Source organism: Brevibacterium oceani (genome assembly GCF_013623835.1).
GTDB classification, from domain to species: Bacteria; Actinomycetota; Actinomycetes; order Actinomycetales; family Brevibacteriaceae; genus Brevibacterium; species Brevibacterium oceani.
On record NZ_JABKDE010000003.1, the window covers coordinates 460,147 to 517,817 of the forward strand.

49 protein-coding genes and 2 tRNA genes (2 of these 51 only partly in view) are annotated in these 57,671 nt (G+C 64.6%); 22 read left to right on the forward strand and 29 right to left on the reverse strand.

What is annotated here, in order from left to right:
* Positions 1-255, reverse strand: partial view of a TetR-like C-terminal domain-containing protein gene (locus HK401_RS20670; RefSeq protein ID WP_258234080.1) — the 5' portion only. 177 nt of this gene lie to the left of the window's left edge; only the first 255 of its 432 coding nucleotides appear in the window; it begins with the start codon at positions 253-255; the stop codon falls past the left edge of the window.
* 9 nt (positions 256-264) lie between these two features.
* Complete coding sequence (locus HK401_RS20675) at positions 265-492, reverse strand: TetR/AcrR family transcriptional regulator (protein WP_258234114.1); 228 nt, start codon at positions 490-492, stop codon at positions 265-267.
* Positions 493-591: 99 nt separating this feature from the next.
* Between HK401_RS20675 and HK401_RS20680 the strand changes: the two genes are divergently transcribed.
* The 5 genes from HK401_RS20680 to HK401_RS08580 all read left to right on the forward strand — a co-directional run bounded on the left by HK401_RS20680 (position 592) and on the right by HK401_RS08580 (position 3,829).
* A complete protein-coding gene (locus HK401_RS20680; protein WP_258234081.1) occupies positions 592-795 on the forward strand; it encodes an SDR family oxidoreductase in 204 nt (67 codons plus the stop codon).
* Positions 782-1,348 (forward strand): SDR family oxidoreductase, encoded by a 567-nt coding sequence (locus tag HK401_RS08565; RefSeq protein ID WP_258234115.1) that lies wholly within the window; start codon positions 782-784, stop codon positions 1,346-1,348. The genes HK401_RS20680 and HK401_RS08565 overlap by 14 nt, the downstream gene beginning before the upstream one ends.
* Before the next feature lie 107 nt (positions 1,349-1,455).
* Entirely contained in the window at positions 1,456-1,800 is a 345-nt protein-coding gene (locus HK401_RS08570; RefSeq protein ID WP_181274232.1) for a VOC family protein, read from the forward strand.
* 65 nt (positions 1,801-1,865) lie between these two features.
* Positions 1,866-2,546: a TetR/AcrR family transcriptional regulator gene (locus tag HK401_RS08575; protein WP_181274233.1), complete on the forward strand. Its 681-nt coding sequence runs from the start codon at positions 1,866-1,868 to the stop codon at positions 2,544-2,546.
* A complete protein-coding gene (locus HK401_RS08580) occupies positions 2,543-3,829 on the forward strand; it encodes a Cmx/CmrA family chloramphenicol efflux MFS transporter (RefSeq protein WP_181274234.1) in 1,287 nt (428 codons plus the stop codon). The genes HK401_RS08575 and HK401_RS08580 overlap by 4 nt, the downstream gene beginning before the upstream one ends.
* A gap of 50 nt (positions 3,830-3,879) precedes the next feature.
* Here the strand turns inward: HK401_RS08580 and HK401_RS08585 are convergent, their stop codons facing one another.
* The gene (locus HK401_RS08585; RefSeq protein ID WP_181274235.1) at positions 3,880-4,374 is read right to left on the reverse strand and encodes a winged helix-turn-helix transcriptional regulator; all 495 of its coding nucleotides are present in this window, start codon (positions 4,372-4,374) and stop codon (positions 3,880-3,882) included.
* Between the two features lie 76 nt (positions 4,375-4,450).
* On the opposite strand from HK401_RS08585, the gene HK401_RS08590 reads away from it, so the two are divergent.
* Both HK401_RS08590 and HK401_RS08595 read left to right on the forward strand, forming a co-directional pair.
* Complete coding sequence (locus HK401_RS08590) at positions 4,451-5,812, forward strand: MFS transporter (protein ID WP_181274236.1); 1,362 nt, start codon at positions 4,451-4,453, stop codon at positions 5,810-5,812.
* A 114-nt stretch (positions 5,813-5,926) separates the two neighbouring features.
* Positions 5,927-7,300 (forward strand): aldehyde dehydrogenase family protein, encoded by a 1,374-nt coding sequence (locus HK401_RS08595; RefSeq protein ID WP_181274237.1) that lies wholly within the window; start codon positions 5,927-5,929, stop codon positions 7,298-7,300.
* A gap of 105 nt (positions 7,301-7,405) precedes the next feature.
* Here HK401_RS08595 and HK401_RS08600 read toward each other — a convergent pair whose 3' ends face one another.
* Positions 7,406-8,560 carry a sensor histidine kinase gene (locus tag HK401_RS08600; protein ID WP_181274238.1) on the reverse strand — a complete coding sequence of 385 codons (1,155 nt, stop codon included), beginning with the start codon at positions 8,558-8,560 and terminating at the stop codon, positions 7,406-7,408.
* 34 nt (positions 8,561-8,594) lie between these two features.
* A complete protein-coding gene (locus HK401_RS08605; RefSeq protein ID WP_181274239.1) occupies positions 8,595-9,275 on the reverse strand; it encodes a hypothetical protein in 681 nt (226 codons plus the stop codon).
* Between the two features lie 227 nt (positions 9,276-9,502).
* Here HK401_RS08605 and HK401_RS08610 point away from each other — a divergent pair, with 227 nt between their 5' ends.
* Positions 9,503-10,063 (forward strand): hypothetical protein, encoded by a 561-nt coding sequence (locus HK401_RS08610; protein WP_181274240.1) that lies wholly within the window; start codon positions 9,503-9,505, stop codon positions 10,061-10,063.
* Positions 10,064-10,073: 10 nt separating this feature from the next.
* Positions 10,074-10,724, forward strand: a complete 651-nt coding sequence (locus HK401_RS08615; RefSeq protein WP_181274241.1) for a response regulator — start codon at positions 10,074-10,076, stop codon at positions 10,722-10,724.
* 33 nt (positions 10,725-10,757) lie between these two features.
* Here HK401_RS08615 and HK401_RS08620 read toward each other — a convergent pair whose 3' ends face one another.
* Both HK401_RS08620 and HK401_RS08625 read right to left on the reverse strand, forming a co-directional pair.
* Positions 10,758-11,240 carry a hypothetical protein gene (locus HK401_RS08620; RefSeq protein ID WP_181274242.1) on the reverse strand — a complete coding sequence of 161 codons (483 nt, stop codon included), beginning with the start codon at positions 11,238-11,240 and terminating at the stop codon, positions 10,758-10,760.
* A gap of 131 nt (positions 11,241-11,371) precedes the next feature.
* On the reverse strand, positions 11,372-11,821 hold the full coding sequence (locus tag HK401_RS08625) for a MarR family winged helix-turn-helix transcriptional regulator (protein ID WP_181274243.1): 450 nt from the start codon (positions 11,819-11,821) through the stop codon (positions 11,372-11,374).
* 164 nt (positions 11,822-11,985) lie between these two features.
* On the opposite strand from HK401_RS08625, the gene HK401_RS08630 reads away from it, so the two are divergent.
* A complete protein-coding gene (locus HK401_RS08630; protein WP_181274244.1) occupies positions 11,986-13,194 on the forward strand; it encodes an MFS transporter in 1,209 nt (402 codons plus the stop codon).
* Between the two features lie 41 nt (positions 13,195-13,235).
* Here HK401_RS08630 and HK401_RS08635 read toward each other — a convergent pair whose 3' ends face one another.
* From HK401_RS08635 to HK401_RS08660, 6 genes are all read right to left on the reverse strand, one after another.
* Entirely contained in the window at positions 13,236-13,907 is a 672-nt protein-coding gene (locus HK401_RS08635) for a metal-dependent transcriptional regulator (protein WP_181274245.1), read from the reverse strand.
* 10 nt (positions 13,908-13,917) lie between these two features.
* Positions 13,918-15,225 (reverse strand): calcium:cation antiporter family protein, encoded by a 1,308-nt coding sequence (locus HK401_RS08640; RefSeq protein WP_181274246.1) that lies wholly within the window; start codon positions 15,223-15,225, stop codon positions 13,918-13,920.
* A 189-nt stretch (positions 15,226-15,414) separates the two neighbouring features.
* Positions 15,415-17,997 (reverse strand): excinuclease ABC subunit UvrA, encoded by a 2,583-nt coding sequence (locus HK401_RS08645; protein WP_181274247.1) that lies wholly within the window; start codon positions 17,995-17,997, stop codon positions 15,415-15,417.
* Positions 17,998-18,141: 144 nt separating this feature from the next.
* On the reverse strand, positions 18,142-19,578 hold the full coding sequence (locus HK401_RS08650) for an MDR family MFS transporter (protein ID WP_181274408.1): 1,437 nt from the start codon (positions 19,576-19,578) through the stop codon (positions 18,142-18,144).
* Between the two features lie 249 nt (positions 19,579-19,827).
* Positions 19,828-20,808, reverse strand: coding sequence for an endo alpha-1,4 polygalactosaminidase (locus HK401_RS08655; protein ID WP_258234082.1), 981 nt, complete (start codon positions 20,806-20,808; stop codon positions 19,828-19,830).
* On the reverse strand, positions 20,790-21,278 hold the full coding sequence (locus HK401_RS08660) for a MarR family winged helix-turn-helix transcriptional regulator (RefSeq protein WP_181274248.1): 489 nt from the start codon (positions 21,276-21,278) through the stop codon (positions 20,790-20,792). The genes HK401_RS08655 and HK401_RS08660 overlap by 19 nt, the downstream gene beginning before the upstream one ends.
* Positions 21,279-21,374: 96 nt before the next feature.
* On the opposite strand from HK401_RS08660, the gene HK401_RS08665 reads away from it, so the two are divergent.
* On the forward strand, positions 21,375-22,172 hold the full coding sequence (locus HK401_RS08665) for an SDR family NAD(P)-dependent oxidoreductase (protein WP_309135941.1): 798 nt from the start codon (positions 21,375-21,377) through the stop codon (positions 22,170-22,172).
* Positions 22,173-22,270: 98 nt separating this feature from the next.
* Here HK401_RS08665 and HK401_RS08670 read toward each other — a convergent pair.
* From HK401_RS08670 to dnaA, 9 genes are all read right to left on the reverse strand, one after another.
* Positions 22,271-22,343 (reverse strand) — tRNA-Ala (locus tag HK401_RS08670).
* A gap of 171 nt (positions 22,344-22,514) precedes the next feature.
* Positions 22,515-22,588: transfer RNA gene (locus HK401_RS08675), tRNA-Ile, on the reverse strand.
* Between the two features lie 153 nt (positions 22,589-22,741).
* Positions 22,742-23,605 (reverse strand): DUF3566 domain-containing protein, encoded by an 864-nt coding sequence (locus HK401_RS21035; RefSeq protein WP_246490523.1) that lies wholly within the window; start codon positions 23,603-23,605, stop codon positions 22,742-22,744.
* Positions 23,602-26,202 (reverse strand): DNA gyrase subunit A, encoded by a 2,601-nt coding sequence (gyrA, locus tag HK401_RS08685; protein ID WP_181274249.1) that lies wholly within the window; start codon positions 26,200-26,202, stop codon positions 23,602-23,604. The genes HK401_RS21035 and gyrA overlap by 4 nt, the downstream gene beginning before the upstream one ends.
* 137 nt (positions 26,203-26,339) lie before the next feature.
* The gene (gyrB, locus tag HK401_RS08690) at positions 26,340-28,337 is read right to left on the reverse strand and encodes a DNA topoisomerase (ATP-hydrolyzing) subunit B (RefSeq protein ID WP_181274250.1); all 1,998 of its coding nucleotides are present in this window, start codon (positions 28,335-28,337) and stop codon (positions 26,340-26,342) included.
* Between the two features lie 209 nt (positions 28,338-28,546).
* Entirely contained in the window at positions 28,547-29,059 is a 513-nt protein-coding gene (locus HK401_RS08695) for a DciA family protein (RefSeq protein WP_181274251.1), read from the reverse strand.
* Complete coding sequence (gene recF, locus HK401_RS08700) at positions 29,056-30,255, reverse strand: DNA replication/repair protein RecF (RefSeq protein ID WP_181274252.1); 1,200 nt, start codon at positions 30,253-30,255, stop codon at positions 29,056-29,058. Before recF ends, HK401_RS08695 begins: the two co-directional genes overlap by 4 nt.
* The gene (gene dnaN / locus HK401_RS08705) at positions 30,256-31,395 is read right to left on the reverse strand and encodes a DNA polymerase III subunit beta (RefSeq protein WP_181274253.1); all 1,140 of its coding nucleotides are present in this window, start codon (positions 31,393-31,395) and stop codon (positions 30,256-30,258) included.
* A gap of 571 nt (positions 31,396-31,966) precedes the next feature.
* On the reverse strand, positions 31,967-33,685 hold the full coding sequence (gene dnaA / locus HK401_RS08710; RefSeq protein WP_181274254.1) for a chromosomal replication initiator protein DnaA: 1,719 nt from the start codon (positions 33,683-33,685) through the stop codon (positions 31,967-31,969).
* Between the two features lie 415 nt (positions 33,686-34,100).
* Between dnaA and rpmH the strand changes: the two genes are divergently transcribed.
* From rpmH to HK401_RS08750, 8 genes are all read left to right on the forward strand, one after another.
* Entirely contained in the window at positions 34,101-34,238 is a 138-nt protein-coding gene (rpmH, locus tag HK401_RS08715; protein ID WP_166975345.1) for a 50S ribosomal protein L34, read from the forward strand.
* A gap of 2 nt (positions 34,239-34,240) precedes the next feature.
* A complete protein-coding gene (gene rnpA, locus HK401_RS08720) occupies positions 34,241-34,606 on the forward strand; it encodes a ribonuclease P protein component (RefSeq protein ID WP_181274255.1) in 366 nt (121 codons plus the stop codon).
* Positions 34,590-34,946 carry a membrane protein insertion efficiency factor YidD gene (gene yidD / locus HK401_RS08725; protein ID WP_181274256.1) on the forward strand — a complete coding sequence of 119 codons (357 nt, stop codon included), beginning with the start codon at positions 34,590-34,592 and terminating at the stop codon, positions 34,944-34,946. The genes rnpA and yidD overlap by 17 nt, the downstream gene beginning before the upstream one ends.
* 134 nt (positions 34,947-35,080) lie before the next feature.
* Positions 35,081-36,034 carry a membrane protein insertase YidC gene (yidC, locus tag HK401_RS08730; protein WP_181274257.1) on the forward strand — a complete coding sequence of 318 codons (954 nt, stop codon included), beginning with the start codon at positions 35,081-35,083 and terminating at the stop codon, positions 36,032-36,034.
* Positions 36,035-36,042: 8 nt separating this feature from the next.
* The gene (locus HK401_RS08735) at positions 36,043-36,588 is read left to right on the forward strand and encodes a Jag family protein (protein ID WP_181274258.1); all 546 of its coding nucleotides are present in this window, start codon (positions 36,043-36,045) and stop codon (positions 36,586-36,588) included.
* Positions 36,581-37,243 carry a 16S rRNA (guanine(527)-N(7))-methyltransferase RsmG gene (gene rsmG / locus HK401_RS08740; RefSeq protein ID WP_258234083.1) on the forward strand — a complete coding sequence of 221 codons (663 nt, stop codon included), beginning with the start codon at positions 36,581-36,583 and terminating at the stop codon, positions 37,241-37,243. The genes HK401_RS08735 and rsmG overlap by 8 nt, the downstream gene beginning before the upstream one ends.
* Positions 37,244-37,310: 67 nt before the next feature.
* A complete protein-coding gene (locus tag HK401_RS08745) occupies positions 37,311-38,207 on the forward strand; it encodes a ParA family protein (RefSeq protein WP_246490520.1) in 897 nt (298 codons plus the stop codon).
* A 655-nt stretch (positions 38,208-38,862) separates the two neighbouring features.
* Positions 38,863-40,140, forward strand: a complete 1,278-nt coding sequence (locus HK401_RS08750; protein ID WP_258234084.1) for a ParB/RepB/Spo0J family partition protein — start codon at positions 38,863-38,865, stop codon at positions 40,138-40,140.
* Between the two features lie 2,312 nt (positions 40,141-42,452).
* Here the strand turns inward: HK401_RS08750 and HK401_RS08755 are convergent.
* The 7 genes from HK401_RS08755 to HK401_RS08785 all read right to left on the reverse strand — a co-directional run bounded on the left by HK401_RS08755 (position 42,453) and on the right by HK401_RS08785 (position 52,375).
* Positions 42,453-43,541 carry an N-acetylmuramoyl-L-alanine amidase gene (locus tag HK401_RS08755; RefSeq protein WP_258234085.1) on the reverse strand — a complete coding sequence of 363 codons (1,089 nt, stop codon included), beginning with the start codon at positions 43,539-43,541 and terminating at the stop codon, positions 42,453-42,455.
* Between the two features lie 168 nt (positions 43,542-43,709).
* On the reverse strand, positions 43,710-44,027 hold the full coding sequence (gene trxA / locus HK401_RS08760) for a thioredoxin (RefSeq protein WP_181274260.1): 318 nt from the start codon (positions 44,025-44,027) through the stop codon (positions 43,710-43,712).
* An 89-nt stretch (positions 44,028-44,116) separates the two neighbouring features.
* Entirely contained in the window at positions 44,117-45,091 is a 975-nt protein-coding gene (gene trxB / locus HK401_RS08765) for a thioredoxin-disulfide reductase (RefSeq protein ID WP_181274261.1), read from the reverse strand.
* Between the two features lie 177 nt (positions 45,092-45,268).
* On the reverse strand, positions 45,269-47,827 hold the full coding sequence (locus HK401_RS08770; protein WP_181274262.1) for a protein kinase family protein: 2,559 nt from the start codon (positions 47,825-47,827) through the stop codon (positions 45,269-45,271).
* Between the two features lie 22 nt (positions 47,828-47,849).
* Entirely contained in the window at positions 47,850-49,469 is a 1,620-nt protein-coding gene (gene murJ / locus HK401_RS08775) for a murein biosynthesis integral membrane protein MurJ (RefSeq protein WP_181274263.1), read from the reverse strand.
* Positions 49,470-49,472: 3 nt separating this feature from the next.
* On the reverse strand, positions 49,473-51,890 hold the full coding sequence (locus HK401_RS08780) for a DUF6049 family protein (RefSeq protein ID WP_309135942.1): 2,418 nt from the start codon (positions 51,888-51,890) through the stop codon (positions 49,473-49,475).
* Entirely contained in the window at positions 51,887-52,375 is a 489-nt protein-coding gene (locus HK401_RS08785; RefSeq protein ID WP_181274264.1) for an NUDIX domain-containing protein, read from the reverse strand. The genes HK401_RS08780 and HK401_RS08785 overlap by 4 nt, the downstream gene beginning before the upstream one ends.
* 131 nt (positions 52,376-52,506) lie before the next feature.
* Between HK401_RS08785 and HK401_RS08790 the strand changes: the two genes are divergently transcribed.
* The 3 genes from HK401_RS08790 to HK401_RS08800 form a co-directional block, all read left to right on the forward strand.
* The gene (locus HK401_RS08790) at positions 52,507-53,982 is read left to right on the forward strand and encodes a CCA tRNA nucleotidyltransferase (protein WP_181274265.1); all 1,476 of its coding nucleotides are present in this window, start codon (positions 52,507-52,509) and stop codon (positions 53,980-53,982) included.
* Between the two features lie 109 nt (positions 53,983-54,091).
* A complete protein-coding gene (locus HK401_RS08795) occupies positions 54,092-55,798 on the forward strand; it encodes an AMP-binding protein (RefSeq protein ID WP_181274266.1) in 1,707 nt (568 codons plus the stop codon).
* A 416-nt stretch (positions 55,799-56,214) separates the two neighbouring features.
* Positions 56,215-57,671, forward strand: partial view of a transglycosylase domain-containing protein gene (locus HK401_RS08800; RefSeq protein WP_309135943.1) — the 5' portion only. 964 nt of this gene lie beyond the right edge of the window; only the first 1,457 of its 2,421 coding nucleotides appear in the window; the start codon lies at positions 56,215-56,217; its stop codon lies beyond the right edge, outside the window.

Here is a 57,671-nt window from a genome sequence, read left to right on the forward strand (position 1 = left end):
TTCGCGGATTGCGACCGAGAGCTCCTGGTCGTCGTGTCCGAGGATGATCAGACTAAGGGTGAGTCCGACATTCGTCGCGAGGATGTGGGCGGCAGCCTGCCGTGAGTCGACGACCAGTCTGCCCTGTGCGGCCGCCTCGGCGGTGAGGGCTCTCAGTATCTCACTGGGTCGCGACTGGTCGGCCGGCGTATGGCCGGGCCGGACCTTGCCGTACATGAGGGTGTAGAAACCGGGGTTTCTCAGCCCGAACGACACGTGGGCGTCCTATCCCTCGCGGAGGTCCTGGATCGGGTCCCCGCTCGACTCCATCGCCGATTTCTCCCCGAGATACATGTCGAAGCCCCGGGCGATCACGGCGTCGATGAGGCCCTGTTTGCTGCCGAAGAAGTGGTAGAGCGTGGGCATCTTCACGCCGACGGCATCGCACACTGCGCGCAGTGAGAAGTCCTCCCCGGGAGCTGCGGCGATGAGGCCGGCCGCCGCATCGAGCAGCCGGGTTCGTGTATCGACCGCAGATGTCTATGTCATATCGCTATAGTGTAGTGTATTGTCGATATAGAAACATATAGCAGCGATACGCCAGGAGCGATCATGACCGAACCCACACTCCGAAACCAGAACGTCCTCATCGCCGGCGGCGGGAAGAACCTCGGCGGGCTCATCGCTCGTCAGTCGGCGGAAGCCGGAGCGAAAGTCGCCATCCACTACAACTCCGAATCCTCCCTGTCGGAGGCGGAGGCCACGCTCGCAGCGGTCGAGGAGCAGGGGGGTCAAGGGCGTCCTGCTCACGGGTGACCTCACCCGCGCGACCGCCGTCGAACGGCTCTTCACCGACGCCGAGACGGCCCTGGGCACGATCGACATCGCGGTGAATACGACGGGCAAGGTCCTGCGCAAGCCGATCGTCGAGACGAGCGAGGACGAGTACGACGCGATGTTCGACATCAACTCCAAGGCCGCCTACTTCTTCATCAAGGAGGCCGGAAAGCATCTGCGTGAGGGCGGGAAGATCATCACCATCGTCACCGCGCTGCTCGCCGCCTTCACCGACGGCTACTCGACCTACGCGGGAGGCAAGAGTCCCGTCGAGCACTTCACCCGCGCGGCGACAAAGGAATTCGGCGAGCGCGGGATCTCGGTCACGGCCATCGCACCGGGGCCGATGGACACCCCGTTCTTCTACGGCCAGGAGACCCCGGAGCGCGTGGAGTTCTACAAGTCACAAGCGCTGGGCAACCAGCTCACACAGATCGAGGACATCGCACCGATCGTCCGCTTCCTCGCCACCGAAGGATGGTGGATCACCGGACAGACGATCTTCGCCAACGGCGGATACACCACCCGTTGAGACTCCGCAGCAACAGAGAGTTCATCCGCGAGGGGTGACCCCCGCAGCACTGAGAAGGACCACCGCCCCCTCTGTCTCGATCGGCCGTCCGCACCTAGGCTGGGCACATGTCACTGACCTGGGAGCAGATCGTCATCGATTCGCCCGATCCCTTCACGCTCGGGCGGTGGTGGGCCGAGGCTCTCGGCTGGGTCATCGTCGATGAGAACGAGACGGAGATCGAGATCCGCCAGTCGCCCGATCGCCTGCCGGGGATCATCGTCGGCATCGACCGGGAGGAGAAGGTCGTGAAGAATCGTCTTCACCTCGATCTCCGTCCCGATGATCAGGCCGCCGAGGTTGCCCGCCTCCTCGATCTCGGAGCGCGTCGTGTCGATGTAGGGCAGACCGGGAACGAGGAATGGGTCGTCCTCGCCGATCCCGAGGGCAACGAGTTCTGCATCCTCGGCTGAGCCGCCCGACCCCGGCCATATTTCAATACTGGACAGATCTGTCCAAAATAATCTAGGCTCGCCTCATGGGCAGGAAGAAGAGCTTCGACGAGCAGGTGGTGATCGATGCCGCGATCGCCGTGTTCAGCGAACACGGCTACGCCGGAACCGATGTCGGACTCGTCTGCGAGCGCGCCGGGATCGGACGCTCGAGCTTCTACAACACGTTCGAGAGCCTCGACGCCGTCTTCCTCCGCGCCCTGCGGGACTACACGGCCACCGGCATCCCGGCACGCACCGAACTCGACAGCAGCGAGGAGCCGGCGCCCATCCTCCTCTACCACCGCCTCGGCGGACAGCTGGCGATGCAGTGCGAGGACGAGAAGCGCACCGGGTGTCTCTCGGCGAACACCGCGGCCGAACTCGGCCGCGAGGTCGATGCCGTGTGTACGATCCTCGACCCCGACCGGGAAGCCTGGCTGACTACCTACCGGAGCCTGCTCGAACGCGGTCAGCGCTCCGGGCACATTCGGTCCGAACTCGACCCGCTGGTGCATGCCCGACTCATCTACAGCGTGCTCGCCGGACTGCGGATCGCCGCCCGCGTCATGCCCGAGGATGAGGTCCTCTCTCAGACCCGGGCCTTCGTCACGGGTCTGTGCACGCCCGCAGGTGCGGCGACCCTGCCCGAACATCCGACCCTGCCCGAGACGCCGACGCCTCCCCCGACCCCGACGCGCCCCACGGAAGGCAGCATCCCCTCATGACCGCTCACACTCCGAGCTCCACGACAGCATCCCCCACCCGAGTGCCGGCTCAGGTCTACCTCCTGGCCGCCGTGATCTTCTGCCTCGGCACGAGCGAGTTCATGATCGCCGGCATCCTCGAACCGATCGGCGCAGATCTGGCTATCACCATTCCCCAGGCCGGTCTGCTCATCACCGGATTCGCCGTCGGCATGATCGTCGGCGCGCCCGCGATGGCCCTGCTCACGCTCAAGCTTCCCCGCCGGGCGACGATGATCATCACGATCGTCGCGTTCTCCGCCCTCCACATCTTCGCCGCCCTCGCCCCGAGCTATTCGATCCTCATGCTCAGCAGGGTCCTCTCGGCCATCGCGTGCGGAGGATTCTGGGCCGTCGCCGCCGTGCATACGACGCGGATCGCTCCCGTCGAGGTGCATGGCCGCGCATTGGCCAGCCTCGTCGGCGGGCTCACCGTCGCCAACCTCGTGGGCGTGCCCATGGGCACATGGATCGGCACCCAGTTCGGCTGGCGCGCCACCTTCTGGGCGATCGCGATCGTCACCGCACTGGCCGCGGTGCTCATCGCCTTGACGACTCGAACGACGAATGATGAACGCGCCGAGGCGGCCCCACACCTCCCGACCCTCCTGCGGGCCGAGCTCGCCGCCTTCAGAGGCCCGCGGATCTGGCTGGCACTGACGACGACAGCCTTGTTCCAGGCCGCAGTCTTCGCCGCCTTCTCCTACTTCTCCCCGCTTCTCACTCAGGTGGCCGGCCTGTCCCAGGATCTCGTGCCGGGAGTGCTCGCCGCCTTCGGCGTCGGCGCTTTCATCGGGGTCGTCGTGGGCGGACGCCTCGCGGACCGGAACGTCTTCGGCAATATCGTCGGCAGCCTCATCGCGCTGGCGCTCAGCCTCGCCGCTCTGTGGTTCACCGCAGGCAGCGGCTGGGCGGCGGTTGTGATGATCGTCCTCGTCGGAGCGAGCGGATTCTCGATCGCCGGCGCGCTCAACGCCCGAGTCTTCCAGATCGCAACACAGGCTCCCACACTTGCAGCCAGCGTCAACACCTCGGCATTCAACGTCGGCAACGCGGTCGGACCGGCACTCGGCGGAGCCGTCATCGCCGCGGGATTCGGCTTCCGGGCGCCCGTCCTCGTCGCCATTGCGCTCGCCGTCGCCGCACTCGGCGTCGTCACCGTGGCCATCCGCGTCGAACAATGGTGGCAGGTGCGGGCGAGCGCCGACGTCACTGACAGGACGGACGCCGTCGTCGGTGAGAGCAACGCCGACTGCTGCGCCTGAGAGCCCAGCGACTCTGCGCCTGAGCGACCCGCAGATTCGGGGTCCCCGCCTCAGCCCTGAGCACTCGCTCCTTGCAGGCTGTCGCGAGTGCTCTTCCACGGCTTGTCCCAGGACATGTCCTCAGGGGACAGGATCTCTCCGCATGAACTGCAGGTCTCGCCGTGGAATGTTTCATTCCCGCACGACTCGTGAATGAGTGCCATGTGTCCACCACCGTCCGGGAGCGCCGTGTGCTTCTCACCCCACAGCGCCAATTGCTGCAGGATCGGCAGCAGCTCGGCGGCGGCCTCGGTGGCGGCATAGGCCTGCCGGGTCCGCGGTCCGTCGGAATAGTCGACCTTGGTCAGCAGACCGGCCTCGAGCATCGCCTGGAGCCGCCGGCTGAGCACGGCTTCGGAGATCCCGAGTCCGATGTGCAGCTCATCGAAGCGCCCTCGCCCGTGGAGGACGTCTCGGACGATGAGCAGCACCCACGGATCGCCGAGCACATCGAGCGACCTCCTGATCGGGCAGAACTCCTTCGACCAATCCGAACGCAGCGCCATCACGGCTTCCTTTCTTCAGCGAAGTCTGCTTATACTTCCCTCAGTATAGCTTCCTTGAAGAAAGTATGAGTGATCGATGCCGACCACCCGCCGTCGTCTCCACCCCGCCTGGCCCGTGGCGGCCGTGGCCTTCATCGCGCTGCTCGCCGCGGCCGGATTCCGCGCGGCACCCGGCGCGCTCATGGTTCCGCTCCATGCGGACTTCGGCTGGTCCATGAGCACCATGTCGCTCGCCGTGAGCGTCAATCTGCTCCTCTACGGTCTCACCGCGCCCTTCGCCGCAGCGCTCATGGACCGCTTCGGCATCCGTCAGGTCGTCGCTGCGGCCCTGGCTCTCGTCGCCCTGGGCGCCGGCGGCAGCGTGGTCATGACTGCGTCATGGCAGCTGCTCATCTTCTGGGGTGTGCTCATCGGCCTGGGCACAGGGTCGATGGCCCTCGTCTTCGCCGCAACCATCGCCGACCGCTGGTTCGTCGCCCGGCGTGGCCTCGTCATGGGCATCCTCACGGCCGGTTCGGCCACGGGTCAGCTGATCTTCCTGCCCCCGGTCGCCACGATCGCCGAATCGACCGGCTGGCGTCCGGCCTCGCTGCTCATCGGCATCGTGGCCCTGGCGGCCGTGCCGTTGGTCTGGTTCTTCCTCCGTGACCATCCATCCGATCGCGGTGTCCTGCCCTATGGTGCGACCGAGGCTGACGTGGCTCCAGCCACCGAGTGGGATGCCACCACTGCCGAGAGGGATTCCGCCGTCATCGCGGCGGACGCCCAACAGGGTGAAACCCCCGCCCCACGCGGCGAAGGCGCTGCCCGGCGCGCATTCACCGGCCTGCTCTCTGCCGCCCGACACCGTTCGTTCTGGGCCCTGGCGATCGCCTTCGCGATCTGCGGGGCGACGACGAACGGCCTCATCGGCATCCACTTCATCCCCTCGGCCCACGATCACGGGATGCCCGCGGCCACGGCGGCCGACCTGCTCGCGGTCGTCGGGATCTTCGACATCGTGGGCACGATCTTCTCCGGCTGGCTGACCGACAGATTCGATCCCCGGATCCTGCTCGTCGCCTACTACACCTTCCGCGGCCTCGGCCTGCTCCTGCTGCCCTGGCTGCTCTCGGATTCGGTGCATCCGACTATGGTCCTCTTCATCGTCATCTACGGCCTCGACTGGGTTGCGACCGTCCCGCCGACGGCCGCGCTGTGCCGGGAGATCTTCGGCGAGAACGGAACCATCGTCTTCGGCTGGGTCTTCGCAGCCCATCAGATCGGTGCCGCGGCGGCGGCCTTCGGCGCCGGTGTCGTCCGCGACGCGTTCGGTGAGTACACTTACGCCTGGTGTGGCGGGGCAGCCATGTGCGTCATCGCCGCGGTCCTGTCCTTCGCCGTCCGACGTCGTCGGATCGGCACCGCCACCGCGACCCCCGCCGAGGTGGCCCCTTAGTCCCTGTCATGGACACAGATCCCAGGCCCCGGCCGTGGACACGAGTGTCGCGGAATTGCACGAGACTGTAGTTTGTTACAGGGCACAGATCGTCAACCCGTGAAAGGACGTTCCATGAGCAAGTTCGCTGTCACCAATGCCAACACCGGCGAAGTCGAGGAGGAGTTCGCCTCCGTTCCGAAAGAAGAGATCCCCGCATACATCGATCGTGCCCATGAAGCACATCTGTCCTGGAAGGAGACGCCGCTGTACGAACGTGCGGCGATCCTGCGCAAGTTCGCCGATCTCGTCGACGCCAACGCCGATGAGATGACCGACATCATCGGCCATGAGATGGGCAAGATCAAGAAGCAGGGCTACGGCGAGGTCGACAAGGTCGCCCGCACCGCCCGCTGGATGGCCGACAATGCGGCCACCCACCTCGCACCGACCCATCTGGCTGCCGCGGGAGCCGCGAGCAGCTATGTCGAGCACCAGCCGCTGGGCGTGCTGCTGGGCATCATGCCGTGGAACTTCCCATACAACCAGATCGCCCGCTTCGTGCTGCCCAACCTCATGGTCGGCAACGCGATCATCATGAAGCAGGCGTCGATCTGCCCGAAGTCCTCGCAGTACTTCGAGGATCTCCTCGTCGAGGCGGGACTGCCGAAGGGCGTGTACCAGAACATCTACCTCGACTCCTCCCACGCCGAGGAGGTGCTCAAGGACTTCCGCGTCAAGGGCTTCTCCCTCACCGGCTCCGAGGGTGCCGGTGCATCGGTGGCCGCAATCGCCGCAAAGTACTTCAAGCGTGCCGTGCTCGAGCTCGGCGGCAACGACCCGGCAGTCGTCCTCGACTCGAAGGACGTCGCCTCCGTGGCGCAGAAGCTCGTCGGACTGCGCCTGGCGAACGCCGGCCAGGTCTGCACCTCGCCCAAGCGCATGATCGTCGTCGATGACCTCTACGACGAGTTCGTCGCCGAGGCCGTCAAGGCCGCCGAGGCCACGAAGGTCTCGGACTTCGACGACCCGGAGGTCGGCATGGGACCCGTGTCCTCCGAAGGCGCCCGCGATGAGATCATCGAGGCGATCGACAAGGGTGTGGCCGCTGGCGCGACCCTGCACACCGGTGGCAAGAAGCTCGATCGTCCCGGCTGGTTCATGTCCCCGGCCGTGCTCACCGACATCGATCCGAAGTCGGACCTCGGCTGCAACGAGCTCTTCGGCCCGGCCGTGATGATCTACCGTGCCAAGGACGAAGAGGATGCTCTGCGTCTGGCCAATGACACCGAGTACGGTCTCATGTCCTCGGTGTGGACCGATGACCTCGAGAAGGGTCAGGAGTTCGCGAAGAAGATCAACGCCGGCATGACGCTCATCAACGCACACATGGAATCCGGCCCCGAGTACCCGTTCGGCGGCATCAACCGCTCGGGCTACGGCCGCGAGAACGCTCAGTGGGCCTTCCAGGCCTTCACCAACGAGCACCTCATCCGCGTGCACGCCTGAGTCACGGCGTCACCGTCTGAGGTCTGCGACCTCGGCGCTGAGAGAAGGGCCCGGTCGGCAGCGAATCCATCGCCGCCGGCCGGGCCTTTCGCGAACCAGTTGCCTTCACGATCGGATCTCTCGCGTTTCGACCTCAGGCAGCGTGGCCTGTATGCGCAGAGTCTCTCCCGCACGGATGGTGACTCTGCCGCCCAACGCCGTCACCCGACGACGGATGCCGCCGATCCCGATTCCTTCGACGATCGCCGACCCGTCATGCGGACTGGTCACGGTCACTGTGACCCCAGATTCCCCGCCCTCCCGACCATCGCCGAGGTGGTCGATCGCGACGTACGCATGCGGCGACACAGCGTGCCTGACGACGTTCGTCAGCGCCTCCTGCACGATCCGATAGACGGCGAGATCGAGGGCGGCCGGCAGCGCCCGCTGCCGGCCCCTGATGCGCAGCTCGACCTCCACACCGGCGGCACGGATGCGACTGCAGAGGTCATCGAGACGGGCCAGTCCCGCCGCCGGTGACCGTGGAGCGGCTGCTTTTCCGTCGTCGGCGGGGTCGACCGCCCGCAGTGCCTCCCGCAATTCCACGAGAGCGGAACTGCTGGCCGTGCTGATCGCCCGCAGCGCAGTGATGCCCTGCTCCGGTTTGGTCTCAGCGAGGTGGAGGGCGATGTCGGCCTGCATCTGGATCGCGCTGAGTCCGTGGCCGACGACGTCGTGGACCTCCTGAGCCAGACGCAGCCTCTCCTGCTCTCGCAGCCGACGTTCATCCGCCGCTCGCTCTCTGGCACGGGCGTCTAGAACGAGTCGGCGGGAGATGCCGACCGTCGTCGGGACGGCGATCCAGGCGGCAGCGGGGATGACTCCGTAGAGGCCCGGCAGCGCGGCGGGGTTGACGAAGATGTGGGCGATGAGCAGAAGCAGAGCGCCCGTGGACAGCAGAAGGGCGGGCCTCAGTGATATCCGCCGACAGACCGAATAGACCGCAAGGGAGACGGCGAGCATGATCGCGCTGTAGGGATACCCGAGAATCAGGTAGACCGATACCGCCACGGTGCTCACCGCCAGCACCGCCACCGGGAACCTGCGCCGCACCGCCAGCGGTCCGCAGGCGAGGACGATGAGGACGTAAGCCAGCCAGTCCGCCGGTCGCGGCGGGGCGGCCTCGACGGTGAGGACGGCGGCCGAGACTCCGCTGACGAGCGCGAGCGCCACCGCGATGATCGTGTCGACGATCATGCTGTGGCGCTCGTTTCCGCTCATCGCGGACCTCCGTTCGATGGAACGTTGGCTCCCATCATCGCAGGGAATCGTCTCCATCGCCGAGGCTGCGGCCGCGAACGAGGCTGATGCCGGCGACGACGAGGGCGAGCATCGTCAGGAGGCGTCCGGCCGGCAGCAGGATCGAGGTGTAGTACCAGACCAGCGATGCCGCCGAGGCCAGGGCCGGCACGGCGGCGATCCAGGCCATGACCCGAACCGGGCGGGACCAGGCCGCCCAGAGGCCGATGGTCAGCGTCAGTCCGCCGAGCGCGAGAACATGCACGACACCGCCGGCGAAGAAGGAGATCTCGCGCCCCAACTCGACGGCGGCGGGCGAGAGTGCCTCGGCGAACAGCGGAAGGGCGATGGCGATTGCGGACGAGACCACCATGGCCACCGCAGCGACCCATCCGATGATCCTCGCCGCGAACCGGTGCGGGGAAGGGACCTCGTGTTGCAGAGCTGAGCAGAGGAAGAGAGCGAAGCCTGCCACCGAGACGAGCTGGAGAAGGCCGGTGACGATCGACGCCGCGCCGTGGTCGGTGAAGTAGGCGTACACCTCGGCGGTGGGAGCATCCGGCATCGGCAGTGCGGCGATGCGGTCGGTCACGGGGCTGACGGCCAGGTAGGCGAGCAGGAAGACGGCAGCGCCGAGGAGGGGGAAAGGGGTTCGGGTTCGACGATGGGTGGGCAGGTGTACGGATTCGGCGGTCATGGCCGGTGTCCTCTCTGTGGTCGGATCGAATGTCAGTCTCGTCTCTCCGGCAGGCGCTGTCGCCGGTTCCGCGGGGTATCCCGCGCTGCGTCCTGAGGCGTATGGAATAGCGGCTCTGCGTCTGCAGGCGTAGTCCGACTGACTCTCCTGGACGGACGTCGGCGACCGCACGGGAGGGCAGACTGAACCCATCGAAGAACTGAGACCATCGAAGAGAGGAGTCCGGGATGTCGGACATCATGAGTTGGCGACCGTCGACCACGGTCCGGAAGATGCTGCTGCTCATGCACATCGCCGCAGCCGGTGCATGGCTCGGCTTCGATCTCGTGCTCGGAATCCTCACGGTCACTGCAGTGAGCGCCGCAGCGACCGACGCTGCCTCGGCCGCGGTGAGCATCGCCGCATTCACGAGCTGGCCGCTGATTGCCGCCGGGCTGGTCACGCTGACCACGGGCATCCTGCTCGGCATCGGCTCGAAGTACGGTCTGATCCGCTACCGGTGGGTCCTGGTCAAGCTCGTCCTCACCATCGTGCTCATCGCTCTCGTGCCCATCCTGCTCCTCTCCGGAGTGGCGACCCTGCACGAGAACGGTGTCGCCGCTCTCGCCGCCGGCAGTACGCCGACTGTGGCGATCAATGCACTGTTCCCGCCGATCGTGTCGACCACCTCGGTGGCGTTCGCGATGGTGCTCTCGGTGTTCAAGCCCTGGGGACGACTGCGCCGGACGGATAGACTGGGTGCCATGCGGGACTCCGGGCAACGTCCAGCCATGAACCGGCGGCCATGAGGAATCAGCGATGATCCGCGTGCTGATCGCCGACGATCAGGACCTGGTCCGGATGGGACTGCGTGCCCTGCTCGACGCCGAGGAGGGTTTCGAGCTCGTCGGAGAGGCCACTGATGGTCTGGCCGCTGTGTCGACGGCGATCGAGGTGCGTCCCGACGTCGTGCTCATGGATATTCGGATGCCCGGGATCGACGGCTTGGAAGCGACTCGTCGGATCGTGACGGATGCGGCGCTGGCCGATACGCGAGTGATCGTGCTCACCGCGTTCGAACACGACGAATACGTCTTCGAGGCCCTGCGGATCGGTGCGAGCGGCTTCATGCTCAAGGACTCGCCGCCGACCGCGCTGCTCGAGGCGCTGCGCACCGTCGCCGCCGGCGGGGCACTCCTCGCACCATCGGTGACCCGCACCCTCATCGCGAAGTTCGTCTCGACGAGCCCTCGCTCGCGCATCACCCACCCGCAGCTCGACCAGCTCACCGACCGCGAACGTGAGATCGTCACCCTCGTCGCCGAGGGGCTGAACAATCAGGAGATCGCGGCGCGACTGGTCATCAGCCCCGCCACCGCTCGCACGCACGTGAGCCGGGCGATGATCAAGCTCTCCGCCCGTGACCGCGCCCAACTCGTCGTATTCGCCTTTCAATCCGGACTGGCCTGACTGCATGCTCCTGCCGAAGCCCTGCATGAGGCATCAGCTGATCCGGCGTGCTCGAACCCGCGCCGCGACGAGGGCGATGAAGGCCGTGACGAGCCCTGAGCCGACGCCGATCATCATGGCGACGATGAATTCTGAGAGGTGGATGACGAGGTCACTCAGCGGGGACTCGAATCGGGCCGCGAGATCGATCGCCGCCTGGGAAGGATTCTGCCCCTGTGAGGTCTCGAAGGACCACAGCAGTTCATGGACGATGACCAGCGACAGCCCATAGAGAACTCCGGCGAGCAGATGGTCACGCAGCGGTCTCGACGTCCTGCGCAGTACCGCCACCGCCAGCCACACGGTATAGAGTCCGAGAGCGAGCACGAAGTAGAGCACGGACCCGTCGGTCTCGATGACACCGAGGTCGCTGAGCACCGTCCGCGGGAGGCTCAGTGCCGCCAGTCCCACCATGGTCCACCACGACATCGGTACACCGAGCCGGGCATTCTCTCCTAGCTTCTGCAGACTGCTCATGGCCGGTCCCCGCTCTTTCGCATCGGTCTCGCTGACACCGTCCACGGTCGCAGATGGTCACGGGCGCGGCATCCGCTGCAGAGCGGTGATGGGAATGCGTCGGGAAGCGCAGGCCGGCAGATCAGTCCGGTTCAGCCCACCCGGGACTGCTCGTAGAGCGCCGAGACCAAGGGCGCGAGCTCGGGCCGCTCGCGGGCCTCGTCCAAGGTCGCCTCGAGCACACTGTCGTGGGTCGGGTGTGCCTCGGCGAGCAGCTTCTCCCCGGCCGCAGTGAGCTCGGTGTAGATGCCGCGCCGATCATCGGCACAGAGGACCCGGTTGAGCAGTCCGCGGTCCTCGAGTCGGGTGACCAGTCGAGTCGTCGCGCTCGAGGAGAGAGCAGCGGCCCGAGCGAGCTGCTGCATGCGCATGTGCCAGCCGTCCTGCCTGCTCAGAGCGTCAAGGACGGTGAATTCGACGACCGAGAGGTCGTGCTCGCGCTGCAGACTGCGCTCGAGCTCGACCTCGATGAGGCCGTGCAGAGCGGCGAGCGTCCGCCACCCGCGTGAGCGGATCTCCACCGCATCGTCCCTGATTCCCACGAACGTCTCCTTGTCACTGTCGTCCTCCAAGAATACACCACTTGCGCAGATAAGACGCGTGTGCAACTATTGTCTCTTGCGTCTGCAATCATTGCATACGCCTGCTATTGCACACGCGCCGATCCTCCATCGGCGGAACCGACCTTCAGAAAGGTTCGCCTCTCATGCCCCTCGCACTCCTCGCCCTCGCCATCGGCGGGTTCGGCATCGGACTCACGGAGTTCGTCATCATGGGCCTGCTGCCCGAGGTGGCCGCCGACTTCGGCGTCACCGAAACCGTGGCCGGCTACCTCATCTCGGGCTACGCCTCGGCCGTGGCCATCGGTGCGATCCTCATCACTGTGGCGCTGACCCATGTCAACCGGAAGACCGCGCTCGTCGTCCTCATGGTCCTCTTCATCATCGGCAACGGTCTGTCCGCGCTGGCTCCGAGTTTCGAGGCGATGATGCTCGGACGCATCGTCGCGGCCCTGTGCCACGGGGCGTTCTTCGGCATCGGATCCGTCGTCGCGGCGTCGCTCGTCCCCGCGAACCGTCAGGCTGCGGCGATCTCGATGATGTTCGCGGGACTGACCACCGCGAACGTCCTCGGCGTCCCGCTCGGCACCTTTCTCGGCCAGGCCGCCGGCTGGCGGTCGACCTTCTGGACGATCGCCGTCATCGGCGTCGTCGCCCTCATCGGCATCCTCATCCTCGTCCCAGCGGCCATCGCACGCCCGAGCGGGACCCACAGCATCCTCGGTGAGTTCCGGATCTTCGCCAACGGTCAGGTGTGGGCGTCGGTCCTCATCACCGTGCTCGGCTATGGGGGTATGTTCGGTGCCTTCAGCTACATGGCCTTCACCCTCACCGGGGTGAGCGGATTCTCTTCGGCGACTGTGCCCTGGCTGCTCGTGCTGTTCGGCGTCGGCCTCTTCGTCGGCAACATCCTCGGCGGACGCGCGGCCGATAAGAACCTCGGTCGGACGCTGCTCACCCTGCTCGTCGGCCTCGTCATCATCCTCGCCGTGTTCTCGCAGGTCGCCGGCAGCCAGATCGCCACGATCATCGCGCTCGTCGTCATGGGCGGGTTCGGATTCGCCACGGTGCCGGCGATGCAGATGCGCATCATGCGCCACTCCGGTGACGCGCAGACCCTGGGATCGGGGGCGAACATCGCCGCCTTCAACATCGGCAACGCCCTCGGCGCCTGGATCGGCGGGCTGACGATCGCCGCCGGTCTCGGGTACACCTCTCCGCTGTGGGCCGGGTCGATCGTCACCGTGGGCGGCCTCGTCACTCTCCTCATCGCCGGCTTCGCCCGGGGAGGTGAGCTGCGACGCTCGCGTCCGGAGACCTCCCGCACGGGCGCCGATCTGCAGCCGAGCGTCTGAGGCACAACAGAACGGCCGAGACTCAGCCGACCGTCCGAACCTCAGGCCACGGGCTCGACCCGGATCGCCTCGGCCGCATCGAGGGCGAGCTCGACGTCATCGTCGCCGACGCTCACCGCGATCGCCGAGGCGGCCGAACTGATCGATCTCACCTGCAGCTTCGTGCCGATGACGATTCCGCGTTCGGTGAGGTAGCGCAGCAGCTCGGGCGAGCGGTCGGAGACGCGGACGACCTCGACCTCGATGCCGGGTGCGGTCTCGCGCAGGCGCGTGCTCGGGAATTCGGCGGTGTGCCCGTCAGCGTCGGGGATCGGATCCCCGTGCGGGTCCCGCTGCGGATTCCCCAGCGCTGCGTTCATCCGCTCGAGCACGAGATCGGAGACCGAATGTTCGAGGCGGTCCGCCTCGTCGTGGACCTGATCCCAGGTCAGCCCCAGGGCCTCGACGAGGTAGGATTCGACGATCCGATGGCGCCTGACGATCTCGACGGCGATCTGCCGACCGGCGTCGGTGAGCACGATCTGTCCATAGGGTTCGTAGTCGATGTAGCCGTCGCGGGCGAGCTTCTTGAGGTTCGCCGACACCGTCGAGGCGGTCACTCCCAGCTGCTCGGCCATCTCCGTGGTGGCGGGGCGGCCGCCGGGCCATTCGTAGGCCTTCCAGATGAGGGTGACATAGTCCTCGACCATGCGAGTCACTGAGGGGCGCGGCATGTTCGTCATTCTACGCGCGGGTCCCCGCCGAATCGGGAGCGGAGGACAGACCGACGGTCGGTTCGCGCTTCGGTTCGGCCGCCTCGGCGGGTTCCGTCCCCTCCGTTTCGGCCGGCCGCCTGCGGAAGGGAGCGGCGAGCGTGGGGAGGATGTCACCGCGGTGGAGGACGAGGAAGACGATCGCGAGCACCGCCTGGATCGCGGAGAGGATGTAGCGTCCGGAGGTGTCCGTGACGAAGAACTGCACCCCGAAGAGCGCGGCGAGTCCCAGCGCGGGTGCCCAGTGGAAGCGCAGGGCGAGGATGATGGCGACGCCGAGGATGGTCTGCGTGGCCGTGAGCGTGAACTCCTCGATCTGCCGCCCGTCCAGCGGCAGCCAGGTGCCGCCCCCACCGGCGAAGTGGGCGATCGGCAGGGAGCCCACGAGCAGGCTCCACTGGTTGACCTTCGAGGCGATGAGCGTGCCGATCGCGGCCCCGCCCATCCCGCGCAGGGCGAACATCGCGGCGATGATGAACTCGGGGGCTTCCGAGGCCAGCGGGGCCAGCCATTGGACGAGGAAGTAGGAGTCGATGCCGAGGCTCGTGCCGGAGGCCACGAGCGCCTCGGCGAAGGGCTCGGCAGAGAGAAGGATGATGGCGGCGGAGACGACGAACATCGTGATCACCGTGATCCGGCGGGCCTTCGTCGGCATGGCGACGATGAGTGCGGCGGCACCGACGAACTCCTCCTCGTTGTCTCCGGCGGCCTGTCCGGCACGCCACAGGTAGACGGCGAAGATGAGAACGAGGCCGATGCCGAACCAGATGGGGATGGTGCCGAGCAGAGGGATGGCGAAGGCGAGCACGCCGAGGATGACGAGGAATCCGATGTCCATTCGGCTGCCCGAATCCAGCCGCAGGGAGGTCTGGATCGGTGATTTCGTGCGCTTGGCGAAGCGGCGGGCGACGAGGAGGGCGATGATGACGACGAGCGGCCAGCCGAAGCCGAGCAGCAGTCGGTTCGATCCGGTCATGTTCGCCGCCGCGAAGTGCAGATAGTCCGGATCCGATCCGGAGCGGAACGCGTAGTAGAGGTCGACGGCGTATTCGGGGAGGACGGCGATGAGTGCCAGCAGGGCGATCGCAAGGGCGCCCGAGATTTCCTTCTGCGCCGCCTCGGCGGCCCAGGCCAACAGGAACGCTGCCGCGACGATCGCAGCGCCGAAGGCCAGCACTTCGAGGACCGGGGCGAGCTCGACTCCTGTGATGCGCAGCACCACGGCGGGTGCGGCGACGAGCAGGCAGATCGCGAAGCGGCGAAGGAGTGCGGCGGGCATGTCTCCAGACTTCCGCCCGCGAATCGGGTGTGTCTACGCACAACTGAGACTTAGACGTCTCCAACAATTTCGGCGGGTCCGGGGATCCGCGGGAATCCGCGGATCGCAGCGGTGCGCTGTGCGGGCGCGTGTGCCGCAGATCACCGAAGGGGTCGATGCCCCGGGGCCGTGGAACCGCGCGGTGCGCGCCTACTGTGCCCGCAGCGCTGCGGCCAGGTACGGCGCCGACGGGGTGTCTCCGGTCGCGGCGATCTGTGCCGGGGTACCGACGGCGATCACCTGTCCGCCGTCGGCCCCGGCCCCGGGACCGAGTTCGATGACGTGGTCGCAGGCAGTGATGATCCGCATGTCGAGTTCGACCATGACGACGGTGTTGCCGGCGTCGACAAGGGTCTGTAGGTGTGTGATGAGCCGGTCGGCGTCCGCACAATGCAGCCCCGAGGTGGGTTCGTCGAGGACGTAGAGGGTGTCTCCGCGCTGGGAACGCTGCAGTTCGCTGGCGAGCTTGACCCGCTGGGCCTCGCCGCCGGAGAGCTCGGTCGCCGGTTGGCCGAGGCGCAGGTAGCCGAGGCCGACGTCGATGAGGGCGGTGAGCGAGCGCATGATGTCGAACTCCTCGGCGAAGAATCCGTGCGCTTCCTCCACGCTCATCGCCAGCACCTCGGCGATGGTGTGCCCGTGCCAGAGGATCTCGAGGGTGCTCGACTGGTACCGGGTGCCGTGACAGTCCGGGCATTCGGTGTAGACCGACGGCAGGAAGAGCAGTTCGACCATGACGGAGCCTTCGCCCTCGCAGGTCGGGCAGCGGCCGCCGGCGACGTTGAAGGAGAACCGACCGGGCTTGTACCCGCGCTCGCGTGCTTCCGGTGTTTCGGCGAAGCGGCGGCGGACGTGGTCGAACAGTCCGGTGTAGGTCGCGACGTTCGACCGGGGAGTGCGTCCGATGGGTCGTTGGTCGATGCTCACGATGCGACGGATGCCGGTGAGGTCGCCTGCCACCGCGCCCTCGAGCTCTTCGGGTTCGTCGGCGAGCAGCAGCTCATCACCCTCGGGCTCGGGTTCGTCGTCCCGGGCCGATTGGCCCAGGTGGTCGCCGACGAGCACCGGCAGCACCTGGCTGACGAGGCTCGACTTCCCGGATCCGGACACTCCGGTGACCGCGGTCAGGGCACCCAACGGCAGTTCGACGCTGACATCGCGGAGGTTGTTGCGGCGGATGTCCTCCACCCGGAACCAGGCGCGCGGCGAACGTGGCTCGTGCGGTTCGAGGCCGCGCCCGCCGAAGACGTAGCCTCGGGTGATCGAGTCCTCGACCTCGGCCAGACCGTCGGTGGGGCCGCTGTAGAGGACCCGCCCGCCGCGTTCTCCAGCGCCCGGTCCGATGTCGACGAGCCAGTCGGCGTGCCGCATGAGATCGACGGAGTGCTCGACGACGAAGAGGCTGTTGCCGCGTTCCTTCAGCCTGTCGAGGATTCCCATCAGGGCGGTGACGTCCTGCGGATGGAGTCCGGCCGACGGTTCGTCGAGGACGTAGACGACTCCGAAGAGCTCCGAGGTCAGTTGGGTGGCCAGACGCAGCCGCTGCAGCTCACCGCCTGAGAGGGTCGGGGTGGACCGGTCGAGCGACAGATAGCCGAGCCCCAGATCGACGATGGGGCGGAGACGATCGATGAGACCCCCGCCGAGGCGGACGAACGCGGCGCGCTTCTCCGCGGAGACGTGTTCGGCTCCGTCCCCGGCGGTGCAGGCTTCCTCGTCAGTGCCGGCTTCTGCGGCGGAGACGGTGTCCCTCAGCAGGGTCATGAGCTCGTGCAGGGGCAGGGCGGCGAACTCGGCGATGTCGAGTCCGGCGATCGTCACCGACAGGGCCTCGGGTTTGAGTTTCTTGCCGTGGCAGACCGGGCAGGGTGCGGCCGTGAGGAACTCAGAGACCCGCTTCTTCATCCCGGCACTCTTCGTGTTCGCGAACGTGTCGAGGATGTACTTCCGCGCCCCGACGAAGGTGCCCGAATACGTCGGTTCGACACCGGCATCGGCGGCTTCGCGCGCCTCGGCCAGCGTCAGCCGTGAGTGGACGGGCAGGTGCGGAGTCTCCTCGGTGTAGAGGAGCCAGTCGCGATCGGCCTTCGGCAGATCCTTCCAGGGGACGTCGACGTCGAAGCCGAGGGCTACGGCGGTATCGCGCAGCTGGTGCCCGTGCCACGCGGTCGGCCAGGAGGCGATCGCCCGCTCCCGGATCGTCAGCGTCGGGTCGGGGACCATCCGGTCCTCGGGCACCTCGTAGACCCGGCCGATGCCGTGACATTCGGGGCAGGCGCCTTCGACGGTGTTCGTCGAGAAGTCCTCGGCCAACAGCATCGGCTGGTCCTCGGGGTAGTACCCGGCCCGCGAGTAGAGCATCCGGACGAGGCTGGACACCGTTGTGATGCTGCCGACCGAGGACCGGGCGCTGCGGCCACCGCGCTGCTGCTGCAGTGCCACGGCCGGCGGCATCCCGGTGATCGAATCGACGTCCGGGACACCGGCCTGGTCGATGAGCCTCCGGGCGTACGGGGCCACGGATTCGAGGTAGCGGCGTTGGGATTCGGCGTAGAGGGTGCCGAAGGCCAGTGAGGACTTGCCCGATCCGGAGACTCCGGTGAAGACCACCATGGCATCGCGGGGGACGGTCAGATCGATGTCGCGCAGGTTGTGTTCCCTGGCCCCGCGGACCCGCACATCCGGTTGGATCTCAGTCGAGGAGCTCGGGTCCGAGGGCGCAGAGGAGGTCATGAGGTCACCGTACCAAGGTGGGACCTCACATCACCGAGGAGGACGACAGCAGAACCCCTCGCTCCGAGAGATTCGGAACAAGGGGCTCGGTGCGATTCTTTCGGCCGTTGTCATGGGCCGACCATCATTCGGCGGGGCTGGCCGTCATTCGATGGGGTTGGCCTCGGACGGTTCGACCGCCTCGGCGGGGTAGTCCTCCTGGTCTTCGGGCTTGCGGATGAAGAACGCGAGGACGACGGGGACGAGCGCGATGACCGTCGCCAGCAGGAACGCGGCGTGTCCGCCCGGGGCACCGGCCTCGGGGATCGACCGACCCGCGGCCTGACCGGAGTGCAGGGCAGCCGAGTAGATGGAGATGAGCAGCGCCGTGCCTGCCGCACCGGCCACCTGCTGGAGGGTGTTGAGCGCGGCCGAACCGTGCGAGTACAGGTGCCGTTCGAGCGAACCGAGCGAGGCGGAGAACAGCGGCGTGAACGACCCGGCGAGGCCGAGGGACATGACGATCTGGATGATGACGAGCAGCCAGATCGGGGTGCCGATCCCGGCGTTCGAGTAGGCGAACATCGCCGCGGCGATCATGATCGTGCCCGGCACCAGCAGGGTCCTCGGCCCGCGGGCGTCGTAGATGCGGCCCATCACCGGTCCGAGAATGCCCATGAGCACCGAACCCGGCAGGAGCACGAGACCCGACTGGGTGGCATTCAGCCCGACCACGCTCTGCAGGTACAGCGGCAGCAGGGAGAAGGTGCCGAACATCGAGAGCGCGACCACGGCCATGATGATCACGGACAGCACGTAGTTGCGCGAGTTGAATACGCGCAGGTCGAGCAGGGCACGATCGCCGCGCTGGAGTGTCAGCTGGCGCCACACGAAGAGTCCGAGGAAGACGACACCGCCGGCGATCGTCGCCCAGGCCAGGCCCGATGAGGAGCCGCCGCCGTGCCCGCCGCCGAACTGGCTGAGTCCGTAGACGATGCCGCCGAAGGCGAACACGGAGAGCACGATGGAGACGACGTCGATGGGAGCGTGGGTCGATTCGCCGAGGTTGGTCATCCATTTCGCGCCGAGGCCGAGGGCGATCAGAGCGATGGGCAGGATGATCCCGAAGAGCCAGCGCCAGCCCAGCGAGTCGAGCACGATGCCCGACATCGTCGGCCCGATCGCCGGAGCCAGGGAGATGACGAGGCCGACGCGGCCCATCATCCGACCGCGCGAGTGTGCGGGCACGACGTTCATCATCGTCGTCATCAGCAGCGGCATCATGATTCCGGTGCCGGCCGCCTGGACGACGCGGCCGACGAGGAGGAGGAAGAAGCCCGGGGACACGAGGCAGATCAGTGTGCCGGAGGAGAAGAGGATCATCGCGGCGAGGAAGATCTGCCGCGTCGTGAACCGTTGGATGAGGAAGCCGGTCGTCGGGATGACGACGGCCATGGTGAGCATGAAAGCGCTGGTCAGCCACTGTCCGAGCTCGGGCGGGATGCCGAGGGTCTGATTGAGTTCGGGGATGGCGATGGCCATCGTCGTCTCATTGAGGATCGCGACGAAGGCGGCGACGAGGAGCAGCCAGATGACCTTCATTCCTGCGGGGTCGATGGACTCGTGCTGCGCTGGCTGTGAGTGCGAGTGTGTGCTGTCGCTGGACAAGGAGGTGCTCCGATCGAAAAAGGTCTGTCATCGCCCCGGCGCGGGCGGAATTCTGCACGCAGCAGCCGACACTGCGTTGAGACAAAGAGATCAACGGGAATCTACGCTAGCCTATTCCGCACTCGCAGGAACAGGGGGAGAACCCTACCTCGGCGTTCGACTTCGTCACATTTCACGGGTGGGTCAGCTGCGGTCCAGGCTGGGGCACGCCTCATAGCGGTAGCCGGGCTCACCGGCGGCGACGAGTTCGCGGTCGCGCAGGATCGTCAGTGGGGCGCGATCCTCACTGTCACAGGCCTCGGCGAAGGTCAGCCCCGCCTCGGCGAGGGAGTCGGGGTATTCGATCTCGAGGACCTGGTCGCCGTAGACATGGGTGTACGCGGCGCATTCGTCGAAGGCCGCGCATTCCTCGGTGACGGCGAAGTCGAAGCCGAGGTCATGATGCGCGGTGCGGGTGATCTCGGCGGCGTTCTTCTGTGCGATCGCCATTCCGGCCTGATGGGCGCGCTCGACGTAGGACCTGGCCAGGGCATTGACGCCGTCTTCTGAGATGGCGTCGAATCGTTGCGCGATGTCGAGGTTGTCGATCTCGACGGCGGCGAATCCGTCCTCGGCACAGCCGTCGATGGCCTCGCCGAGGCGGTCGAGAATGACCGTGCGAGCGTGACCAGTCGAGGGGTCGAGGATGTGTTCATCGGGCCAGTCGGGGTCCACGACGAGGTCCCCGTCGCCGTCGTGGAGGAGGACGTCCTCGTCGTCTGCCCAGTCATCGGCTTCATCGGGTTGGGTCTGGAAGCCGTTGACGTAGCAGACCGAGTAGGCGCCGGGCAGCGGGTCGGCCCCAGCGTCGCGGACGACGACGTCGATGGATGTTGTCGCAGCAGCCGCCTCGGCGGTCGTATCTGTCGGAGTCGACGTTGCCCGTGCGGAAGCGGCAGGAATCTCGTCGTAGGCTCCGCCGAGCTGGTAGTCGAAGACGCCAGAGGTGGGCGGAAGTGTGATCGGTTCAGCCGAACCGCCAGTGGGTCGCGACGTCTCCCTGGTATGCGTGGTCGAAGCATCAGTATCGGGGGGTCCGCTGCACCCTGTGACGACGAGGGTGCTGATCAGGGACAACATCACGGCCGCCGTCCGCGTGACTGCGATCATCGTCCCGGTCGCCATCCACCCTCGTCGCTGATCGCCGCGGCGATGTTGCGGCTGATCTCGCGCAGCGTCATCGCCTGTTCGGCACTCAGGGAATCGAAGACGAGGCGGCGGACGAGGGCAGCGTGCGCGGGAGCGGCGGAGGCGACCACCTCGGCGCCGGAGTCGGTGAGCCCGGCGATCGTCACCCGGCGGTCGCCCGGATCGGTCGAACGGCGCACCCAGTCGCGCTTCTCCAGGCGGACGACCGCGCGTGAGAGTCGGGAGAGCGTGCTGTTGGCGTAGCCGGCGAGAGTGCTCATCGGCAGGCTCCGTCCTTCGGCCGTGGAGAGGGCGTAGAGGATGCCGAACTCGAAATGTGTGAGGTCCCAGCCGTCCTCAAGCTGCAGGTCGAGCACAGGCGGAAGCCACTCGAGGACGGTCGCCAGGGCCGACCACGTCTCGAGCTCTGCGCCGTCGAGAGGCGCGGATTCCGACGGAGAGGTCATGCAAGCATCCTACCGCATCACTTGACTGAGCAAGTTTTACCTGTGATGATCACTTGCTCAGGAAACTATTTCGGTGAGACAACGAGGAGCACAGCCGTGAGCGAAGAGATGACAGGAGAATTCGGGCGATCCGAGGTGTTCGTCTCGGGGTCGACGCAGGGAATCGGGTTCGCCTCGGCGCGGGCGTGCGCATCAGACGGGGCAGCCGTCGTTCTCAACGGGAGGACGGAGTCTGCCGTCGCCGCAGCGGTCGACCGGCTGCGCGGGGAGGTGCCGGGAGCCGATGTCAGCGGGATCGCGGCCGACCTGGGCGACGCAGCGGAGACGGCGGAACTTCTCGAGCGCCTCGGCGAGGTGGATGTGCTCATCAGCAATGTCGGCATCTTCGATGTCGCCGCCTTCGGGGAGATTTCGGATGCGGAGTGGGAACGATACTTCGCACTCAATGTCATGGCCGGCGTAAGGCTGGCCAGAGGACTGCTGCCGGGGATGCTCGAGCGGGGACATGGGCGGATCGTCTTCATCGGCACCGAATCGGCGGTCGATGTCCCGGCCGACATGATCCACTATGGGGCGACGAAGGCGGCGTCGCTGGCGGTGGCCAATGGACTTGCGAAGCTCACTCGGGGGACCGCAGTGACGGTGAACACCGTGCTCGGCGGGCCGACGTACTCCGATGGGGTGGCGACCACGGTCGAGCAGATCGCTGCAGCGCAGTCGCTCGAGGTCGCGGACCTGAAGTCACAGCTCGTGCGGGAGACCTCACTCCTCGGCAGGTTCATCGAGCCTGCCGAGATCGCCGACCTCGTCGCGTTCCTCGCGGGCCCGAAGTCCTCAGCGATCAACGGTGCCGCCCTGCGTGCCGAGGGCGGAGTGCTGCCGACTCTGCTGTGAACGGTCCCCGCCCTGTGCTCGCCCGACAACGACGAAGGCTCCGAACCACTTTGGTTCGGAGCCTTCGTGTTACGAGTGCTGTCTCAAAACTACTCGAGTGGAGGTAAGGGGACTCGAACCCCTAACCCTCTGCTTGCAAAGCAGATGCGCTACCAATTGCGCCATACCCCCGTGTCGGGTTCTCACCCTCACACCGAATCGGTGTGTTCGGACCATTCGGCCTGAGCAGATTGATTCTGCTTCCGCCACCGGAAGAACACTCCCAGCCCCACAAGCGTGAGACCGCTGAGAATCCATCTTTTCATGATCCTCCTCGAAAGGAAATCCCCGAAGAAGGGGACGTGGGCCTACCTGGACTTGAACCAGGGACCTCTTCGTTATCAGCGAAGCGCTCTAACCGCCTGAGCTATAGGCCCTTATCGGGGTGAACCCGAAGTAAAACGATACCCAACCGGAGCAGACAAACACAAATCGCCTCCCGGTGACTCCCCTCACACCCATTTGCTACCTGACGGCGGCCCAGCAACCTCGCGCAAGGTTGTTGGGCCGCCGTCAGGTAGTAAGAGGGGTCAGTCGTCGGTGAGGGTGAGGCTGAAGCCGCCGGCGATGAGGGACCCGATGTTGTAGATGAAGGCCGCCAGGGTCGACAGCGCCGTCATCAGAACGATGTTGATGACCGCGATGATGAAGCCTGCCGCCACGACTCGACCGAAGCCGAAGATGCCGATGATCCGCTCGGCCGACTCCGCGCCGGCGAGCTCGCTCATCGTCGATTCGAGGCCGCTCATCACACCCGTCGCCTGGAGAACGATCCACAGCACGATGAACGCGACGATCGTGGCGATGCCGATGGCCACGGACATGAGGAACGACATCTTCATGACCGACCACGGATCGACCGCGGACACCGTGAGGCGGACGGTGCGGGGGCCTTTCTTCTTCTTGCCGCTGCCGGAGTCGACCATGTTCTTCACGCCCATCTTCACGCCGCCGGAGCTGGCGCGGATGGTGTTGGCCGCATTTCCCATCACCGAGGTGGCCCCGCGGTTGCCCGAGGACTGACCTCCCGCGGATCCCTGGGATCCAGTCGGCTGCGATCCCGCACCCGAACCCTGCGATCCGGCTGCGCCGGATCCCTGTGAGGCGGTGCGTGCGGTCGGTGCCGATCCTGTCGAGGGTGCGCGATTGGGCTTCGGCGAGGCCTTCGGCGCCGGAGGGGCGACGACGGTTGCCTTCTCCGTCTGAGGCGTTCCCTGATTCGCATTCTGCGAGGAGCCCGAGCCCTGCCCGGACGAACCCTGCCCGGAACCAGGTCCCGAACCGGTCGAGCCTGCGGACTTCGCGTCGTTCTTCGACGAACCCGCCGTCAGACGCGTCGATCCGCTCGACGTGCGTATGATCTTCCCTGAGCCTGGCTTGCTGCTATCGCTCACTCTTCCACATCCTCGCTGCCGGTCTGAGGTGCTCCGACCTCACCCTCGGGAACTTCACCTTCCGGAACTTCACCTTCCGGAACTCCGCCTTCGGGAACTTCGGCATCGTCTTCGTCTTCGACCTCGGCTTCGGGCCCACGTGTCACTGCGATAATACGATCATTCTTGCCCGGTTTCGCGAACACTACACCCATGGTGTTGCGTCCCTTCGCCGGAACTTCGTCGATTCCCGACCGAACGATCTTACCCTTCTCCATGACGACGAGGACTTCCTCACCATCTTCGACGATGAGCCCGCCTACCAAGTCTCCGCGCTGTTCGGTGATTTTGGCAACCCGGATTCCCAGACCGCCGCGGCCCTGCAGACGGTATTCGTCGACGGGGGTGCGCTTGGCGTATCCGCCCTCGGTGACGACGAAGACATAGGTGTCGGGCTGGACGACGTCCATGGTCAGCAGCTCGTCGTCGTCCTTGAACTTCATGCCGGTGACACCGCCGGTGACGCGACCCAGCGGGCGGATCGACTCATCGTCGGCGGCGAAGCGGATCGACATGCCCTTGCGCGAGATCATCAGCAGATGATCCTCGGAGCCGACGATGCGGGCCGAGACCAGCTCATCCGGCTCACCCTTGTATTCGCGGAGGTTGATGGCGATGACGCCGCCGGTGCGGTTCGAGTCGTATTCGCTCAGGCGGGTCTTCTTCACCACACCGGACTTCGTGGCGAGGATGAGGAATTCGGCCTCTTCGTAGTCGCGGATGGACAGGACCTTCGCGATCGTCTCGCCTGGCTGCAGCGCCAGCAGGTTCGCCACGTGCTGACCTTTGGCATCACGCGAGCCCTCGGGCAGCTCATAGGCCTTCGCCCGGTAGACGCGACCGGTATTCGTGAAGAACAGCAGCCAGTTGTGCGTCGAAGTGACGAAGAACTGTTCGACGACATCGTCGCCGCGCAGAGCCGCTCCCTTGATTCCCTTGCCGCCGCGGTGCTGGGCGCGGTAGAGGTTCGTCTGGGTCCTCTTCGCATAGCCGCCGCGGGTGATCGTGACGACGACCTCCTCCTCGGGGATGAGGTCCTCCATCGACACGTCCCCGTCGAAGCCGGCGAGGATCTTCGTCCGACGCTCGTCGCCGTAGCGTTCGACGATCTCGTCGAGCTCCTCGGACACGATCTCGCGTTGGCGCGCCGGCGTGGCGAGAATGTGCTTGTACTCGGCGATCTGCGCTTCGATCTTCTCGGCCTCTTCCTGGATCTTCAGGCGCTCCAGAGCGGCCAGGCGGCGCAGCTGGAGATCGAGGATCGCATTGGCCTGGAGTTCGTCGACCTCGAGCAGCTCCATGAGTCCGGTCCGAGCCTCGTCCGAGGACGGGGAGCGGCGGATCAGGGCGATGACCTCGTCGAGGGCGTCGAGGGCCTTGAGGTAGCCGCGCAGGATATGGGCGCGCTCCTCGGCCTTGCGCAGCCGGAACTGGGTGCGCCGGACGATGACCTCGATCTGGTGCTTGACCCACAGGCGCAGGAACGAGTCGATGCTCAGGGTGCGCGGCACGCTGTCGACGAGGGCGAGCATGTTCGCGGAGAAGTTCTCCTGCAGCGAGGTGTGCTTGTAGAGGTTGTTGAGCACGACCTTGGCCACGGCATCGCGCTTGAGCACGATGACCAGTCGCTGACCGGTGCGGCCCGAGGACTCGTCGCGGAGGTCCGCGATGCCCGCGACCTTGCCGTCCTTGACGTAGGAGGCGATCTTCGCGGCCAGAGTGTCGGGGTTGACCATGTAGGGCAGCTGGGTGACGACGAGGCAGGTGCGTCCCTGGATCTCCTCGACCTCGACGACGGCGCGCTGGGTGATCGATCCGCGACCGGTGCGGTAGGTGTCCTCGATGCCCTTGCGGCCGAGGATCGTCGCGCCCATCGGGAAGTCCGGGCCCTTGATGATGCCGAGCAGCGCCTCGAGGGCCTCTTCCTTGCTCGCCTCGGGGTGGGAGAGCAGCCATTGTGCACCGGCGGCGACCTCGCCGAGGTTGTGCGGCGGAATGTTCGTCGCCATTCCGACCGCGATGCCCGCAGAGCCGTTGACCAGCAGGTTCGGGAACCGTGAGGGCAGAACCATCGGTTCCTGGTTGCGACCGTCGTAGTTGTCCTGGAAGTCGACGGTGCCCTCTTCGATATCGCGGACCATCTCAAGAGCCAGAGGCGCCATCTTGCACTCGGTGTAACGGGGGGCGGCCGCACCGTCATCACCGGGAGAGCCGAAGTTGCCCTGTCCGGCGACCAGCGGGTAGCGCATCGTCCACGGCTGCACGAGGCGGACCATGGCGTCGTAGATCGCCGTATCCCCGTGCGGGTGGTACTGGCCCATGACGTCGCCGACGACGCGTGAGCACTTCGAGAAGTTGCGGTCGGGGCGGTAGCCGCCGTCGAACATCGCATAGAGCACGCGGCGGTGGACGGGCTTGAGTCCGTCGCGGACATCCGGCAGGGCGCGACCGACGATCACGCTCATCGCGTAATCGAGGTACGACCTCTGCATCTCGAGGTTGAGATCAACCTGCTCGATGCGGTTGATTTCTGTTCCGATATCGTTCTCGTCGGCCAATGTGGGCTCTTCCCTTGTGTCTGAACCGTCCGGCTGGGTCTCAGCCGAGGGCGGCAGTGTATGAGTTCAAAGAGTGGGGTCGGTGCGGCACCGATCATCCACCAGCACCGAGGCTGCTTCCCGGTGCCGGTGAACGGTCAGATGTCGAGGAAGCGGACGTCCTTCGCGTTCTCCTGGATGAAGCGCCGGCGCGAATCCACGTCATCGCCCATGAGGACGGTGAAGATCTCATCGGCGACGATCGCATCGTCGAGGGAGACCTGCTTGAGCAGACGGTGGTCAGGATCCATCGTCGTCTCCCACAGCTCCTCGTAGTTCATCTCGCCCAGACCCTTGTACCGCTGGATCGCGAGATCCTTGGGCAGGCGCTTGCCCGCGGCCCGACCGGTCTCGAGCAGACCGTCGCGCTCCTTGTCCGTGTAGGCGAACTGGTGCGGTGCGTTCGACCACTTGATGCGGTAGAGCGGCGGGGTCGCCAAGTAGACGTAGCCGTGCTCGATGAGCGGCTTCATATACCGGAAGATCAGCGTCAGCAGCAGTGTGGTGATGTGCTGACCGTCGACGTCGGCATCGGCCATGAGGACGATCTTGTGGTACCGCAGCTTCTCGAGGTCGAACTCCTCACCGATGCCGGTGCCGAAGGCGGTGATCATGGCTTGGACCTCGTTGTTGCCCAGCGCCCTATCCAGACGGGCCTTCTCGACGTTGAGGATCTTCCCACGCAGCGGCAGGATCGCCTGCGTGTTCGGGTTGCGACCCTGTGTGGCCGAGCCGCCGGCCGAGTCGCCCTCGACGATGAACACCTCGGAGATGGTCGGGTCCTTCGACTGGCAGTCCTTGAGCTTTCCGGGCATACCTGAGGATTCGAGCAGACCCTTGCGGCGCGTGGCCTCACGGGCCTTGCGGGCGGCCATGCGTGCCTGGGAGGCCTGCAGCGCCTTGCGCACGACGTCCTTGGCCTGGGCCGGATTGGACTCGAACCAGTGCCCGAGCTCATCGCGGACCACGCGCTGAACGAAGCCCTTGACCTCGGAGTTTCCGAGCTTCGTCTTCGTCTGTCCTTCGAACTGCGGATCGCCGAGCTTGACCGAGATGACGGCGGTCAGTCCCTCGCGGATGTCGTCGCCGGTGAGGTTGGGATCCTTGTCCCGCAGCAGCTTCTGTTCCTTCGCATACGCATTGACCAGGGAGGTCAGCGCCGTGCGGAAGCCCTCTTCGTGCGTGCCGCCTTCGTGGGTGTTGATGACGTTGGCGTAGGTGTGCACGGATTCGCTGTAGGCCGTCGTCCACTGCATCGCGATCTCGAGTGAGAGCGTCTGTTCGCCCTCCTCAGCTTCGAAGACGATGACATCGGGGTGGACGAGATCGGCCTTCTTCGTCGCATTGAGGTATTCGACGTAGTCGAGCAGACCGTGCTCGTAGTTGTATGTGACGGTCCGCGGCTTCCACTCGGTCGCTTCGTTCTCGTCGATCTGCACCTCGGCGTCGTCGACCTCGTTGTGTCGTTCGTCGGTGAGGCTGATCTTCAGGCCCTTGTTGAGGAAGGCCATCTGCTGGAAGCGTGCGCGCAGGTACTCGTACGAGAAGTCCGTGGTCTCGAAGATCGTCGCGTCGGGCCAGAAGGTCACGGTCGTGCCGGTCTCATCCGTGGCCTCGCCCCGCTGCAGCTCACCGGTGGGCACGCCCTGGACGAAGTCCATGGTCCACGTGTAACCGTCGCGCTTGACCTCGACCTCGAGACGTTCGGACAGAGCGTTGACCACGGTCGAGCCGACACCGTGCAGACCGCCGGCCACGGCGTATCCGCCGCCTCCGAACTTGCCGCCGGCGTGGAGGATCGTGAGGATCACTTCGACGGTGGGCTTGCCTTCGGTCGGGTGCATGGCCACCGGCATTCCGCGCCCGTCGTCGGCCACGCGCACGCCGCCGTCGGCGAGGATGGTGACTTCGATATGCGAGCAGTAGCCGGCCATCGCCTCATCGACGGAGTTGTCGACGATCTCCTGGACGAGGTGGTGAAGACCGCGTTCCGAGGTCGAACCGATGTACATGCCGGGTCGTTTGCGGACTGCCTCGAGACCCTCGAGTACCGTGATGTCGCCGGCATCATAATGAGGCTGATCCTCGGTCGTCATGTGACTCCTTGTTCGGATGGTCGCTAACAGCTCCCCATTCTACCGCGACGGAGCCTGAAATGCCCGTAAGCGGCCCGTGAAGGCGGATTTCCCGAATTTTCAGACCGCAGATATACCCCCGGGCACAAACGGGAGCGGCTATGGCTGTCTAAGGCCCTCTGAGTTCTTCGCAGAGCTCCGCCCGGAACTTCGCCGAGGCGGCCCCACCGTCACCCGAATGTGTCCCTGGGTCCGCGGCCGGGAACCGATCGCCGTCCCCGTTTGAAGCTGCGTCCCTGGGGACCCCTGATCTCGATCTCCGTGATCGTGGCGGAGCCCAGTCCCTCTTCGAGCCGACGCAGGATCGTCGGTTTGAGCACCCGCAGCTGCGTCGCCCACGTCGTCGAGTCGGCGGCGATGACGAGCAGCGGGGGCGAGAAGTCGACGGGGGTCGCATGTTGGGCGACCTGAGCACCGACGAGGTCGGGCCAGCGCCCGAGCACCTTGCCGATGTCGATCGACGACGACCATCCGCGATCGGAGATGAGCGAACCGAGGACGGAGGACACCGACTTCGGATCGCGACCGTCCTTGCCCGCACCTGAATAGACGACTTCACCGCGCAGTCGTGAGCGTCGTCGGCTGCGGACGAACTTCGCCTCCGTGGCTTCCATCCGTCGCACCCGGTCGAGGGCTTCGAGGGCCGCCACCGGAGTGGAGGAGTCGCGTTCGATGCCGCTCACGAGGTGCTCCCTGTCTCGTCCGCGCCGGCACCGGCTGCGTTCTCGGCTTCCGCGCCGGCACCGGCTCCGGCCCCTGCCAGCAGCGTGGACTGGTCGATCCGCTTTCCTTCGAGACCGGCGGGCAGGTCCGCATCGACAGCGGCGGTGATGAAGACCTGTTCGGCCTCCGTCACTCGCGACGCCAAACGGCTGCGCCTGCCCGTGTCGAGTTCGGCGAAGACGTCGTCGAGGACGAGGATCGGCTGTTCGGCATCCGAACCGGCATCGGCCGACAGCAGATCCCAGCCGGCCAGCTGCATCGCCAGCGCCAGCGACCACGTCTCGCCGTGGGAGGCGTAGCCCTTGGCAGGATGCGACCCGATCATCAGCGACAGATCGTCCCGGCCCGGCCCGTGCAGGGTCAGGCCACGTTCGATCTCCGTCGTCCTCCGCCGTTCGAGAGCAGACAGCAGCAGCTCTCGGCACTCGGCGGCGGATCCGGCCTGCGAGTAGTCGATGCGGGAGTCGTAGGCGATGTGGGCACCCTGCCGCTCGAGCCGGGCATCCGCGGCGATATAGGCGAAGTTCTCCTGCAGCGGAGTGACGATGTCGGCGAGAATCCGACGGCGGCCGAAGACGAGTTCGGCGGCGGAATCCGCATAGGCCATGTTCCAGATGTCGAGTGTGGCCTCGAGCCCCGGATCACGGTCCTCCCGCAGCCGTTTGAGCAGGGCGTTGCGCTGTTTCAGCGCCCGCTCGAAGTCCGTGATGATCGAGGAGAAGCGGGGATTGCGGGCGATGACGAGGGTGTCGATCCATGACCGACGTTCGGCGGGTTCACCGCGCACGAGGCTGAGATCTTCGGGTGCGAAGACGACGCAGGAGACGAGACCGAGGATGTCCTTGAGCCGGACCGCGCTCCGATTCACCCGGGCCCGGTTGGCTCCCTTGGACTGAATCGTCACCTCGACGGCGGCATGCCTCTGATCCCGGTTGACCAGAGCCGACACGGTGGCCACCGTCGTGCCTTCGCGCACGAGCGGAGCGTCGAAGGCCACCCGGTGAGAACGCTGCTGGGCCAGATACCCGATCGCCTCGACGATATTGGTCTTCCCGGTCCCGTTGTCGGCCACGAAAGTGGTGACCCCGGGTGAGAACTCGAGGTCGAGTTCGGGATAGGACCGGAAGTCACGCAGGGAGAGCCGGGATATCCACATTCAGATGCGCGTGGGCATGAGCAGGTAGCGATACGATTCGTCGGCCGATCCCTCGAGGTCCTTCTGCCCGGCGATGATGACCGGCTTCATCGGCTGGGTGAACGAGAAGTTCACGTACGGGCTCTCGACGGCGGCAAGGCCTTCGGCGATGTAGTGCGGGTTGAAGCCGACGGTGATCTCCTCGCCCTGGAGGGTCGCTTCGACGGCTTCGGAAGCCTGAGCGTCGTCGCCGGTCCCGGCGTGGAGGGTGAGCATGCCGTCGGTGACCTCGAAGCGCAGCGGGGTGTTGCGTTCGGCGACGAGTGAGACGCGGCGGACGGCTTCGCGCAGCACAGCGGTCTCGACGATCGCGTGGATGGGCACCGAATCGGGGAACAGCGACCGGACCTTCGGGTATTCGCCCTCGACGAGCAGCGAGGTGGTGACTCGGCCGGCGGAGGTGAACGAGATGAGGTCCTTGCCGGCGTCGGTGCTCAGACCGATCGTGACGTCTCCGCCGAGTGACTTCGACACATCGGACAGTGTGCGGCCGCGCAGCAGAGCCACGGCCGAGACGTCCGGGCGACCGGGGTTCCAGGTGAACTCGCGGACGGCGAGCCGGTAGCGGTCGGTAGCGAGCAGTGTGACCTTCTCGCCTTCGATCTCGACGCGGACACTGGTGAGGATCGGCAGGGTGTCGTCCTTCGACGTTGCGATCGTGACCTGGGAGACGGCGTTCTGGAACTCTCCGGCGGAGACGGTGCCGGAGTCCTCGGGCACCTGAGGCAGGGCTGGGTATTCGGCGACCGGCATGGTCATGAGCGAGAACCGTGAGGAACCGCAGGTGACGTCGACCTTGGCGTCGATCTGTTCGAGAGTGACCTCTTGGTTCGGCAGCGCCTTGGAGATGTCGGCGAGCAGTCGTCCGGAGACGAGCACAGTGCCGGCGGAGGCGACATCCGCGGCAATCTCGACGCGGGAGGAGACCTCGTAGTCGAAGACTGCGAGGCGGACGGTGCCGCCGGCCTCAGCGGTGATGAGGATTCCGGTGAGCACCGGAGCGGAAGGACGGTTGGGCAGAGTCTTGGTTGCCCAGGTCACCGCGTCGGCGAGAACGTCGCGATTGACTTTGAACTTCAAGGGGGATGCTTCCGCGTTCACTTTACTCCTTCGGGGTGGCTACCCGACCTGCTCAAGGCATCTGGCACAAGACTCCGGGTTGCGAGGCGCTGGCTCGATACTGCTCGGAAAACTTTACACAGCCTATCCGATGATTGCCCACCCCAGCAGGGTCGGCCGGAACAGCTGCGGCGATCGGCTGTCCGGCATCGATGTCGGAGGGTGAATCTCGGATTCGGGAATCACCTGAGACCCTGTGTTCGAATATCTTCCGCCCCGTCCCAGGATCTCGGTGCCGAACCTCGGGCTCTCCCCGAGCCGAGCGAAGCAGTCGGTGGCGGTCGCCCTCTTAAGAGTTGAATTCACTTGGTAGAAGTATCAGCACCTGTGGAGACTGTGGACAGGTCCCCTCTACCCCTGAGTAATCAAAGGATTCAACAGCCTATGGGCCTGTGGATGCCTTGTGCACCGCGACGAGAGGGTCGGTGGGCGCTTGGGTAAACACAAGCATGTAGTTCACATCTTTCCACTTCGACCGCAGCTCTGTCCACCGTTCTGTCCCCAGGTGTGAGCGAGTGTCCCCAGGGTTATCCACAGATGTGCACGGCGCGTTCTATAGGCGATGCTGTTGTTTGATGCGGTTTGTGAGTTCGGTGACCTGCGTGTAGACGGCCCGTCGTTCGGCCATCTGAGTTCGAATCTTCTTGTTCGCGTGCATCACGGTCGTGTGGTCGCGCCCGCCGAAGGCCTGGCCGATCTTCGGCAGGGAGAGATCGGTGAGCTCGCGGCACAGATACATCGCGATCTGACGCGCTGTCGTCAGCGTCCGTGACCGGGAGGTCCCGCACAGGTCGTCGAGGGTGAGGCTGAAGTACGCAGCGGTCTGCCCCATGATGTCCGCCGCCGTGACGGCAGGGGTGTCGTCCTGGGTGATGAAGTCCTTGAGCACTGTCTCGGCCAGGGAGACGTCGATCTGTTGGTCGTTGAGGTTCGCGAACGCGGTGACTCGGATGAGGGCGCCTTCGAGCTCGCGGATGTTCGAGGACACCCGCGAGGCGATGTATTCGAGCACATCGTCGGGGACGTCGAGCTGTTCGGCAGCGGCCTTGCGGCGCAGAATCGCGAAGCGGGTCTCCATATCCGGCGGCTGCACGTCGGTGAGCAGGCCCCATTCGAATCGCGACCGCAGTCGCTCCTCGAATCCTTTGAGCATCTTCGGCGGCTGGTCCGAGGTGATGACGACCTGCTTGGCCTCGTTGTGCAGGGCGTTGAATGTGTGGAAGAACTCCTCGACAGTGGCGTCCTTGCCCTGCAGGAACTGGATGTCGTCGATCATGAGGATGTCGACTTCGCGATACCGGCGTTGGAAGGCCGGACGCAGCGCATTCGAGGTCTTCGACGAACCGATCGTATTGATGAAGTCGTTGACGAACTCTTCGCTCGAGACGTATTTCACGCGGATCTCGGGGAACAGCTGGGTGGCGTAGTAGCCGATCGCGTGGAGCAGGTGGGTCTTGCCCAGTCCCGAATCCCCGTAGATGAACAGCGGGTTGTAGGCCTTGGCCGGGGCTTCGGCGACGGCGAAGGCGGCGGCGTGGGCGAAGCGGTTCGACGCTCCGATGACGAAGGTGTCGAAGGTGTACTTCGGGTTGAGCTGGGCGACACCGGGAGCATCGACGGGCGGAACCATCGGGGCGGCGGTCGCCTCGGCGATCTTGAGCTCGCGCTCGGTCATCCGGGATTCGGCGGGCGCGGACGGGGACTGTGCCGGCGAGGCCTGTGCGGGAGCCGGCGCATCCGCCTCCCTACCGTGCGCCGTGCGATCGAAACCCGGTGCCGTGCGATCGAAGTCGGGCGGAGTGCGGTCGACGGTGGCCGGCCCCGCTGAGGCGACGGCCTCGGCGGGGGTGTGGCCGTGGTCGGAATCGTGCCGGCCGAGCGTGTGCGGTTCCTGTTGCGCTGCCGGTGCCCCCGTCGCCGAGGTGGACGTGACCGGATCGATGGGCACCTGCGGTCCCGGCGTCGGTTCTCCGATGAGATCTTCGAACCGGATCGGGACGTCGAGTTCGGGGTCGACGACGAATCCGAAGGTCACGTCGAAGCCGAGGACCTTCGAGAATTCCCTGGTCAGGGGGCCAAGCAGCCGAGTCTCGATTGTCCGTCTGGTGTGTTCGTCGCGGACGGCGAGGAGGACGAGGGCGTTGTCGACGAGTGCCTTGGGCACGGCCAGGGAGAGGAATCCCTTCTGATGAGCCGTGAGTTCCGGGTCCTGATCCAGGGTTGAGACCACCGTGCGCCAGCGGCTGATGAGCTCATTCTTGGAATTCGACACCGTCACTCTTCCTCAGCTTTCAATAGATTCGTTCTCGGCGTGATCCACACCTGTGCATGACTTCCACATAGTTTTCCACAGTTTGTGGATTCGTGGCGACCTCACCCAGCAAATCTCCACACGGGTGGATAAGGCTGTGGAAAACTACATGGGTGTGACTTGTGGACGGTGTTCGGCGCCGGGGATGTGAACCCGGGTGAATTTCGCGCGAGCGTGACGTGAAACATGACTCCGCCGTTTGACCGCCCGGTTGCTACCTCGCTAAGATGGAGTGTCCTGTGTACCGGGCTTCATCCGATTATCCTGATCATCTTTGGCTCTTATGCACAGGAGTGCTCGGCGGTCGAGACTCTCACCGCCGTTTTTTGTGAGAACGCACCGGCGTTCACCCGCAACCTAGAAATCGGAGACTGAAGTGAGCAAGCGTACATTCCAGCCCAACAACCGCAAGCGCGCCAAGAAGCACGGCTTTCGTCTGCGTATGCGCACCCGTGCGGGCCGTTCGATCCTGGCCGCACGTCGTCGCAAGGGACGTTCCGAAGTTTCGGCCTGAGTGTGCTCGACGCGGCACACCGGATCCGCAGCGGCGAGGACTTCAGACGAGTCTTCAAAGCGGGAGTCCGGGTGCGCTCAGCGCATCTTATGGCACACAGCCTGAGAGACCCCGATGACGCCCACGCAACTCGCGTGGGTTTCATCGTATCTAAGGCCGTCGGCAATGCTGTGGTGCGCAATCGCACCAAACGTCGGCTGCGCGCGATCATGCGTGACCGTCTCGGCGAGCTGAGTCAGGGAGAGCTGTTCGTGCTGCGGGCCCTGCCGCATGCGGCCGAGGCGGATTTCTCCGTCCTCGACTCCGAGGTCGTCGAACTCATCGACAAGGCGCGGAAGAAGCTGGATCGCCGTGGACGCCGAGCATGATCTCAAGCATGTCTCCGAGGTGCCCGGCCGGCCGGCGGGGTTCTGGCCGACGGTCGGCTGGATCTTGCGGATCGGGCCGAGGATGCCGTTCGTGTGGTTCATCAGGGCCTATCGCGTGGTCATCTCACCGCTCTACGGCCAGGTGTGTCGGTACTATCCCAGCTGCTCGATGTATGGTCTCGAGGCCTTTGAGATTCACGGAGTTCTCAAGGGGATGGTGTTAACTGGGTGGCGCGTGCTGCGGTGCAATCCGTGGTCCCATGGCGGGGTCGACCACGTCCCGGGTTCTGCGCGGGAGGCCAGATCGACAGACATCCACGGCGACGACCATCGCAGCTGAGACCTTTTCGACTGTGCAATCCCGATGTGTCCGGCACGCGGGACTGCCTCGGGGCACAGCAGTCGTGTCGCGAAGACCTGTGAACAATGGCAAGATTAACGACGCGCAAGAGTCGTTGTAACGAGGAGAACTGAATGGACTGGATGGACAAGCTGCTCTACCCGCTGCAGTGGGTAGTCGCTTGGATCCTCGCGATCTTCCACGAGATCTTCACCGCCATCGGCCTGCCCGCCGACAGCGGTTGGACCTGGGTGCTCTCGATCGCCGGACTGACCGTGGTCATCCGTGCTCTCCTCATCCCTCTCTTCGTCTACCAGATCAAGTCTCAGCGCAAGATGCAGCTGCTGCAGCCGGAGATCCAGCGTCTGCAGGCCAAGTACAAAGGCAAGAAGGATCAGTACTCGCGGCAGGCCATGGCCGAAGAGCAGATGACCCTGTTCCGCGACAACAAGACCAGCCCGTGGGCATCGTGTCTGCCGCTGCTTGTGCAGATGCCGATCTTCTTCTCGCTCTTCCGTGTCATCCACAATATGCCGAAGGTCGCCAGCGGCGACATCGGAGCCATCGGCGGCTTCACTCAGCAGTTGGCGGTCCAGGCGGAGAACTCCTCGATCTTCGGCATCCACCTGTCAGAGACCTTCGGCAGCGATGGTGTCGCGGTCAAGCTGCTGACGGGCGTCCTCATCGTCGTCATGGCTGCGACCATGTTCATCACGCAGAAGCAGATGATGGCGAAGAACATGTCCGAATCGGCCATGGCCAACCCGATGATGCAGTCGCAGAAGATGCTCCTCTACGTTATGCCGCTCGTCTTCGGCATCGGCGGCATCTACTTCCCGCTCGGTGTTCTCATCTACTGGCTGGTCTCGAACACCTGGACCATGGCCCAGCAGCACATGGTCATCCGCAATATGCCCGCTCCCGGCTCCAAAGCGGAGAAGGAGATGCTCGAGCGCAAGGCTCGCAAGGGCAAGACAGTGAAGCAGAATGATATCAAGGGTGAGACCGTTGCCGAGGAGGCCCCGAAGAAGAGCGGCCAGCGGCAGCAGCCTGTGAGCAAGAACCGCAAGAAGAACAAGAAGCGCTGAGGACGAACATGACCGAAGAGAAGATCGACGAGACCTCCGAGCAGACGCCGGAGGAGACCTCGACGAAGCCCAGCCGCGCCGAACTCCTCGAAGAAGAGGGCGAGATCGCCGCGGACTACCTCGAAGAGCTGCTCGATCTGGCCGATATCGACGGTGACATCGACATCGACGTCGCCGACGGTCGCGCCCAGCTGTCCATCGTCTGCGAGGACGAGGAAGACACGAACCTCGGCACTCTCGTGGGCAAGGACGGACGCACCCTCGGTGCTCTGCAGGAGCTCAGCCGCCTGGCTGTGCAGACGCAGACCGGTCAGCGCTCCTGGTTGATGCTCGATATCGACGGATTCCGCAACAACCGTCGTGAGGAGCTCATCAAGAAGGCGCAGCGCGCCATCGACGAAGTCAAGGACGGCGGTGAGGAGTTCGCCTTCAAGCCGATGAACAGCTTCGAACGCAAGATCATCCACGATCAGGCGGCACGTGCCGGTCTGGTCTCCGAGTCCGAGGGAGAAGGCGACGGTCGTCATGTCGTCATCCGGCCCGCCGATGACTGACCTGAACGAACCCGAATCCGATCTTCCCGAGATCGAAACGCCTCCCGCCGGCACCGAGGAGTACTTCGGTGCGGCTTTCCCCGCGGCCCAGCGCTATGCCGAGCACCTGGCGACCACCGGCATCGAATGGGGCCTCATCGGCCCGCGTGAGGTCGACCGGCTGTGGACGAGGCACATCCTCAACTGCGCCGTGGTCGCCGAATACATCGACGACGGTGACGTCGTCGGTGATGTGGGCAGCGGTGCGGGTCTGCCTGGCATCCCGATCGCATTGCTGCGCCCGGGGGCCAAGGTCGTGCTCATCGAGCCGATGGAACGTCGCGTCGAATGGCTGAGGATGGTCGTCGACGACCTGGGCCTGGAGAATGTGCGGATCGTCCGAGCCCGCGTCGAAGAGCTCGTGGACGAGGAGATGTTCACGGTCGTCACCGCTCGCGCTGTCAAGGCGATGACGACTCTCATCGAATGGACTCGCGAAGTCATCAGCCCCGGAGGACGGATCCTCGCTCTCAAGGGCGCTTCTGTCGAGGGTGAGCTGCTCAAAGCGAAGAAGCTGATCAAACGCTATCGTCTGTCGCAGCCCACGGTTCACGTCGTCGATGGAGGCGGCCTCCTCGATGTCCCGAGTCGTGTCGTCGAGATCGTGAAGAAATAGTACGAAGTAGAGTTGGTCTAGGCTGGATCAGAGTCTTGTGAAACCGATGGATGATGGAGTGCGCCCTATGCCGATCATGGACGAGTCGTCTCCCATTGGTGCCGCGATCGCCCGGGACAACCGGCGTGCGGATCGACTGTCGCAGACGACCTTCCCACGGCCGGACTCGACTCGGATCTTCACGATCGCGAACCAGAAGGGCGGCGTCGGGAAGACCACGACGGCGGTGAACATCGCAGCGGCCCTGGCCAATCAGGGTCTCAATGTGCTGCTCATCGACATCGATCCGCAGGGCAATGCGAGTACCGCACTGGGGATCGACCACTATTCCGAGGTCACGAGCATCTACGATGTGCTCATCGACGACGTGCCGATGCGCGAAGCGGTCGCGCAGTGCCCGGATTTCGATACGCTCAGATGTGTTCCGGCGACGATCGACCTCGCGGGCGCCGAGATCGAACTGGTGTCCCTGGTGGCCAGGGAACAGCGTCTGCAGCGTGCGCTGGGCATCTACCTCAGGGAAGAGGAGGAAGCCGGCCAGCGCGTCGACTATATCATCGTCGACTGCCCACCGAGTCTGGGCCTGCTGACCGTGAATGCCTTCGTGGCCGCCCGTGAGGTCCTCATTCCCATCCAGTGTGAGTACTACGCGCTGGAAGGCTTGAGCCAGCTTCTCAAGAACATCCAGCTCATTCAGAAGCATCTCAATCCTGAACTCGCGATCTCCACTATTCTGCTGACGATGTACGACGGCCGGACGAATCTCAGCGCGCAGGTGGCCGAGGACGTCCGCACACATTTCCCGGAGCAGGTGCTCGGAACCGCGATTCCTCGCTCGGTGAGGATCTCCGAAGCTCCGAGCTACGGGCAGACCGTCATCTCATATGACCCACACTCGAGCGGTGCACTCTCGTACCGTGAGGCCGCCGAGGAAATTGCGAATCGAGGAGTAAGTCGTGGCTGAACGCAAGAAACGGGGTCTGGGTCGAGGACTCGGAGCTCTGATTCCAGACGCGAACTCCAACGAGCGTCCTGTCGACGTCTTCTTCTCCGGAGGAGAGACGGAACGGGAGGGTGAGCAGACCCAGAAGAGTTCACGGACGGCACGCAATGACCCGGCCGCGTCGATGCAGTCGTCCCGCCGTCGCAAGACCAAGGCGGGCTCTGGGCCGAAGACCGCGAACACCGAAGAGTCCACAGGTACGGCGGACACCGGAGCCGGTACGAAGTCCGGCGGTGCGACGAAGACGTCCACCGGCAATGCAAAGACCTCGGACTCGAATTCTGCCAAGGCGAGCTCGGCTTCGGCGAAGGCCGGTGCTTCGAAGGTCGGTTCAGCGAAGACCTCGAAGGCAGAGTCGATTTCTGCCAAGTCCGGCGCATCGAAAACCGCTGCATCGAAGAGCGGTACGTCTCAGCCGGTGGGCGCGAAGGCGGGTGCAACGAAGTCGTCCGGTAAGTCCGCCGGCACTCAGGCAGCGAGTTCGAAGGCCAGCGGAACGAAGTCCTCCTCGTCCTCGACCAGAGCGGCTAACTCATCGACCTCTACGAAGGCGTCGGCAAAGGCGGGTTCTGCCAAGGCACCCTCAACGGGCTCTTCGCCGTCGAAGCCTTCTGAATTGGCCGAATCACCTGTCGAGCCCGAATCTGCGGCTCAGACGGCGCGCTCGGTCGATGATGGCATCAAGGGTGATCGTGAGGCGCGTACAGGCTCTGAGGCCGAGTCTGCGGCCGTTGCGGACGTCCTCGAGGACGTGCGTGAGACTCATCCTGGCGTGTTCACATCATCAGGTCACGACAACACCGATGAAGCAGCAACTGGTTCGTCGGAGGACGTCGGCGGCGTGGATACCAATGGAGCGGCACGCAAGAAAACTACTGATGTAGTGTCATCTGGCGGTGGCCGGAGCCCCGAGACCGCGCCTGCCGCTGAAGCGCCGGTGGCTGCGACTCCTGCTGACTCGGTCCCAGGTGTCGGTGAATCCGGCAAAGACGACGAAACCGGCGATATTGATGAAGCCGACGACAGTTCGGCAAGCGATTCAACAGACTCTGATCAGGCTTATGCCGGTGTTGAGTCGATCCCGGACACGGAATTCGGTGAGATCGAAGTCGATCTCATCGATGCGAACCCGCGGCAGCCCCGTACGGTCTTCGACGAAGATCTGCTCGCCGAACTCGTCCACAGCATTCGCGAGATCGGCGTCCTGCAGCCCGTTGTCGTTCGCCAGAAGCCGAGCGATCGGAGCCGCTTCGAACTCATCATGGGTGAGCGGCGTCTGCGCGCTACGAAGGATGCGGGTCTGTCAACGATCCCCGCGATCATTCGCTACGTCGAAGACACCGATCTTCTCCGCGACGCGCTTCTTGAGAACCTTCACCGCGCAGAGTTGAATCCCTTGGAAGAGGCTGCGGCATACGGACAGCTGCTCGAGGACTTCGGCTGCACTCAGGAGGAGCTGTCCGAACGTATCGGACGATCACGTCCGCAGATCTCCAATACTCTTCGTCTTCTGCGTCTGCCTCCATTGGTTCAGCGTCGAGTTGCGGCCGGCGTTATTTCGGCCGGTCATGCGAGGGCCATCCTTGGTCTGCGGGACCCGGAGCATATGGAAGTTCTGGCGCAGAGGATTGTAGCAGAGGGACTTTCGGTCAGGGCATCCGAAGAAGCGGTCGTCCTGCTCAATCGCGGTGATTCGATCAATGTTTCACGTGCAACATCGAAGGTTGCTCCTGAATTCTTAGCAGTGGCGGAGCGTCTCGGGGACCGTCTGGATACGAAGGTGAACATCTCCGTCGGTAAGAAGAAGGGCAAGCTGAGCGTCGAGTTTGCGAATCAGGAGGATCTCGACCGCATTCTCGGCCTGTTGGGAATCAGCGAGGCTGCTAGCGAATAAGAGTCTTTGAGTTCCTGATCGTTTCGAGCTCGGAACCCCGGCGATTTTGTTCGCCGGGGTTCTCTTCTTTTCGCACGACGAGCGCAGTATGCATCCGGATATGCAATATGGCGTTGGGGTGGGGTCCCGCTCGGTCGTCCTCGCGTCTCTTGGCGTTTCACGTGTAACATTTCGGACTGAACTCCACGGCGTCGGCCCGATGCGCGCTCTTCTTCCAGTAGAAGAACCGCGATCCGCTTGTAGCTTCCAGGTAAGCGATAACTGTCACGGTTTCACGTGAAACATAGTTTCTGGTCAAATCTCCGGCCATGAAGTTGCATTATATGTTCACATAGCAGCTGGTTGACGGCCGCATTTCGTGGTAATTGAGCGTTGTCGAAGCTCCAGCCGGTTCGCGATTCGACATCAGGCGCCTGTCATTGCAAATCGGTAGGTGGTTGTCTTATGAGAGGTGCAAGCGTTCGTCTGCAGATGGCACCTCGTTCTGACGTATCGTCCTACAAGACTCTTCGAACGAATTGCTAAAGGGGACGCGTCGGTAGTGTGCCAGCTTTGAATTATCGTGCCCGAAGGGTGCGTCCAAGGGTCTTCTATCGCGTCCAATATTGTGGGCTAATGAGTCGCTGATGAGTCCATATACAGAGCCCAAACGGTTTCACGTGAAACATTCCTTAGCCGCGCAAATTTCGCTTGTTCGGGTGTCTTTGGAATCCCCCAATCGATGCGGAGCCGCAACCGGGTTGATTGAAGTTTTTCCTGCAACAGGTTCGACGTTCGGTTCTCTCAGCTTTGCACTCGTTTCACGTGAAACGGGATCAGCCGTGGCTATAAGGACGATGTTTGGTCGGTTCGACGTCTTTCATACGTTGTATGTGCAGTATTCGCAATATCTTGCTGAGAGTACGCGTCGGACCTGACTGGGAAGACCATTACGACGATCGTATAGGAGAACGAGGCTGGCTCAGTGAGTTGGCGCTAAGCACTTTGTGTCCGTATCGGTTGGTCTCCGGACACAACCAGATGACGAACCGATATCAGAGGGGGCATATTGACTAGCGTTTATGGTCTCAGCTGCTTCATCAGAGCGGCTCTACAGTATGACGAATGGACCGCGCTCGTGTGGTGACGCTCGGTCAAGATCGGTCTTAAGCTTCATCCGGATGGTATTGAATGTGGCACCAGGTGTTGCAGTCAGGGTCGTCTTCGGATCTGTAGTTTCACGTGAAACATGCGCGCGCTCCTTCACAGGTTGGCCAGCACATGTGAACGTGGAGGGTGGTACTGAACGGACTGAAATACACCACACGCAACCGGAAGACCGCGTCGTGAGCTACTCGCTCCACGTGCAACTTGTTCCTCGGGAGCCGTCGGTTGTGATGCTGGTGGGTGACAGTACGTGGACTAGAGATCTAAATCTACCTGGTGGTCGGATCGGACGGCAGCTCGACGATATCAATTGTTAAGGCCGCAGTACTGGGAGCCCCCCCGGCAGCCTGATATCCGACTCCGCGCCAGAAGGAGCCCACGCCGAAGTTCAAGCGGGGTGGTTCTGTGTTCCACGTGAAACATTCCCCCGTGGTACACTCTCCCGGTAGCTGATGCTGGCCGCGAGCCATGATCTGCGATCGTGACATCTGCTCGTTGGCGGATAGGGCCGTATGACGGACTAGGAGCGGAAAGGCCGATTGAAAGCGACCACCACTCTCTGTAGAGAAGTATATGTGAGCTAATGAATGATCGATATACACCCTGGACGAGGGGCACCATCTAACTGAACGAGATTTGGACTGAAGTCCGTTTCACGTGAAACGGCAGTAACGAAGCAATGGATCCTTCGGCGGCAACAGAGGCTCGACACAATTGGCGCTGGGTGAGCGCACCAATGATGTATGTGTGTTGACATCGGAGTGGGATTCGGTATCCGCTCCAAGCGCGGCAAAGGTGGATGTCCAACGTGCGTTGGCATGGCAAGTGCTACAGACTGTTTCACGTGAAACACGGGCAGAAAGACGAACTGGCCATCTCACCTTGGGGTCTCTGGCTCTGGGTCTGATTGTTCGTAACACTGAGCGCCGAAGTGGAAGTAGCAGAATATATCAGTTGAGAACCGGATGGAAGTCGGTGGCGCGTGTAGATCAGATCGAGTTCGTGAATGAGTTGAAGCGGGCAGTGTGAGTGCCGAAGCCAGTTAGCTGTCGTCGATAGCGGAGGTCTTCGGGCCTGTGGCCATAGCGGTATCAGCACAACGCGAAATTCTGGTATTGAGCTGTGATCGCCCCGTCTGGCTGGGAGAGAGCCGAATGGAAGAAGGTTCAGCCGAAGGCCTTGATCTCTTCAAGGCTGAGTGTACCGGTCTGAGGATCCTTATCCTCAAGAATGTAGAGACGCTGTAACCCGACCGCAATTCCGTCCGCAATGGAATCACGAATATTCGGATCCTGTAGGCGATCCCGATCATCTTCGTTCGTGAGGTAGCCGGTCACGACGTGGATCTTCGGTGTCTTCAGACGCTTGAGCGATGACCACGTACGGGCATGAGCCCGGCAGTCCAACATGCCGGTCCTTGCGACGACCTCCCCTTGGATGAGTTCTGCAAGCTTCTGCCCGGTCGGAGAGTTCAGGTCGGACTTGCGTTCATGTCCGAAATAGAAGGTTGCGATACCGTTGGCATCCTTTGACTTACTGACATCGGCCGTCACTGTGATGACAGCAGAAGCGCCAAGACCATCGGCCCTGTTGACTTCGGCGGCATCGCCCTCGAGCAAGATCGCCCCGGCGCCGATCGCCTCAAGACGGCCGACAAGGCGATTTGCTATATCGGAAGTGACCTGACGCTCGAGTTCGGACTGCTCCTCGGTCATTGGAAGAGTCTCGAAATCTACAACTGTAGTTGCTGCCTCGATGACAAAGGTTCGCCCCACGAGAGACGTGCCGGAGGCTGCTACTCGGGCGCGTTCCTGGAGGGCGAAGAGATTGCCGGTGTCTTGGTTGCGATCGATGGCGGCGAGTCCACGCAGGGTCTGGGGTCCCGTGACACCGTCGACCTTCGTGCCCAGGCTCATCTGGAGTTCCTTGACCGCGGCTTCGGTGAGGGCGGCGTATTCGGAGTCGATGCGGCCCGGATAGAACCCGAGCCCGGCCAGTTGGGTCTGGAGGCGGACGACATCGTCGCCTGTGAGGACCCTGACGGGGTCAAAACGGAGGACACGATCACCTAGCTGGAATCGCGCCTGGTCCAGCTCTGAGAACGTCTCAGGGCCGAGCACACCGTCGCAGAGAATTCCTCTGTCCTGTTGGAACTGTCGTACTCCGAGTTCGAAAGCTCGATCGAAATCGGCCGATGCGACGTCCCCGACACTGAGTCCCAGCCGGGCCATCTGTGATTTGAGGGTGGGCAGCATCTCGGAAATGTCGCCACGCGAATAGCGTGGTTGGTTTGTATTCGTCAATGCGTTGCCAATCGTGTGTGAAACGGGTCGAGGGTCGGTGTGCTGGTGCAGGTGTATGCGTGCAGGTGCAGATACGCCTAAGGCGCCTGTTGATACTACAACAGGCGCCTTAGAGATCGATCAGATGAAGTCGGAGAGCTCATCTTCGAGGGCAGGCTTCGGTCGTGCACCGATGATGGTCTTGGCGACTTCCCCGTCCTTGAAGACGTAGAGGGCCGGGATCGAGGTGATTCCGTAGGTGCTTGCGGTCTCAAGGTTCTCGTCGGTGTTGACCTTGACGACATTGAGCTTATCGGCGTTCTCCTCCGCGATCTGGTCGACGATCGGGCTGACCATGCGGCAGGGTCCGCACCAGGGTGCCCAGAAATCGACGAGCACGGGCTTATCGGACTTCAGAACGGTCTCTTCGAACGTGGCGTCAGTGACTTCTGTCGACATGAGCAGCCTTTCTCTTCAGGAGCGGTTTTCTCTATCAGGAACAGTGGGTCTGTCGGTTTCATTCCCCACTCGCCCGTGGGCGGTGGTGGTCAGGACCCGACGGGAGCGGCCTCGGCTATCGCGGGCTTCTGTGCCGCCTCGAGGTCTGCGAGGTAGTGTTCGGCATCGAGAGCTGCAGAGCACCCGGATCCGGCCGCAGTGATGGCCTGACGGTAGACCGAGTCAATGACATCTCCGGCGGCGAAGACACCTTCGACCGAGGTCTTCGACGAGCGTCCATCCACGCGGAGGTAACCGTCGGCGCGGAGGTCGAGCTGATCGGCAAACAGGCTGGTGCGCGGATCCGATCCGATAGCCACGAACATGCCTGTGACCGGCAGTTCCGAGGTCTCGCCTGTGACGGTGTTGCGGATGGTCAGTCCCGTGAGCGAATCCTCACCGTGGACCTCGGCGACCTCACTGTCGAAAAGGAACTCGAGCTTCTCGTCGGCCCTGGCCCGATCCTGCAGCGCCTGCGACGCGCGCAGCTCCTGGCGACGGTGGACCAGAGTGACCTTCGAGGCGAAACGGGTGAGGAATGTTGCTTCCTCGAGAGCGGAGTCGCCACCACCGATGACGGCGATGTGCTGGTCGCGGAAGAAGAATCCGTCGCAGGTGGCACACCAGCTGACTCCGTGGCCGGAGAGCTGCTTCTCGTTCGGCAGACCCAGCTCGCGATAGGCCGAACCGGTCGCGAGGATGACGGCCTTCGCCGTGTAGCGGGCGCCCAGTGCGGTTTCGATCTCGTGCGCGCCGGGGTTGAGCCTGAGACTCGAGACATCGTCGTAGATCACTTCGGCGCCGAACTTCTCGGCCTGCTCACGCATGCTCTCCATGAGTTCCGGGCCCTGCACCCCTGCGGGGAATCCGGGGAAGTTCTCCACATCGGTGGTGTTCATGAGTTCGCCGCCTGCGGTCACCGATCCGGCGATCACCACGGGTGAGAGGTTCGCACGCGCTGCGTAGACAGCTGCGGTGTAGCCGGCCGGCCCCGACCCGATGATCACCAGTTGAGTATCAGTCATGTGAAAAGATCCCTGTTTCTGCTTGCTGTGCCCGGCGCGTCACGGCGTGTCGCGCGGAATGACATTCGTACCTATAACCGTACGGTGCCGAAGACTATTCCGCACCTGTCCGCCTCGAACCAGGCTGCGATCGAACGACCGGCGAGCCGGCGTTCGAACAGTGAGGCCTGCGGTGGCCTACTTGAATGAGACCGAGCTGATGGTCGCTTTGTATCCGCCTTCGGTCTGTGGAAGCTCGGTCACCCAGAGGATGAGCGTGTCCGTGGTGACCTTCTCGTCGAACTTGACCGTGACACCGCCGTCGGAGTCGAAGGTGCCTTTCCCGATGACCTTCGCGTCCTCAGGATCGTCTCCGTCGCGGATCTCGAACTTTCCGCCGGAATTGTCCGAAAAGACCTTGGCCTGGCTGACGGTCGCCTCGTCCTCGAATTGGAAGAGCAGTCCGACGCCCGACTTCAAGTTGCCGAACTCGGCCGAGTTGTAGCGGTCGGTGTTCCATGAGCCCGCGGCCTTCGGGATCACGTTCTCGGTTTCGCTGTCGTGTTCCTCACCATCGCCCTCGGGGTCGAGCGACTCGACAGAATCGATCGTCACCGGCTCGGCCTTCGGAGACTTCGTCTCCTTCTTCTTCGTCGGCTCTTCGCTCGGCGCGGACGACTCGGTCACCGGCGTCGACTCGTCGTCGCCGGAGTTGAGATTGATGACGACGATGCCGAACACGATGACCGCGACGACGACGAGACCGAGGACCAACCACAGGAACGGCTTGCGTGTAGCCGCCGGATCACGGTCCTCAGTGCCTGGGCCGCCCGACGAACCGGATCCGCCGGCGGAACCGCCGCTCCCGGCGGCACTGTGTCCAGCCCCAGTCGCGGCAGCACCGGCTCCGGTCCCGGCGGAACTGTGTCCAGCCCCGGTGCCGGAGGAACCGCCTGCAGCAGCCCCGGCACCCACGGCCGCGGCCCCTGCTGCGCCGGCCGCTGCCGCGCCGAAACCGGCCGAGCGTGCCGACGGCTTCGTGCCTTCAGCGGATTCGCTGTGCTGCCGACGGGGTGCACCTGCAGCCTTGCGTTGGGCCGGCTTGACCGAAGACGAACTTGCGGCCGGACCGGAACCCGTCGACGCACTCGCTGATGAGCCGGCCGACGAACCGCCACCCGTCGATGACGTCGTGTTCGCGGCCGAGCCCGGACCCGCCTCGGCGACGGTGTCCGGCGACAGCCGGCGCATCTCCTTCGGAGGAGAGGAGGCATTGGCCTCCTGCTGCCGAGTCGCGGAACTCGCTTCGAAGGCGGCCAGGCGCCTGCGCGCCTCGTCCTCCTTCGCCTTCGCAATGCGGCGCTCGCGTTCGTACTCTCGCCGCTGGTGTTCGCGCTGCTGTTCGTTCGTCTCGAACATCCCGCCGAGGAACCAGGATCCGTCGTCCTCATCCTCTTCGTTGTCCATGATCACGCGGGTGTCGTTCTCATCACCCTCGTCCTCCGGGACGATCTCGAGAGCCTGAGTGTCCGGGTCGGGATCCTCCTCCCGGCTCATGATCGGGGTCGTGAGGTTCTCGTCGTATTCGTGAGCGGCGTACGCCGAATACTCGGAGTAGGTCTGTTCCGGCTCCCATTCCTCCCACTCCTGGGCGGCGTTGTCGAGCTGCTCTTTGCCGATGGGGAAGCTCGAGGCCTCACGCATCTGCATCCGATCGGCGTAGCGGCCCGTGGTGTTCCCGACGACTCCCGCGGCCAGACCGCGTGTGCCGGGTCGGGTGATGCCGATGCGGACGAGAGCGGCCTGCACCTGGTCCTCACTGGCCCCGGCCGAGCCGTCGGGGCCGGAACCGATCGACCGGGACCGCGGTGCCGGCAGACTCGTCGCCTCATCGAAGCTGCGCGGAGAGCTGTCGAAGAGAGTGTCGTTTTCGGTCGCCGGGGCGCGGTTGACATAGCGCAGGAGCTGCGGGTCCCAGTCGTCGATGTAGCCGAGCACCTCGGCGACCGACCCGGGCCCGGGGTCCGAACCGGTGATGATGCCGCTGACGAAGTCGTCGAGTTCGTCGGAGACCTCGGGGTTGAGAGCCTTGACCCGCGCGATCCGGGCATTCTCCTTCTCTGCCGGAGGAATGCCGTCGAAGGCCTCATCGCCGGGCCAATACCCGGTCAGAGCCGTGTAGAAGAGCTGGACGAGAGCCAGCGCGTCCCGCCGTGATGCCTTCGTCGGCGAGTAGTCCGTCTGCTCGACGAGCCCGGTGTCCAGCGCCAGTGCCGCATCGACGCCGATGCCTGCGATGACCACCGCACCCTTCGAAGTCAGACCCACCACGCTCGGGCGCAGGAACATGTGGAACAGTCCGCGCCTGGCCGAGGTCACCAAGGCCGAGCCGACCTCGCCGATGAGGGCGCAGGCGGCGTCGACGGGCAGCGGCGAACGCGGCAGGATCTGATTGCACGGGGTGACCGCGATGCGTTTGATGACGATGTAGTCCAGCCCGTTCGAATGACCGACGTCGAGCGTCGGGGCGATGCGCGGATCACCGAGGATCGACACACGGCGGGCTGCTTCGAGGACATCATTGGATCCATCGGCATCGGCGACGAGGATGAGGACGGGTTCGTCGAGGATCGCGTCCAGGCCTGTGCAGACGGCGCCGACATCGGGCTTCTCGGGCAGCCAGCGACGGTCGACAGTCGATACGACGTAACGGCCGGCCACCACCATGCCGGGTTCGATATCGATCAGGGCGACCACCTCCGGTGGGGATTGAAAGGGATCAGGCTGCTTTTCTTAGTTTTCCAGCAACCACGTCAATAATCGAATGCAACTCTCTGACTCTGAGCAAATAGCAAGCTCCGATGAAGAAGGCGAGCATCACGATTCCCACGCCTGCCGTCGAGGCCAACGCCGGCCAGCGGCCGGAGAGAGCGAAGTCCGGGAAGAAGCTGAGGAGTCCGAAGCCGGCACCGCCGGCGACGATGGCCGCGAGGAGGAACTTGAAGTGTGAGGTGAGGATTTCGCGCAGATCGATTTCGCCGAGGCGCTTCTTCAGGACTGCGAACGAGATGATCATCGCCATGAGGTAGCCGAGGCTCATGATCAGACCGATGATCGCCACGGTCACCGACTTCGGGAAGATCGATGCCGAAAGCACCGCCAGGGACTGGAAGACGATCTGCGGCAGCTGGATGAGGAACGGAGTCTTCGCGTCTCCGTAGGCGTAGAACACGCGCTGTGCCAGATAGTTCGCGCTGAAGGGAACGAGGCCGAAGACCATCGTGATGATGACCAGACCGATGGCCATAGCCTGCTCGCGACCAGGACCGGCGATGATCATCGCCACCGGCGAGGCGAGGACGACGAGGGCGGCGAGGGCGAAGGCATTGACCATGCCGACCATCCGCACACCCATCGAGAAGTCGCCGACCACCGCCTCGGTGTCCTCATCGGCCGCATTCTTGGCCAACGAGGTGAACAGGGCGGTCGCCAGGGACACCGCGATGAGCGAATGCGGGAGCATGAAGACGAGGTAGGCGTTCGTATACGCCGTGTTCGCGGCGTTGCCGTCGCCGGGAACAGAGGCTCCCGAGGCGACGCGGGAGATGATGAGGAATCCGATCTGGCCGATGAGCATCGCCGCGAATGTCCAGAACGCGACCTTCCCGGCCGACCCCAGGCCGACTCCGCGGAAGCCGAACGTCGGCTTGTATTTGAAGCCGATCCGTTTGAGCGGCCAGATGAGGATGAGCGCCTGAGCGACGACGCCGAGAGTCGCGGTGCCGGCGATGAGGGCGATCTTCTCTGGCGTCCACGTGTCGAGGTTGTGCGGGGAAGCGTCGTTGCTGCCGAAGACGAGGATGAAGACGGCGAGGCCGGCGATCGCGACGACGTTGTTGAGCACGGGTGCCCACATGTAGGGGCCGAACGAGGATTTCGCGTTGAGCACCTGACCCAGCAGCGTGTAGAGGCCGTAGAAGAACAGCTGCGGCAGGCACCAGTAGGCAAACGCGGTGGCCAGAGCCAGCTGCTCGTGGCTCCACCCGGAAGAGTAGAGCCACACGAGCAGCGGTGCCGCCAGTGTCGCGACGACGGAGACCAGGCCGAGCATGAGGAAGGACAGGGTGAGCAGACGGTTCGTGAAGTCCGTGCCGCCGTCCTCACGCTTCGAAGCACGCACCAGCTGCGGGACGAGCACGGCGTTGACCACACCGCCGGCGAGCAGCATGTAGAGGGTGTTGGGCACCTTGTTCGCGACGTCGAAGGCGTCGGCCTGCACGTAGACCACGCCGATTGCCATGGCCAGCATCGAGGCCTTGACGAATCCGAGGACGCGGGAGGTCAGTGTGCCCGCGGTCATGATCGCCGAGGACCGGGCCAGGGATGAGAAGCCGGACACGTTCTACCTCTTTTCGTTCTCGTCGGTCTGAGCGCGGGCCATCGCATCGGCCAGCTGGTCTTCGGGGATCTTGGGGCGACCTCGGGCGATCGTTTTGACCAACCCGATCACGAACACTGCGGCCAAGGCCAATCCGATCACCGCTGTGCCGATGTTCTCCCAGTCGGCACGCACTCTGACCATGAGCGATTCGTGTTTGGGTAGGACGACGTCGTCGGCCGAGACCATTTCGATCGTCGTCGGAACGTCCGCATTGGCCAGCCCTTCGACGGGCACGTCGACGCGCATCGTCTCCGCCGGCGGCACCTTCACGGTCGTCGTCTCCTGCGCCCGCAGCTGCGGGGTCGCCGGTTTCATCCGGATCCTCAGGCTCGCCTCGGCGGGGGAATCATTGACGATCGTCACCGGGATCGTCGTCTCCTCCCCGGTTACGAGGAGAACCGAGGATCCCTTCCGCAGGTGCAGGCTGTCCATGAGCTTCGTGCTCTGCTCACGCGCCGCTCCCGCACAGATGTTCGCGTTCCTGCCCAGGGTCCACGCCGCCGAGGTGCAGCTGAGCAGCTCCCGATCCATCCGGATGTCCGCGCTGTCCCGATCGGTGAAGACGCTGTTGAAATCCTCCTGCTCGGCCCTGGTCTGGCCCAGGGAGCGCACGGCCCGCGCACGGATGTGCGGTGCGTCGGAGTCCGACTGGAGCAGTCCGCGCTGAGTGGAGGGAGAGTCGAGCAGATCGTCGACCCCGGTGGGGGCGATCCAGGGCGCGGAGGAGAGCATCTCGATCGTGTCCTCCCATCCCGCCGAGGCGGCCGCGCGTGGGAGCGGAACGAGCAGTTCGCGTGTGCGGTAGGGGGCTTCGGATTGGATCGCCGCCGACTTCGCGACGAGCTCGGACAGCGCCGAGGCGGGATGATCGGCAGCGATCGCCTCGGCGCTCTGATCCGTCAGCCCCGTGTCCGTGACGAGGGTGTCGATCGTCGACTCCCCATCGTCGGTGGTCGTCGTCTGCGAATGCGCATCGTCGCGGATGCCGGTCGTCGACGGCTGCTGTTCATCGCTGACGATCGCGGTGGAGTTACCCGTCTTCTCCAGTGCGCGCAGGCCGGACTTCGTCGCGCTGCCGGCCACCGGCCAGGCGATGTCCGTCCGGGCGTCGGGGAACACATCGGAGACGATCGATCGCTGCTTCTGCGCGAAGTCGCCGAGCCGGTCGATCTTCGTCCCGCGCAGAGCGCTGAGGTCCGGATCGCCGAAGGGCAGGGCGACGATCGTGTGCTTCTGCGCCTCGGATACGAAGTCCTGATACCAGGAGTCCAAGCGTTTGCGCTGATCCTCTTCGGCCTTGAGCTCGGCCGCGCTGGCGTCCTCGTCGGTGTCCTCGGCGGCTCCGGCAGGCGGGGTCTGCGCCTCCGCACCGTCCTTGTCCGCAGGCTCTTCGGTCTCTTCGGGGGCGTCGCTGTCGGGCGGTTCGGCGATCGCGGCTTCGAAGGAGGTCAGCACCCGCGGGTCGATGGCCAGTCCGAGCTTCTTGTGCTCGAGCAGCTTCTTCACCGTCGCGAGCGAACCGCCGTCGGCGATGGCATCGTCGAGGCGGTCGGGGCTGATGAGCCCACCCTCCGAGTGCCCGGGCAGGGTGACGGGTGCGAGCAGACTGACCTTCGTCTGATCGAACTTCGGGCTCGGGTACCACGTGGTGAAGCCGATCTGGGAGGCACGCAGTCCGGTGGAGTCGCCGAGCTGCACGGCCAGTCCCCGCGGACCCCATGAGCTCACGGGCGAGGACTTGCTCAAGCCGAGATCGTCGGCGGGGACTTCGAAAGTGAACTCATACGAGGCGCCGGGGTCGATCTTCTCATCGAAGGTCGCATCGACTTCGGGTGCCTTGGAGTCGTCATCGCTGCGGTTCTTCTCGGCCTTCTTGCGGGCCTCCGGTCCGTCGTGTTCGAGGTCGGCGATGGTCCGGTGCCGTGCCTGACTCTGCTTCCACGCGCTGATGCGCGATTCCGAATCGAGGGTGCGCGTCGACATCTCGAGTCCCAGGCTCGGCTTCTCGATCGCCTTCTTGGTGCCGTTGGACACGAGCCCGCGGACCGTGAGCGTTCCCTTCTCATCGACCCAGGGGGTCACCTCGTCGATGCGGACCGAGACGCCGGAGCCCTGCGCGGCGTCGTTGCCGGATCCATCGGACGCTGATCCATCGGAGCCGGTATTCGCGGTCGGGCTCGCGGCCACGTTCGTCGTGGCGGCCGTGTTGGTCGTGGCAGCTGCGTTCGCCGCGGTCGCGTTCGCCGCGGCCGCGTTCGTCGTGGCACTCGCCGAGGTGGCCGTGAGGAGCGGAAGTGCGAAAACCGGCCCTGCGAGCAGGAAGAGGATGCTCAGCAGGGCGATGAGGAAACGCGGGCGGCGGACGGGAATGGGTTTCACTGCTCCATTCGGGAGACCATCGGTCGGGCGGCGGCGACGATGCGGCGTTCGTTGGCGAACGAGAGGCGCGAACGCAGCTCATTGAAGGGCACCCATGCCGCATCGATCGCTTCTTGGTCAGGATCATTATCCACGGTCAGCGTTCCCGATTGTGCACGGAGCAGGAAATGGTGGACGAGTTTGTGGATTCGGATGCCGGTGACGGTGAACCAGTAGTCGACGGTTCCCAGGGGGCAGATGATCTGGCCGGCGATCCCGGTCTCCTCTTCGACCTCACGGCGGGCCGCCTCGGCGGGGGTCTCCGTCCCTTCGAGATGACCCTTTGGAAGGCACCATTCGATCCGACCGGCCCGATTGATCCGGGCGATGACGGCCACGGTCAGCCGCGGATGGGAGAAGTCGACGACGATGCCACCGGCGGAGATCTCCTCCACCGTGGTGCGGCGGGACGTTCGGGGTCCCGGCTTGGGCATCGGTGTGGTCATTCTCCTACCTTAGTAGGCGAAGCTTGGAAGTTCCGTGTCATCGGCGCCCGGTAGGCTTATCGTGACGAGAACTTCCGCCTGCCCGCGGGCGGCACTTGCCGGACGAGAAGGACCCAAGAATAAGGAGCTCGGTGGATCCGCAGACCGCGCACACCCGACTGCACGACAAGCTCGACGAACTCGAGCACATCCTCGGCCCGCTGGGTCAGAGGTTCTCAGGGGCCGGATTCGAACTCGCCCTCGTTGGCGGGTCGGTCCGTGATGCGCTGCTCGGTCGCCCGATGCCCGACCTCGACTTCACCACCGATGCGCACCCGGATGACATCCTGGCCCTGATCAGGGACTGGGTCGACACGCATTGGGACATCGGACGCGAGTTCGGCACGATCGGGGCGGTGAAGTCCGGTGTGCAGATCGAGATCACGACCTATCGCGCAGAGGCCTACGAGGCGGACTCGCGCAGACCCGTCGTGCGCTTCGGCACCGATCTCGACGCCGACCTCGTGCGCCGCGACTTCACGATCGGGGCGATGGCGATCCGCCTGCCGGGCAAGACCTTCGTCGACCCGCATCGCGGCTTCGACGACCTCATCGCCGGACACATCCGCACGCCGGGAGCGGCAGCAGACTCCTTCTCCGACGACCCGCTGCGGATGATGCGCGCCGCCCGCTTCACCTCGCAGCTGGGCCTCGACCCCGTCGCCGAGGTGGAAGAGGCGATGACGGCGATGGCCGAGCGGATCGACATCATCTCCGCCGAACGCGTCCAGGTCGAACTGTTCAAACTCATGACAGGCATCGACCCGGCCGCCGGCGTCGACCTGCTCGTGCGCACCGGCATCGCCGATCACGTCCTGCCCGAGGTGGCGGGACTGCGACTGGAGACCGACGAGCACCACCGGCACAAGGACGTCTACCAGCACTCGCTGACGGTGCTGCGTCAGGCCGTCGACCTCGAGGCCCGCTACGCCGCGGCGCAGCAGGAGTCCGGGATGGCCGATGACGACCCGCAGCGGCTGCGGGTGCCTGACTTCGTGGTCCGCTTCGCCGCGCTCATGCACGATGTGGGCAAGCCTGCGACCCGGCGCTTCCAGCCCGGCGGCGCGGTGACCTTCTACCACCACGATGCGGTGGGGGCGAAGCTCACGGCCAAGCGGATGAAGGCGCTGCGCTTCGACAAGGACACGACGAAGGCTGTCGGCCGCCTCGTCGAGCTGCACCTGCGCTTCTACGGCTACGGCGATGCCGGGTGGACGGATTCGGCGGTGCGTCGCTACGTCACCGATGCCGGCCCGCTGCTCTCCCGCCTGCACATCCTCACCCGCGCCGACGTGACGACACGGAACAAGAAGAAGGCCGACCGTCTGGCGTTCGCCTACGACGACCTCGAGGAGCGGATCGAGGCGCTCGCCGAACAGGAGGAGCTTGCGGCGATCCGGCCGGACCTCGACGGCAAGCAGATCATGGCGATCCTCGACATCGAACCATCGCCGCTGGTGGGCAAGGCCTACAAGCACCTCCTCGAGCTGCGGATGGAGCACGGACCATTGGGACCCGAACGCGCCGAGGTGGAGCTGCGGTCCTGGTGGGAGACGCTGGGAGGGTGATCGACCCCCGCTGAGCTCTTCGCAGCGTGGTGCTGATAGCTTCGGTATCGCGTAGATTTGTGCTCGACGTCACAGCATGTGACGGCGGCGATGATGTGAGGAGACAGCCATGACAGTGACCGAGGAGTTCCGGGCAGCCCGAGACCAGCTGATCGAGCTTCGTACCGACTATGAAGCGGCCCGTTCGACGTTCGAATGGCCGCGCTTCACCCACTTCAACTTCGCCCTCGACTGGTTCGACAAGGTCGCCGAGAACAACGACGCTCCGGCTCTGTGGATCGTCGAGCAGGACGGATCCGAGGGCAAGTGGAGCTACGCGGAGCTCTCGGCGCGGTCGAACCAGGTCGCCAACTACCTCCGCCGCGCGGGAGTCAAGCGCGGCGACCATGTCATGGTCATGCTCAACAACCAGGTCGAGCTGTGGGAGACGATGCTCGCCGGCATCAAGCTCGGCGCGGTGCTGCTGCCCGCAACCACCCAGCTCGGTCCCATCGATCTGGCCGACCGCGTCGACCGGGGCCGGGCCGAATTCGTCGTCGCCGGTGCCGCGGATGCCGCGAAATTCGACGACGTCGAGTCCGATGTCGTGCGCATCGTCGTCGGAGCCGATGCCACGCGCCAGCAGGACTACACGTACTCCGAAGCCGCCGAGGAGAGCGCATCGTTCGACCCGCAGGGCCAGTCGCGGGCCGATGACCTGCTGCTGCTCTACTTCACCTCGGGTACGACGTCGAAGGCGAAGATGGTCGCGCACTCGCACGTCTCCTACCCGGTCGGACACCTCTCCACGATGTACTGGATGGGCCTGACCCCCGGCGACGTCCACCTCAATGTCGCCTCGCCCGGCTGGGCCAAGCACGCGTGGTCGAACATCTTCACCCCATGGATCGCCGAGGCCTGCGTGTTCCTCTACAACTACTCGCGCTTCGACGCGAACGCTCTCATGGAGACCATGGACCGGGTCGGCGTGACGAGCTTCTGCGCCCCGCCGACCGTGTGGCGGATGCTCATCCAGGCCGATCTCGGACACCTCAAGACCCCGCCGCAGAAGGCTCTGGGCGCGGGCGAACCGCTCAACCCCGAGGTCATCGACCGGGTCAAGAGCGACTGGGGTGTGCTCATCCGCGACGGCTTCGGCCAAACGGAGACGACCCTGCAGGTCGGCAACTCGCCTGACCAGCCGCTCAAGTACGGCTCGATGGGCAAGGCACTGCCCGGGTTCGACGTCGTCCTCATCGATCCCAGCACGGGCGAGGAAGGCGACGAGGGCGAGATCTGCCTCCGCCTCGATCCCCGACCCATCGGTCTGACCAGCGGGTACTGGAACAATGAGGAGAAGACCGCCGAGGCGTTCGAAGGCGGCGTCTACCACACCGGCGACGTGGCCCAGCGTGACGAGGACGGCTACATCACCTACGTCGGTCGCGCCGATGATGTGTTCAAGGCCAGCGACTACCGGCTCTCCCCGTTCGAGCTCGAGAGCGTGCTCATCGAACACGAAGCCGTCGCCGAGGCGGCTGTCGTGCCCTCGCCGGACCCGGTGCGCCTCGCGGTGCCGAAGGCCTATGTCGTCGTGTCCGAGAAGTTCGCCGCCGACTCCGAGACCGCGCGGTCGATCCTCGCGTACTGCCGGGAGCACCTGGCCCCGTACAAGCGCATCCGCCGCCTCGAGTTCGCGGAGCTGCCGAAGACGATCTCGGGCAAGATCCGTCGCGTCGAGCTGCGGGCACGCGAGGACCAGCTGCACCCATTCAGCGGCGAGCCGGGCGTGACCGGCGAGGAATACGCTGACACTGACTTCGACCTCAAGAGCTGACGGGGGGCCCGATAGCGTTGGCGGCGCTCGTTCAAGGCTGAGCGCGTCTGTGGATCGGTCCTCCGGTCTGCAGACGCGCTTCGCCTTGATCGACGGGATCGGTCCGGTGGAGGCGCGCTTCGTCCGGCGGAATGGCGTGGGATCGGCGAGGTAAGGGAAGACTGAGAGCGTGAATGTGAGCAAACACGCACATGTCATGGTTGATTCTGCCTCGGTGAATTAAAATGCCTGGTGAGAGTTCATGTCAGGGGTTACTCGATATACTATTTGGTAACCTCGGCCGGTGATCGGGCGGGTGGTTCAGCACTTTTTCACGGTCTACTAAAGAAGGCGTGCGAAACTGATTTGCGTCTTTGACCTTTTTCGGACCTCGTCGCCACGCATTGCGGCAGGCTGACTGACCTGGAGGACCTTGGGTGGCTAAGGGACAACACACAGCCAAGAACATCGGCAGAAATACGAAGAATCTGCTCAACTACCCCCGTGCGGGTGTGAGCGGATGGACTCGTTACCTGCCGAGCATCCGCATACTCGTCGTCGGCGGGCTCAGCGTCGTCATCGCGCTGTGCGTGCTCTTCGCGGTGGGATACGCCTCGACGGACATCCCCGAGCCGAACCTCGAGGCGACCGGTCAGACGTCGACGATCTACTACAGCGACGGCAAGACCCCAATCGGCCAGTACAAGGTCGAGGACCGCAAGTCCGTCGAGATCGACGAGATCTCCGAACCCATGCAGAAGGCCGCGATCGCCGCCGAGGACACCTCGTTCTACGAGAACCGCGGCATCTCGATCAAGGGCCTCTCCCGCGCCGTGGTCGGCGTGGCGACGAACAAGTACGCGGGCGGCGGCTCGACGATCACCCAGCAGTATGTGAAGAACTTCTACCTCACGAACGAGCACTCGTTCGACCGCAAGGTCAAGGAGATGTTCATCTCGCTCAAGATCGACCAGCAGCAGTCCAAGGACCAGATCCTCGCGAACTACCTCAACACCATCTACCTCGGCCGCCGCTCCTACGGCGTCGAGGTGGCCGCACAGAACTACTTCGACAAGCCGGCCTCGGAGCTCAACCTCAGCGAGTCCGCACTGCTGGCCGCGATGATCCAGCGCCCGGGTGCCGCCGATCCCTCGGACGACCCCGGTGCCTACCAGGACCGCTTCGACTACGTGGTCAAGAACATGGTCAAGGAAGGCTTCATCACCGAAGAGCAGGCCGCGAAGGTCAAGATGCCCGAGGTGCGGAAGCAGAACAAGGAGTCCTCACTCTCGGGCCAGAAGGGCTACATGTGGGACTTCGTGCGGCGTGAGGCGCTGAAGAAGCTCGACATCGACGAGGCGCAGCTCGACCGCGGCGGATACAACATCGTCACGACCTTCGACAAGGATCGGATGAAGGCCGCCGAGAAGGCCATCAAGACACTGCCGCAGCAGCAGCCCGAGGGCATGCAGGCGGGACTCGTCTCGATCGACCCGGACAACGGCGGAATCGAAGCCTTCTACGGCGGCAAGAACTACCTCGATCAGGCATTCAACGCCTCGACTCAGAGCCACGTCCAGGCCGGTTCGACGTTCAAGCCCTTCGCCCTCGTGGCCGGGCTCGAGAACGGTGTGCGCCTGACCGACTCCTACCCGGGCGCCAGCCCGACGACGTTGAACAACGACGGGACGCCGTGGACGGTCAATAACTTCGGCGGCTCGAGCTACGGCCCGGTCAGCCTGCTCAAGGCGACGCAGTCCTCGATCAACACAGCCTATGCCGCTCTCAACGTCCAGGTCGGTCCGGACAAGACCGTCGACGTCGCCGAACGTGCGGGTCTGAGTGCGAACTGCACCGATAAGGAGATGAAGGCCGGCAACACGGGCGGATGCTC

Coding starts and splice junctions, on each gene's coding strand:
- HK401_RS08575 (WP_181274233.1), top strand. CDS start 1,866: ATGGGCAGGAAGAAGAGCTTCGACGAGCAGGTGGTGATCGATGCCGCG.
- HK401_RS08755 (WP_258234085.1), bottom strand. CDS start 43,541: ATGCTGCCCACCCTCAAATCACAGATGGCCCGGCTGGGACTCAGTGTC.
- HK401_RS08600 (WP_181274238.1), bottom strand. CDS start 8,560: ATGAGCGGAAACGAGCGCCACAGCATGATCGTCGACACGATCATCGCG.
- recF (WP_181274252.1), bottom strand. CDS start 30,255: ATGTGGATATCCCGGCTCTCCCTGCGTGACTTCCGGTCCTATCCCGAA.
- HK401_RS08630 (WP_181274244.1), top strand. CDS start 11,986: ATGCCCCTCGCACTCCTCGCCCTCGCCATCGGCGGGTTCGGCATCGGA.
- HK401_RS08640 (WP_181274246.1), bottom strand. CDS start 15,225: ATGCCCGCCGCACTCCTTCGCCGCTTCGCGATCTGCCTGCTCGTCGCC.
- HK401_RS08735 (WP_181274258.1), top strand. CDS start 36,043: ATGACCGAAGAGAAGATCGACGAGACCTCCGAGCAGACGCCGGAGGAG.
- HK401_RS08615 (WP_181274241.1), top strand. CDS start 10,074: ATGATCCGCGTGCTGATCGCCGACGATCAGGACCTGGTCCGGATGGGA.
- trxB (WP_181274261.1), bottom strand. CDS start 45,091: ATGACTGATACTCAACTGGTGATCATCGGGTCGGGGCCGGCCGGCTAC.
- HK401_RS08585 (WP_181274235.1), bottom strand. CDS start 4,374: ATGGCGCTGCGTTCGGATTGGTCGAAGGAGTTCTGCCCGATCAGGAGG.
- HK401_RS08660 (WP_181274248.1), bottom strand. CDS start 21,278: ATGACCTCTCCGTCGGAATCCGCGCCTCTCGACGGCGCAGAGCTCGAG.
- HK401_RS08785 (WP_181274264.1), bottom strand. CDS start 52,375: ATGACCACACCGATGCCCAAGCCGGGACCCCGAACGTCCCGCCGCACC.
- HK401_RS08655 (WP_258234082.1), bottom strand. CDS start 20,808: ATGGCGACCGGGACGATGATCGCAGTCACGCGGACGGCGGCCGTGATG.
- gyrB (WP_181274250.1), bottom strand. CDS start 28,337: ATGACGACCGAGGATCAGCCTCATTATGATGCCGGCGACATCACGGTA.
- HK401_RS08795 (WP_181274266.1), top strand. CDS start 54,092: ATGACAGTGACCGAGGAGTTCCGGGCAGCCCGAGACCAGCTGATCGAG.
- HK401_RS08650 (WP_181274408.1), bottom strand. CDS start 19,578: ATGAAGGTCATCTGGCTGCTCCTCGTCGCCGCCTTCGTCGCGATCCTC.
- HK401_RS08595 (WP_181274237.1), top strand. CDS start 5,927: ATGAGCAAGTTCGCTGTCACCAATGCCAACACCGGCGAAGTCGAGGAG.
- yidC (WP_181274257.1), top strand. CDS start 35,081: ATGGACTGGATGGACAAGCTGCTCTACCCGCTGCAGTGGGTAGTCGCT.
- rsmG (WP_258234083.1), top strand. CDS start 36,581: ATGACTGACCTGAACGAACCCGAATCCGATCTTCCCGAGATCGAAACG.
- HK401_RS08610 (WP_181274240.1), top strand. CDS start 9,503: ATGTCGGACATCATGAGTTGGCGACCGTCGACCACGGTCCGGAAGATG.
- trxA (WP_181274260.1), bottom strand. CDS start 44,027: ATGTCGACAGAAGTCACTGACGCCACGTTCGAAGAGACCGTTCTGAAG.
- HK401_RS08645 (WP_181274247.1), bottom strand. CDS start 17,997: ATGACCTCCTCTGCGCCCTCGGACCCGAGCTCCTCGACTGAGATCCAA.
- HK401_RS08605 (WP_181274239.1), bottom strand. CDS start 9,275: ATGACCGCCGAATCCGTACACCTGCCCACCCATCGTCGAACCCGAACC.
- HK401_RS08620 (WP_181274242.1), bottom strand. CDS start 11,240: ATGAGCAGTCTGCAGAAGCTAGGAGAGAATGCCCGGCTCGGTGTACCG.
- HK401_RS08745 (WP_246490520.1), top strand. CDS start 37,311: ATGCCGATCATGGACGAGTCGTCTCCCATTGGTGCCGCGATCGCCCGG.
- HK401_RS08580 (WP_181274234.1), top strand. CDS start 2,543: ATGACCGCTCACACTCCGAGCTCCACGACAGCATCCCCCACCCGAGTG.
- HK401_RS20680 (WP_258234081.1), top strand. CDS start 592: ATGACCGAACCCACACTCCGAAACCAGAACGTCCTCATCGCCGGCGGC.
- HK401_RS08570 (WP_181274232.1), top strand. CDS start 1,456: ATGTCACTGACCTGGGAGCAGATCGTCATCGATTCGCCCGATCCCTTC.
- HK401_RS08635 (WP_181274245.1), bottom strand. CDS start 13,907: ATGCCGCGCCCCTCAGTGACTCGCATGGTCGAGGACTATGTCACCCTC.
- HK401_RS08590 (WP_181274236.1), top strand. CDS start 4,451: ATGCCGACCACCCGCCGTCGTCTCCACCCCGCCTGGCCCGTGGCGGCC.